Below are 55,829 nucleotides of genomic sequence, written 5' to 3' on the forward strand. Positions count from 1 at the left end.
TGTGCGTTCCACGTCCCGCTCTCCCCCCCCCCCCCCGACAATCCTGGAGCACCTGAACGCCGGACTGGTCGACGAGTTCTCGATCACACTGTCACCCGTGCTTTTCGGCGTCGGCACCCGCCTGTTCGACGGCGTGGACGCGTCCAGGATCGCACTGGAGCCGGTCCGTTCGGAGCCGTCGTCACGGGTGACGCACCTGACCTACGCCGTACACCCACGGTAGCCGCGCCACCTGCCGCTGGTTGAGGCCGGCCGCTTCGCGCTGTCGTCGCAGCTCGCTGCCGTAGTAGTCGAGGGGCGAAGCGCTCGGGTCCAGTTCGTGTGAGGGCGGTCAGCCCGCCCGGACGAGGAAGCGTTGGTCGGCCGCGCCGGTGCAAGGCTCTTCGGTGGCCTCGGCGCCCTTGGCGATGTCGTTGTCGACGATGCCGATGCACCGGCTGCTGTTGGCGGGACGGAGCTGGAACCCCCCGGTGCTGTCGGCGGCGGGTTGCAGACGGAACAGGGTGGCCGGGGCACAGTCGTTCCGGGGTTCGAGCATGCCCTTGACCGGGCCGGTGCTCATGACCGTAAGACATCCCCTCCCCTCCTGGGGGTGATGCCACTGGATGCGGTACAGGCCTTCGCCGACCGGTTCCAGGTAGGTACGCGGCACAGTGGCCTGGGTGCAGGGGAGTTGGACGGCGACGGCGCTGGCGTAGGTGCCGTCGCGGTCGCGTCCGTCGGTCAGGCAGAGGCTGGGGGTACGGGCGGGGCGGATGGTGACCCAGCCGTCGGCGGGAGCCTGGGAAGCGGCGGCCGGAGCAGCCGATGGGCCCGGCACAGCCGATGAGCCCGAGGCGGCCGGTGTGGCCGGATTGCCGGAGCCGTCGGGGAACAACGCCCAGGCGGCCAGGGCGAGCGGCAGGACGATGACCGAGATCGCGAGCGCGACGGCGCGGGCCTTGGTGCGGGGTGGCCGCGAGGCGGTGGGGTCAACGGTCCACGGCCCTGCCCCGGCGGGGCCTGAGGCTGAGGCCGGAGCCGGAGCTGAGCCCGGAGCCGGAGCCGAGGCCGAGCCCGGAGCCGGGGTTGAGCCCGGGCCTGTGTCTGAGGCTGGGCCCGGGGCCGAGGTTGAGCCAGAGGCTGGGGCTGAGCCCGAGGTTGAGTTCGGGCCTGAGGGTGCGCCCGGGCCCGAGGGCGCGCCCAGGCCCGAGAGTGCGCCCGGGGCTGCGGCTGAGGCGTCCGGCTCAGGGGTCGGCACCTCGGCAGGCAGGGGCAGGGCGATACCCGCGGCGATCCGGTTCCTGGCGTCCAGCCAGGCGCCGACCCGCTGCCCGTCCCCGCAGGCGCGGACGAACGCGGTCAGCACATCGGGTCGCGGCAGGCTCGTCCGTCGCAGGATGTCGGCCAGCGTGCTGCGCGCCAGCACATCACCGTTCCGGGCGGCCCGCTCCTCCAGCTCGCGATACGTCAGCCCCGAACGCTCCTTGAGCCGCCGCATCGACTCGACGAAGCCTGCGGCGTCCCGGGCTTCGTACGGCGACAATTCCCCCAGGTTCCCCATGAACGTCATCTTGCTGCGGCCTTGATGCAAGGACAACGGCGGATTCCGCCATGCCCCGATGTCCGGTACGCGCTGTCCGGGCCGCGATCCGGACAAGGCCCTGACCGGCCCGGACAGCCCGCGTCTGTCCGGGACAGCGGGATTCCCTTGCTCCGGCCCGCCGGCGGTCAGCAGTCTCTGTGCCACTCCACTCCGGGACGCCGGTCCGCAGTTCGCAGTCCGCGGTCCGCCGTCCCGGAACGGCAAGCGTCGTGCTCGACCGACACGAACGGAGACATCACCGTGCGCATACGCACTCTCCTCGCCGGCGTCACCATGGGCGCCGCCCTTCTCGCCGGCGGGATCACCGCCCCGGCGCAGGCGGTGTCCGAAGCCGCCACAACGGCGGCCGCGGCCCCCAGCGCCGTACCGGACCGGACCTCCGCCCCGGCGGCCGCCGGCTGGACCGAAGCCCTCAGCGCGGGCTCTCCGGTCAGGTCATGCCCCGCCGCGTCCTGCTCCGTGCTCTGGCGGACGTCCGGCGCCGGGCAGGATCTGTACTGGTACAACTGGGAGATCAACTCCGCGGGCAACCGCTGGTACGAACTCGACTCTCCCAGCTGGGGCTGGATCTACTGCGGGAACGTCACCGCACCCTGCTGACAGTTCAGCTCACCGGGTCCGTCCGGTGATTGAGGACATGGCGAACGTCCGCGGCCGCAGCACCGGCAGGGGAGGCCGCGGATAACGGGGGACAGCGGGGGATACGGGGGGAGACGCTCATGGCTCCTGGGACGAGTAGTCCGGGAGCCGTGAGCGTGCTCCGGCGCGGCCTGTCCGGTTCAGGTCCTGTCCGGGATGCGGGTGCCCGTACCGCTCACCCGGACGCGCGGGTCGCCCGCCCGTAGCTCCACCGTCAGGACACCGGGGCGGCCCATGTCGTCGCCCTGGTGGAGGGTGAGGACCGACTCCTCGGGTACGAGGCCGAGTTCGCGGGCGTACGCGCCGAACGCGGCCGCCGCGGCGCCCGTCGCCGGGTCCTCGACGACACCGCCCACCGGGAACGGGTCACGGACATGGAAGACCGTCGGGGACTCGCGCCAGACGAGCTGAAGGGTCGTCAGATCCAGTCCGCGCATGAGCGTTTCGAGGTGCTGGAAGTCGTACGAGAGGTCCGCCAGCCGTTCCCGGGTCGCGGCGGCGAGGACCAGGTGGCGGGCTCCCGCGAAGGCGATACGGGGCGGCAGGGCCGGGTCCAGATCGCCGGCCGGCCAGCCCAGCGCGGCGAGGGCCTCCCGTACATCCTGCTCGTCCGCGTCGGCGACGTACGGTACGACGCTGGTGAGCGTGGCCCGCGGCGCGCCGTCCGCGCCGGCGGCCGTGACCGTCACCGGTACGGTCCCGGCGCGGGTCGCGAAGACCAGGTCACCGGGGCCGTCGCGGTCCGCCAGCGCGACGGCGGTGGCGACGGTGGCGTGCCCGCAGAACGGGACCTCCGCCTTGGGGCTGAAGTAGCGGATGGTGAAGGCGCGGCCGCCGCCCGGTTCGCCGAGCCCCTCGGGCGGCGCGGTCAGAAACGCGGTCTCGCTGTACCCCAGCTCCGCGGCGATCGCGAGCATCTCGTCGTCCCCGAGGCCGGACGCGTCCAGGACGACACCGGCGGGATTGCCGCCGTCGGGGTCGGCCGAGAAGGCGGTGTAGCGGAGGACCTCGGCGTGGGTCGGGTGCTGGCTCATGCCTTGCGTAACGGCGTGGACGCCGACGCGCATTCCCGCGCCCGCATGGGCGTGCCGGGGCCGTCCGGTTGCCGGTTTGTCCGGCCGCCGGTCCGTCCGGTTGCCGGTTCGTCCGGCTGCCGGTTCGTCCTCAAGCGCCGGACGGGCCAGCTGTGCTTTGTCCTTAATCGCTGGACGGGCTGATGTCTCCCCCGGGGGGTCACCCCCGCCCCACGTACGGCATCGTCGTCGCCAGTACCGTCGCGAACTGGACATTCGCCTCCAGGGGGAGTTCGGCCATGTGCAACACCGTCGTGGCCACATCCGTCACATCCATCACCGGTTCCACCGCCAGTTCGCCGTTGGCCTGCTTGACGCCCCGCCGCATGCGTTCCGTCATGTCCGTCGCCGCGTTGCCGATGTCGATCTGGCCGCAGGCGATGCGGTAGGGACGGCCGTCGAGGGAGAGGGACTTGGTGAGGCCGGTCAGGGCGTGCTTGGTGGCGGTGTACGCGACCGAGTCGGGCCTCGGGGTGTGGGCCGAGATGGAACCGTTGTTGATGATCCGGCCGCCCTGCGGGTTCTGAGCCTTCATCAGACGGAACGCGGCCTGTGCGCACAGGAACGCGCCCGTCAGATTCGTGTCCACGACCTTCTGCCACGCCGACAGCGGCAGGTCCTCCAGCGGCGTGCCGCCGGGGCCGAAGGTGCCCGCGTTGTTGAAGAGCAGGTCGAGCCGGCCGTACCGCTCGCGTACGGTCGCGAACAGGGCTGCCACGTCAGCCGGTTGGGACACATCCGTACGTACGGGCAGCGCCTGCGCCTCGCCGCCCATCGCCGCCGCCGTCACAGCCAGGGTCTCCTTACGGCGGCCTGCCAGGACGACCGACCAGCCCGCGTCGGCGAGCGCGAGGGAGACCGCCCGGCCGATACCGGAACCGGCGCCGGTCACGACGGCTGTCCGTACCGTACGGGCCGGGAAGCCCGCCGTACCCGCCTCGGTACCCGCTGCCGTACCCGCCTCCGTACCGTCCTCCGCCCTCGCAGTTCCCGCCGTTCCCGTCGTTCCCCGGATGGTGTTGAAGTTCCGCATGGCGTCCATGCGGCGGAGCGTACGTGAGGTATGAACATGGCGAGTACGGCGAACACAGTGAGCACACGGTTCTCATCACTCCGCCATACGCGTGTTGTGTACGCGACAGCAGGGCGCCGCCGCCCCCGACTGCAATTGCCAGTGAGTCAGTGACAGCCGCCGTCAGGGGAGGGGCACATGACACCCGTTCACCACCGGGACGACCATTCCGCCGAACTGAGAGCCGCCGCCGCACATCTGGGCCGGCGCCGGTTCCTCACCGGTACCGCTGCCGCCGCCGCGCTCGCCTTCTCCGTCAACCTGCCGACCGCGGGCGTCGCGGGCGCCGCGGAGCTGGACGGGCGGAAGATCGACGAGGACCCGTTCACCCTCGGCGTCGCCTCGGGCGACCCGCGCCCCGACAGCGTGCTGCTCTGGACCCGGCTGGCGCCACGCCCGTACGAGCCGGGCAGCGGCCTGCCGGCGAACAGGGTGTCCGTTCGCTGGGAGTTGGCGCACGACGCCCGCTTCACCAAGATCGTCAAGCACGGAAACGCGGACGCGCACCCGGAGTTCGACCACAGTGTGCATGTGGACGTCCCGGGGCTGGCCGCGGGCCGGGTGTACTACTTCCGCTTCCGCGCGGGTAGTTGGATCAGCCCGGTGGGCCGTACCCGTACCGCTCCCGCCCGTACCGCCAAGCCCGGCTCGCTGAAGTTCGCGGCTGTCTCCTGCCAGGCGTACCACGACGGGTACTTCACCGCGTACGGGCACCTCGCCAAGGAGGACCTGGATGTGGTCTTCCACCTCGGCGACTATCTGTACGAGTACGCCGTGAGCGCGGTCGGCGGCTCCCGCAACTACACCGACATCCAGCTTCCCGCGCACTTCAACCGGGAGACGACGACGCTGGAGGACTACCGGCTGCGGTACGGCCTCTACAAGTCGGACCCCGATCTGCGGGCCGCGCACGCCGCGCACCCGTTCGTGGTGACGTGGGACGACCACGAGACCGAGAACAACTATGCGGGGGACATCCCGGAGAACGACGTACCGCCGGAGGAGTTCCTGCTGCGCAGGGCCTCGGCGTACCGCGCGTACTGGGAGAACCAGCCGCTGCGCGCCCCGCAGCGGCCCCAGGGCGCGGACATGCGGCTGTATCGGCGGCTGGAGTTCGGGCGGCTGGCGCAGTTCGACATCCTCGACACCCGGCAGTACCGCTCGGACCAGGCGTACGGCGACGGCTGGCAGACGCCGGGACCGGAGTCGGAGGACCCGTCGCGCACGCTGACGGGCGGGGCGCAGGAAAGGTGGCTGCTGGACGGCTGGAAGAAGTCGGCGGCGACGTGGAACGTCGTACCGCAGCAGGTGACTTTCTCGCAGCGGCGCAATCTCACGACCCCTGACTTCAAGCTGTCGATGGACTCGTGGGACGGATATCCGGCGTCGCGGCAGCGGCTGTTGAAGGGCGTCGAGGCGGCGGGCATCAAGAACTTCATGGTGCTGACGGGCGACGTGCACACGGCGTACGCGTACGACATCAAGAAGGACTGGAACAACGCGGCGTCGCGGACGCTGGGCACGGAGATCGTGGCCACGTCGATCTCCAGCGGCAAGGACGGCGCTGAACGTCCGTCCAACTGGGAGACCTTCATGACGGCGAACCCGCACATGAAGTTCTACAACGGGCGCCGCGGGTACGTGACGGTGTCGCTGAGTGCCGCGCGTGCGCGGGCGGACTTCAAGACGGTGAACGCGGTGACGACACCGGGAGCACCGATCACGACGGCGGCGTCTTTTGTGACGGAGTCGGGCCACCCGGGCCTGAACCCGGCCTGATCTGGCCAGCGGCCGGCGGTCAGCGGCCAGCGAGGGGGCCCCGCCCGGCTTCGGCTGGGGGCGGGGCCCTTTTGCGTGGGCGTGCCGGGGCGGTTTGTGCCCACTTCGTCTTGCCCCGCTGGGTCTCGTCGATGCCCGGGACCTTCACCTCGGGCAGCGGCTGCGCGGTGACCTCACGGGCCTGGACGCGGAAGGCGTCCATCACGGTCGGCCAGGACAGGCGCAGGTCGCGGGCGGCCGGGAGGACGGTGGATCCCGTGTCGCGTACCTGGCGCCCGACCGCGGTGCGCAGCGGGGCGGTGAGCCGCGCGCGGGCCAGTATGTGGGGGATCTGCTCGGTGAACGACCGGCGCGGGCAGCAGGGCTCCCGGCACCACCAATCGGGGCCGGGCAGCAACGTCGTGTCGTTGAGCAGGCCTGTGGCTCCTGCCTGATCGTTCTGCGTAGAGAACAGAGATGATCAGGCAGGTCCACGGGCATCCTGGATCCGGGGGCCGTGCCCGTGTCATGGCAATCGGCCGGGTGTGGTTCGCTGCCGGCATGACCCAGGACTTGGAGACCGTCGCATTCGAATCCGCCGAGGCATTCGAGGCATGGCTCGGCGAGAACCACGCCGTCTCGCCCGGCGTCTGGCTCAAGCTTCGCAAGAAGGGCCCCGGAATCGTCGCGCTGGACTACGCCCAGGCACTCGACGTGGCACTCTGCTACGGCTGGATCGACGGCCAGAAGGGCAAGTTCGACGACCAGTGGTGGCTCCAGCGGTTCACCCCGCGCAAGCCGGGCAGCAAGTGGTCCAAGGTCAACCGGGGCAAGGTGGCCGCCCTGACCGAGCAGGGCCGGATGCGTCCGCCGGGGCAGGCCGAGGTCGACCGCGCCAAGGCGGACGGCCGCTGGGAGGCGGCCTACGACGGCGCGAAAACCGCCACGGTGCCGGACGATCTCATGGCGGCCCTGACCGCCGACCCGGCCGCGGCGGCGTTCTTCGAGACACTGGACCGGCAGAACCGCTTCTCGATCCTCTACCGGATCCAGGACGCCAAGAAGCCCGAAACCCGGGCGCGCCGGATCGAGAAGTACGTAGCGATGCTGGCCAAGGGCGAAAAGCTGCACCCGTAGTCGCAGAGAGGACCCGCTGCGTGATGCCCAGGACTCCCGGCACGCCCGGCGGCAGCCACCCCTCACTGGATCGAAGACCCATTTTGGCGCGGAGATCGCCGGCCCTGGAAAGGTCGATTCGCTTGAACCTCGTACGCATGGAAATTCAACGGCACGACTGGAACTCTATCGAATGCGGCTGCGGTCAATCGGCGCAGCATCTTCTTTCCATCCTTGACGTGGCCGTCAATGGGCAGTCCAGGAGTGCGGTGCGGGCGCTGGATAATCACGTATTTATCCAGTCCAATCTTATGCCGTCCGCCCCTGCTGTCTGTGCGGTGGCCATGGCCGTGCTTGCTGATGCTGAGAAGGAGATGCTGAACAAGAGGGAGATTCTTTGGCTGCTTTGCGGTTTTGTTGGGTGTGAGGAATATGGCGATTCAGTGGAGTCCAGTCTCTATTGGAGATGTGTCGGGCTTATCCGGGACGGTATTTGGGTCATCTATAGAGAGCTACTGTCCGGCGGCGATGTCGAATGTGCAAGTTACGCAAGTGACATCTTGGAGGTTGTGGAGCGAGATCCTGAAAGGTATCGCTACTATGCGGGCCTGCTGGATCGGAACTCGAATTGATCGAGACCAATTCTCGCGGCGAATCGAGACGGGGAGGGAGCGGGAGAGGGAGACGCGGGTCACAGTTGGGGGTGTCACGTTGGGGTGGGGGCGGGCCGTCGTGGGGGTGTAGGTGACCGCAACGGCAGAGGAGGCCGGCTATGGATGCCCGTCTGAACGTCTTCGGCAGTCCGACCGCAGGCAAGTTTCTGAAGCACATCGTCTCGGCGGGGCAGGTGGTCTCGGACTCGGGGCTGCCCGCCGCGACGCAGGAGCTGGTGAAGATCCGGGCCAGTCAGATCAACGGGTGCGGTGCCTGCACCGACATGCACACCAAGGAGGCCGTCGCCGCCGGTGAGTCGGCGGTACGGCTCAGCCTCGTCGCGGTGTGGCGGGAGGCCACGGTTTTCACCGAGGCCGAGCGCGCCGCGCTGGAGCTGACGGAGGAGGGGACCCGTATCGCGGACGCGGCGGGCGGGGTCCCGGACGGGGTCTGGGCGAATGCCGCCAAGCATTACGACGAGGAGCAGCTCGCCTCGCTGGTGTCCCTGATCGCCCTCATCAACGCCTTCAACCGGTTGAACGTGATCACCCGGCAGCCCGCGGGCGACTACCGGCCCGGCCAGTTGGGCTAGGGCCCCTCGGGGGTCCGGGCGTCCGGGAGTCCGGGCGTCCGGGGTCCCGGGTCCCGGGTCCCGGGTCCCGGGTCCCGGGTCCGGGACGGGGATCCTGGGGCCCGGATCCTGGGTCCGGCTCGGGGATCGAGGACTGGCCCCGGCCCTGGCCCCGGATCCGGCCCCGGGATGCCCTGGCTCGTTATTGACTACAAGATGTGGTGGAACGATTTCACAATGTGATGTCCCGGGTGCGGCGACCGCCATGCCTCTGCAGCGGAACAGGAGCACGCGCAATGACCCAGGAACCAGCGGCCGTACCAGTACCGGGCGTCAAGGTCGACGGCTCGGAGGAGGCGGCCCGGCCCTTCGACGCTCTGGGGCTGACGTACGAGAAAACGTACTCGCGCCTGCCCGAGCAGCTCGCGGCGATCGACTGGCTGCTGGCCCAACTGCCCCAGGGTGCACGGGTGCTGGACATCGGCTCGGGCACCGGGCGGCCGACCGCGGAGCGGCTCTCGGCGGCCGGCCACCACGTCTCGGGATACGACGTCTCACAGACCATGGTGGACCTGGCCCGCACCCAGGTCCCCGCCGCCCGCTTCGAACTGGCGGATGTGCGCGCCCTGCCCGAGATGCCGGGGGCCTGGGACGCGATCACCGCGTTCTTCTCGCTGCACCAGATGCCGCGCGCCGATCTGGTCACCACGTACGCGCGGATCGCGAACTGGCTCGCTCCCGGGGGCCTGTTCGTCCTCGCGGCCGTTCCCCTGGACCTGGACAGCACCGAGATCGAGTGGATGGGACTGACCATCCGGGCCACCAGTTACCCCGCGGAGGTCTACCCCGAGCTGCTGCGCACGGCCGGACTGGAGGTCGTACACAACCAGCTCAGCGTTTTCCACCCCGACTTCCCCGGCATGGGCGCGGAAGAACACCAATTCCTGTACGCCCGCAAGCCCTGACCGGTCCCCGATCCCCGCCCGCTACGCGTCGGCGGGGAAGCGGACGCCTATGCGGTCGCGTACGGCGTCCAGGGTTCGCATGACCGCAAGGGTGCCGTCCAGGGGGACCAAGGGGGATTCTGTTTCTCCTGTGCGGAGGCAGCGCATTACCTCGGTTGCTTCGTGCTGGAGGCCGTAGAGGGGGGTGTCCGTGGTGAATTCCTCCGGGGCCGCGTTCTCGCGGTGGAGGGTGAAGCGGTCCGCGGCGAAGAAGCCGGAGGGGAGTTCGATGCGGCCCGTTGTGCCGGAGATCGTCGCGGTGACCGGGGTGGGGGCGGTCAGGGAGCAGGTCAGGAGGGCGGTGGCGCCGGAGTTCCAGCCCAGCAGGATGCCGGTGTTGAGATCGATGCCCTCGGGTGAGAGCAGTGCCTCCGCCTGTACGCGGTCGGGTTCGCCCAGCAGAAGCTGGGCGAAGGAGACCGGGTAGACGCCGAGGTCGAGCAGGGCGCCGCCGCCGAGGGCCGGGTCGCGGAGGCGGTGGGTGGGGTCGGTGGGGCCGGGGAAGCCGAAGTCGGCCTGGACGGTCTGGATGTCGCCGATCGCGCCGTCGCGTACCAGCTCGGTCAGGCGCCGGATCACCGGGTTGCAGTACGTCCACATGGCCTCCATCAGGAAGAGGCCGTGCTCCCGGGCGAGGTTGACCAGTTCGCCGGCCTCCCGGGCGTTGAGGGTGAACGGCTTCTCGCACAGCACCGGCTTTCCGGCAGCCAGTGCGAGCCCGGCCGCGGTCCGGTGCGCGGAATGCGGCGTCGCCACGTAGACCACGTCCACCTCCGGGTCGTTGACGAGCCCGGCCCACTCGCCGTACGCGCGCGGGATGCCGAACCGGCCGGCGAACTCCTTCGCCGACGCCTCGGAGCGTGAGGCCACCGCGACGACCTCGGCGTCCGGCAGTTCCCGTACCTCGGCCGTGAAGCGGGCGGCGATCCCGCCGGTCGCCAGTACGCCCCAGCGCACAGCGCGCCCCTGCGCTTCTTGTGCTCTCTGTCCCGCTGTCATCGCTGCCCCATTTAATAGGTCTCGGCCGTTCCGGTTGAGCTGAGAGCATAGATAAGGATTCAACGATATGGAGACAGGGATGCCGGACGGCGGTCGGACGACAGAAGGACATATAGCGAGCGGAGGGGATGTATCGACAGGTTTGCCCCGCTCGTCTGGGTTGCGTCCCTCGGCGCCGGTTCCTGGGCAGCGGTCCGCGTCGCCCCAGGAGCACATTCCCGTACACGCCTCCCCGCCCGCCCCCGTCGCCGCCGCACGCCGGGCCGGGCTGCTCGTCACCCTCGTACTCGGCGGGCTCACCGCCCTGCCACCGCTCTCCATGGACATGTACCTGCCGGCCCTGCCGGAGGTCACCCGCTCGCTCAGCTCCCCTGCGGCGACCGTCCAGATCACCCTCACCGCCTGCCTCGCGGGCATGGCCCTCGGCCAGATCGTCGTCGGACCCATGAGCGACAAATGGGGCCGGCGCCGGCCGCTGCTGCTCGGAATGGCCGTGTACGTCCTCGCCACCGCGATCTGCGCGCTGGCCCCCACCGCCGAACTCCTCATCGCCTTCCGGCTGTTGCAGGGCCTCGCGGGCGCGGCGGGCATCGTGATCGCCCGCGCGGTGGTACGCGATCTGTACGACGGCGACGAGATGGCCCGCTTCTTCTCCACCCTGATGCTGATCTCCGGGGTCGCACCGGTCATCGCGCCGGTGATCGGCGGACAGGTGCTGCGGCTCACGGACTGGCGCGGCATCTTCGTCGTTCTGACCATGGTCGGTGTCGTCCTCACCCTCGTCGTATGGAAGTGGCTGCACGAGACGCTGCCGCCGGAGCGGCGGCACAGCGGCGGGGTCGGCGCGGCACTCCGTACGATGCGGGGGCTGCTCGCCGACCGGATCTTCACCGGCTACACCCTGGCCGGCGGACTCGCCTTCGCGGCGCTGTTCGCGTACGTCTCGGCCTCGCCGTTTGTGGTGCAGGAGATCTACGGCGCCTCGCCGCAGACCTTCAGCCTGCTCTTCGGCATCAACTCCATCGGTCTGATCGCCACCGGCCAGATCAACGGCAAGGTGCTGGTCGGGCGGGTCAGCATGGACCGGGTACTGGGCTTCGGCCTCGCGGTCATCGCCGTCGCCGCGGTGGCGCTGCTGCTGATGACGGCCGGGGTGTTCGGGGAGGTGGGGCTGGTGCCGGTCGCGGCGGGGCTGTTCGTGCTGATGTCCGCGATGGGGCTGGCGCTGCCCAACACCAACGCGCTGGGGCTGATGCGTACGCCGCACGCGGCGGGGTCGGCTTCGGCCTTGATCGGTACGTCGTCGTTCCTGATCGGGGCGGTCGCCTCACCGCTGGTGGGGATCGCGGGGGAGGAGACGGCGGTGCCGATGGCGCTGGTGCAGGTGGTGTGCTCGGTGGGGGCGATTGGGTGTTTTGTGGGGATGGTGCGGCCTTGGCGGCATCAGCCGCCGATGAAGTACGACGCGGGTGGTGTGTGAGCCCGGGTGCGTTGGGTCGCCGGGTCCGGCCGGCTGCCGGTTCGTCCTCAATCGCCGGACGGGCTTGGTTTTGTGCGCCCGGCACCGGGGCGGGTCGTTCCGTCCTCAATCGCCGGACGGGCTTGAGGGGACCGCGCAGGACGGGCTGTCGTGCTGTGTCCTCAATCGCCGGACGGGCTTGGGAAAACCGCCGGGCGGGTTTGCGGAGCCGGGTGGACGGGCTTAGTTTGTTTCGCGGTACGGGTAGCCCATCAGGTGCTGGATGTCCTTCGCGTCCGTCCAGCGGAAGAGGCCGGCCGAGGACGTCTCGCCGGTGGGCAGGCCGACATTGGGCTCCAGCGGTTCCGGAGTCGCGGTGGTCAGGTCGACGATGACCGGGCTGCCGCGCCCCGCCAGCGCGTCCGTCGTATTGCGGGCGTTCATCGCGCCGTACGCCGTACCGTCGTTGCCCACGCTCGTCAGGGTCAGCGGCTGCGTGCCGTCCGGCTCCTCGAAGCAGTACGCCTTCTTCGCGTCCAGATCGAAGGCGAGCCGTCCCGCGACCAGGAAACGGCCGTCAGGTGAGGCGATGAGCTTCGGGTCGTCGGCCGGTACGATCGCCGGCCTCCGGCACCGTACCTGCGCCACCGCCTTGCCCGTCGCCGCCTCGTGCAGCGCCCAGACGTCGTGCGTGGCCGCGTCCTTGGCGCCCTTCTTCTTGTGCCACTTGGCGAGGATGTAGTCACGCGCCATCGAGGCGGGCACCCCGGAGGCCGGGTCGGTGTCCTTCGGCGCGACCTTCCGGCTGTACCAGCCGCCGCGCACCCAGAACTCCTTGGCGCCGCTCACCAGCAGCCCCTTGCCCGTCACCGCGCGCACCTCGGTCAGCTTGCGGCAGTTCGTACAGTCCTTGGGGTAGCCGAGCTGGCCCGGCGGGACCTTCACCACATCGCCGTTCGCCGGGTCGACGACCGCGCTGACCGCCTTGCCGTCGCTGATCAGGATGCCGGGCCCGGCCGCGCTGACGGTCGGCGCGTCCACCCAGGGGACCTCGACACGGGTACGAGTGCCGTCGGCCGCCGTGTACACATCGAGGGAGACGATGGAGTCGGCCGGGCGCAGCGCCTCCGGGTCGAGCTTTCCGTACGACCAGGTGACGAAGTACTCCACCCCGTCCTTGGTGACCGAGAGCAGTCGCGGGAAGCGGTCGGGCGTGAACAGCGGCCGCCAGGGCTCGCCGTCCCAGCCGCGCTCGCCGGTCGCGGGGTTGAGCGTACGGACCCGGAACCGGGTCTCGCCGACCCGCTCCAGATACGCGAGACGGCTGGTGGCTTCGGCGACCGCGTAGTCGGGGGAGCCGCCGAGGATTTCCCAGCCGCGCGCGGTGTCGTACGCGGGCGGTACGACGGGGCGGTGCGTCGAGACGGAACTGCTCTGCGGAGGCTTGCCGGTGCCGGGCTTCTCGTCGCCCTTGGCCTTCTGCTGCTTGCCGCCGCAGGTCGCGAGGAGGAGCAGCAGTGCCAGCACGACGATCCCGGACAGCAGGATCATGCGTACGACGCGCTGTCTCACGGTCCTCACGGGCCCCTGGCGAAAACGCGTGGTGCCCCAGTGAGACCAGTGAGGTCGCATGGTCCCCCCGTGGAGAGCGGTTGCCGGACAACGGGCGTCAGCGTAGCAACACCGTCTGAACGGTTCGCAGTTCGCTTCCGCATTGTGGGCCGCGCCCGGTGCGAACTGGTCGCAGGCCTAGAATTCGGCCGGTGAGTGCAACCCTTCCCACCACCGCCGAGGCCCTGCGGGCCGCGCTTGCCGGGCTGCTCGACGGGCTGCCGCCGCGGCAGGCCGCCCAGGCCGTCGAGCGGCTGATCGCCAGCTACCGGGGCGCGACCCCGACGGACGCGCCGGTGCTGCGCGACCGGTCGGACGTGGCCGCGTACGCCGCGTACCGCATGCCCGCGACCTTCGAAGCGGTACGGGCGGCGCTGGCGGGGCTGGCGGACGCGGCGCCTTCGTGGGTGCCGGGGAGCCATGTGGACGTGGGCGGGGGGACGGGAGCGGGGGTTTGGGCGGCGGATGCGGTGTGGGGGGCGGACGCGGTGCGGGCGGCCGGGGCGGTCGGGGCCGGGGCCGGGGCGGTGGGGGCTGGGGCTCGTACCACCACCGTCCTGGACTGGGCCGAACCCGCCCTTGCCCTCGGCCGTGAACTGGCCGCTTCGGGTACGGCCGGACTGCGCGCCGCCGAGTGGCGCCGGGCCAGGATCGGCGCGGCGCTGCGGCTGCCGGACAGTGACCTGGTGACCGTCTCGTACGTCCTGAACGAACTCACCGAGCCGGACCGCGCCGCCCTGGTCGCCGAGGCGGCGCGGGCCGCGCAGGCCGTGGTGATCGTGGAGCCGGGGACGCCGGACGGGTATCTGCGGATCATGGCGGCGCGTGACGGGCTGACCGGGGCGGGGCTGCGGATCGCCGCGCCCTGTCCGCACAGCGGCGCGTGCCCGATCGAGCGGGGCACGGACTGGTGCCACTTCGCGGCGCGGGTGAGCCGGTCGTCGCTGCACCGGCAGGTGAAGGGCGGGTCGCTGCCTTACGAGGACGAGAAGTTCAGCTATGTGGTGGGGGTGCGGGTGGGCGTTCTGGAGGCGCCGGGGGTGCCGGGGCGGGCGCGGGTGGTGCGCAAGCCGCAGATCCGGAAGGGGCAGGTGCTGCTGGATCTGTGCGAGGGGGATGGGGATGGGGATGGGGATGGCGGGGCGCGCAGGGAGACGGTGACGAAGCGGCAGGGCGCGCTGTACCGGGCGGCGCGGGATGCGGCTTGGGGGGACGAGTGGCCGCCGCGGGGGTGAGCGGTTCTGTGTCCTCAATCGCCGGACGGGCTTGATTTTGCGCACCCGGCACCGGGGTGCGGGTGCGCCTGCGGCGCGGGTTCGGTGGGTGGTGCCGGGGCCCGGGGCCTCCGGAGGCGGATGTCCGGACGGCATGATTTACGGCGCCCTTGGGCGTACGGAGTGTCACGCGGCCTGGCGCCACAAATCACGCTTTGGTGTCCGGCCACGCACCTCCTCCGACCCCGTTCCCCTCCCGCCCGGAGGGTCACTTTCGGCGCGGGCCACGAACTCCAGCCCGTCCGGCGATTGAGGACGAATCGCCCGCCCCGGCGTCGGGCACGCCGCAGGGGGCGCGGTGGGGGCGCGTGGAGGCATGTGGGGCGGGTGGGCTCGGACGCGGGGGTTCCGGGGCACCGTACTGGCCCTGCATACCAGTACATACGTGGCAATGAGCCGCCCCGCTCTCATACCCCGGTGGGGAACTCCGTCCACCCGGGGAGCAGGATGGTGGGACCATGGAAATGTCCGCAGGGGCCGAGCGTGAAGTGTGGAGGGGATAGATGGGCGAGGATTTCGGCCGCTACCGCGGCACGGAGAGCAGGTTTCCCCAGTGGCTGCGCAGGCGTCCGAAGAAGACCGCCGCGAACTCCGCGCCCGACGGCGACACGGCCGGCCGGGAGGCGCTGCTCCTCGCCGTCGCCGACGCCGGTATGCCCCTCTCGCCCGCCGCGCATCCGGTCGGTTACCGATGTTCCTGCGAGCGGATCGGCTGTCCCACCCCGGCCAGACACCCCCTGTCCTTCGCCTGGCAGACCCAGTCCACGACCGACCGGGCGCAGATCGAGCGCTGGGCGCGCAGCCAGCCCGAGGCCAACTTCATCACCGCGACCGGCATGGTCCACGACGTGCTGGACGTACCGCTGGAGGCGGGCAGCCGGGCGTTGGAGCGGCTGCTTGAGCAGTCCGTCGAGGTGGGTCCCGTGGCGGACTCCGGCGACGACCGGATGCTCTTCTTCACCGCCACCCGGGGCACCCCGGAGGACGAGGACGAGTGGTGGCCCTGTGAGCTGGACTGCCACCCCGAGACCATGGACGAGCACCCGGGGCTGCGGTGGCACTGCCGGGGCAGCTATGTGCTCGTACCGCCGGCGCGGCTGCCGGGGGAGCTGTCCGTACGGTGGCTGCGCGGCCCGGAACACCCGCTTCCGGATCCGCTGACCCTGCTGGAGACCCTCACGGACGCGTGTGCGTGGTACGCGGTCGAGAACGAGGAACTCGACCACCACGCGGTCGCCTGGCCCCTGGGCCGCTGAGCCGCCCCGGCCGAAGCCGCAAGCCGCTGAGCCCCGGCGAGGCCGAGAGCCCGGTGCCGGCCGAAGCCGCTGAGCCCCGGCCCCGGCCGACGTCGGCCGAAGCACCGAGCCCTGGCAGCCTGGCCCCCGGCCGCCTGGCCCCTCGGCCCTGAGGTCCGGCCGGGGCGCGCCCGGAGACCGCCCCGCGCCGCCCTGCCCGGGATCCGCGCCCTACGACCCCTTCGCCGCCGTCACTCCCTGGAGGCGGCCCTCCACCACCACTTCCGGGGCCGCCGCATCGCTCCCCGGCACCAGGACCGTCTGGCTGGAGAGCCACTCCTTGGTGATCGTGTCCGTCACCTGGCCCTCCAGCAGCGCCCGTACGTCGTCGTTCAGCTGGAGCCGCACCTCCTTCGCCGCCGTCTGCCGCTCGAAGAAGCGCGTCGCGAAGAAGACCAGCGCGTCGCCCTCCTTCGTCCGCAGGCCCAGCGGCGCGAAGTCGCCCTCGGTGACCGGCTGGTCGATGTACTGGGTGGTGAGGCCCGGCAGCCGGGCCTTGTCCGCGCGCTCCTTGCGCCAGGCGTCGGTGTGCGGGCCCGCCGCGAAGTGCTCCGGTTTGCCGGTCGAGAGGTACGAGGCGTACTCCTTGCTCAGATCGCGGGGCGCCACCGACACCTTCGTACTGTCCGGCTCCACCGCCTCGCCCCAGCCGTCCTTGTCCGTCTTGAACTCAGGCACCTGGTCGGGGGCGAGGATCGTCAGATAGGCCGCTTCCCAGCGCTTTTCGGGGGCGGAGCGCAGAAAGACCACCAGCCACCGGAAGGCCGGGCCGTCCGCCGTGTCGCGGTTGCTCCTGGTGTCCGCGACGAACCAGCGCGGCCAGCCCGCCTTCTTGGGGATCGTGAACTTCGCGTCGGTCAGCTCCAGCGGCTGGTGCGCGGAGTTGCCGTCCGGGTTGGTGATGCTCCGCGCCTTGAGGCTGGCCTGGTTGATCAGGCCGAGCGCGCCCGTGACATGGTCCGCGTCGAGGGCCGGATCGTACGCCTTGTCCGCCTTGTTGTACGCGTCGGTGAAGTCCTTCAGCGCCTGCGCGGCCTCACTTCGCTTCGCCGACGGTACGACCGCCAGCTCCCCGTGCACCGTCACGCACCCGCTCGCCGTCAGCGACAGCACCATCACCGTCGCGAGCCCCGCCGCTGCCCGGATCGGCCTGCTCAGCCTGCTCATCGGTCGCCTTCTGCTTCTGAGACCGGTCGGTCTTGACCCCCACTGACCGTCCGAACCCTACCGGGGCCAGGAACAGCGCGAGCGTCGGGACCAGATACAGGCCCCAGACAATGACCTGAAGCACCGTCGGGTCCGGCTGGAAGTTGAACACGCCCTTCAGCAGCGTCCCGTACCAGCTGTCCGGCGGAATCGTCGCGCTGATGTCGAACGCCTTGTCCGCGAGACCGCCGAGGAAGCGCGCCTCCTGGAGGTCGTGCACACCGTACGCCAGCACACCCGCCGCGACGATCACCAGCATCCCGCCGGTCCAGGTGAAGAACTTGGCCAGATTGATCCGCAGCGCGCCCCGGTAGAAGAGCCAGCCCAGCACCACCGCGCTGGCGATCCCCAACAGGACGCCGATCAGCGGGGCGTGGGTGCCGTCCGAGGAGGCGCGGACCGACGCCCAGACGAACAGCGCCGTCTCCAGACCCTCCCGGCCCACCGCCAGGAAGGCCGTCGCCACCAGCGCGCCCGTACCCATCTGGAGCGCCGCGTCCAGCCTGCCGTGCAGCTCCGACCTCAAGTGCCGTGCCGTACGCCGCATCCAGAAGACCATCCAGGTCACCAGCACCACAGCGAGGATCGACAGCGAACCGCCGAGCGCCTCCTTCGCCTCGAACGTCAGCTCCTGCGAGCCGAATTCGAGCCCGAAGCCGAAGGCGAGCGCGAGAGCGACCGCCACGCCGATACCGGCCCAGATCGGGCGCAGCGCGTCGCGGCGCTCCGTCTTCACCAGATACGCGACCAGGATGCAGACGACGAGACTGGCCTCAAGACCCTCGCGCAGACCGATCAGATAGTTTCCGAACACGTCGGAACTCCCTTCGCAGGATTAGGAGATCAGGGCCCGGCCCCACCAGTCGTCCTTGTCCCGGACGCCCGGCGGGATCGCGAAGACCGCTGAACCCACGTGCTGGATGTACTCGTTGAGCGCGTCGGAGCGCGCGAGAGACCGCTGTACGGGGATGAAGGCGTCGCGGATGTCCCGCTGGTACGCCAGGAAGAACAGCCCCGCGTCGAGCCGGCCCAGACCGTCCGTACCGTCCGTGAAGGAGTAGCCGCGCCGCAGCATCCGCGCCCCGTGGTGGGAGTCCGGGTGCGCCAGCCGTACATGCGAGGTCGGCAGCATCGCGCGCAGATCGGGCTTGTCGTGCTCGCGCGCCCTGCCGACCGCCGCGCCCTCGCCCTTGTCCCGGCCGAAGACGTCCTCCTGCTCCTGGAGGGACGTACGGTCCCAGGTCTCGATCCGCATCGAGATCCGGCGGGCAACCAGATACGAACCGCCCGCCATCCAGCCGGGACCGTCCTTCTCCGCCACCCACACATGCTTGTCGAGCGCGGCGGTGTCGGTGCCGGCGATGTTGTTGGTGCCGTCCTTGAAACCGAAGAGGTTACGGGGGGTCTGCGCGTCCGGCGTGGTCGACGAGGTCTTGCCGAAACCGAGCTGCGACCAGCGGACCGCGACCTTGCCGAAGCCGATCCTGGCCAGATTGCGGATCGCGTGCACGGCGACCTGGGGGTCGTCCGCGCAGGCCTGGACACAGAGATCGCCGCCACCGCGCGCCGGGTCGAGATTGTCGCCGGGGAACTTGGGGAGGTCGACGAGGGCGGCGGGGCGGCGGGCGGCGAGACCGAAGCGGTCCTCGGCGAAGAGGCCGGGGCCGACGCCCAGGGTCAGGGTGAGCCGGGACGGCTTCAGACCGAGGGCCTCGCCGGTGTCGTCGGGCGGGGCCTCGGGCAGCCCGCCGTACGCCCCCTCGCCCACCGCGTGCCCGGCGGTCATCCGCTCGGCGGCCCGCGTCCAGTCCTTCAGCAACTGGGCCAGTTCCGCACGGTCCTTGGTGGTCACGTCGAACGCGGCGAAGTGGAGCCGGTCCTGGACGGCGGTGGCGATCCCGGACTGGTGCGGACCGTGGAAGGGGACGGCCGCGCCGGTGTCGGCGGCGGGCGTCGCGGAGTCGCCGTCCCGGACGGCCGCGACCGCGCCCCCGGCGGCGACCGCGCCGAGGGCGAGGCCGGCACCGCCCCAGCCGAGGAGGGAGCGGCGGGACGGGCTCTTGTCCCTCTTGTCCTGACCGGTCCTGTCGACGGCCTGAGCGTCGCCCTTGTTCTGGGTGCTGTGCTGGTTCTGCGTGTCGTCCGTCATGGCGCGAGCCCTACTTGACGACGGCGGCGGCGAGCTTGGAGAGCGGTTCGGCCAGCGCGTTCACACCGTCCGACAGCTCCTTGCGCTGCGCCTTGCCGACCTTCTCGTACGAGGTGAAGTCGTACGAGTCCGGGGCGCCGCGGTACTTGTCGAGCAGCGTGTTCAGCGCGGCGAACTGCTTGTCCAGCTCGGTCACCAGCGCCGGGTCGTTCTTCGACGCGACCGGCTTGAGCAGCTCGTACGACTTCTGCGCGCCCTCCACATTGGCCTTGAAGTCGACCAGGTCGGTGTGGCTGTAGCGCTCCTCCTCGCCGGTGACCTTGCCCGCGGCGACCTCGTCGAGCAGTTCCTTGGCGCCGTTGGCCATGGAGGTCGGGGTGATCTCCGCCTTGCCGACGCGCTTCTGCCAGTCGGCGAGGTCCTTGTCGAGCGTGTCCGCGAGGGCCGTCGTGTCCGGGCCCAGCTTCTTGTCCTGCCAGAGCGCCTTCTCCAGACGGTGCCAGCCGGTCCACTCCTGGCCGGGCTCCAGACCGTCGGCGCGGACGTCGACCTTCGGGTCGATGTCGCCGAAGGACTCGGCGACCGGCTCGGTGCGCTCCCAGCCGATGCGCGAGGGGGCGTACGCCTTCTTCGCCGCCTCCAGATCACCGGCGCGCACGGCGTCGGTGAAGGCCTTGACCTTCGGCAGCGTCTCGTCGGCCTGCGTCTGGACGTACGTACGGTACGCGGCGACCGCGGCGTCCATCTCCGGGCTGCGCTTGACGGGCGTACCGCCGGTGGCCGTGACCTTCTGGCGGATGCCGTCGCCCTTCATCCCGGGCTTGCACACGATCTCGTACGAACCGGCCTTCACCTCGGCGGTGACCTTCGCCTTGGTGCCGGGGCCGATGTTCTCGCGCTCGGTGACGATGCGGTCGTCCGGGAAGAGGACATAGACCTCGGTGACCTTGGAGCCCTTGTTCTCGACGGCCAGTTCGACATGGCCGGCGGGGAACTCGTTCGTGGACAGCTCGCAGGCGTCGTCCTTCGCGGTCACCTCGACGGTGCCGGCGCCCGAGCCGGCCTTGGCGTCGCTCTTCTCGGCGCAGCCCGTGACGGCGGTCAGGGCGGCCACCGCGGTGACGGCGGTGACGACGGAGAGACGGGCAGGTCGCATGCGGGGCTCCACGGTGGCTGGAATGTGAGGTGACGATGGCCGGAGTGCGGAAGTCAGGCGGGCCTAACTTAACTGAGGCTTACCTGGGTGGTGCTCGTTAGTCCAGTGATTCAGCTCTCACTCTTCGTATGGGGTCCGGCGCGGATACGGAGAGGTCACGGGGGGCTTTTCGGTAGACCCGGGTTGAGTAAAGGGCGAGTCAAGTGGTCGGTTTCGGGGGCGGTGTGTTCCGGGGGGTGTTCCGGGATGGGGCACCGTTGTCACCGTTCTGGAATGACGAGAGGGACGCCCGTGCGGGGGTGCGGAAGCACTTCGACGGGCTGCCGGTAGACACGGCTCAGCAGTCCGGCGCCGAACACCTCGGCCGGCGGGCCCTCGGCCGCGACGCCCCCTTCGTGGAGTACGGCGGCCCGGTCCGCGTGCGCGGCGGCGAGCCCCAGATCGTGCAGGACGACCACGACGGCGTCGCCCGCAGCGGCCCGCTCCCGGCAGATCCGCAGCACCAGTTCCTGATGGCGCAGATCGAGCGCGGCGGTCGGTTCGTCGAGCAGCAGCAGCGGGGCGCGCTGGGCGAGGACCCGGGCGAGCGCGACACGGGCCCGTTCGCCGCCGGACAGCGCGGAGAAGGGGCGCGCGGCGAACCCGGCGACCTCGGTCGCCGCCATCGCCGCCGCTACGGCCGCCTCGTCCTCGTCCTCCAGAGGTGTTCCGGCCCAGGGCGCGCGGCCCATCCGTACGACCTCGGCGACCGGGAAGGGGAAGGAGAGCGTGGCGGCCTGGGGCAGTACGGCGCGGCGCAGGGCGAGTTCGGGTGCGGACCACTCGTGCGCGGGGCGGCCGTCGATCCGTACCTCGCCGCGGTCGGGCCGCAGATCCGCGGCCAGCGCGGCGAGCAGGGTCGACTTCCCGGCCCCGTTCGGCCCGACGAGCGCGAGCACCTCACCGGCACGCGCGACCAGCCCGACCCCGGCGAGCACCTCGCGCTGCCCGAGCCGGAGATGGAGGTCCCGGATTTCGGCGAGGGGGGCGCCGGCGGGGACGGGGGCGGGCAGGGAGCGACGACGCGCGGCGAAGAAAGTCTTGATGCTCATGCCCAACCGCCTTGCGTGCGGCGCGTTCTGCGCAGCAGCCAACTGTGCTTGCCCGGGGGACAACCCCCGGACCCCCAGCCGAGGGTCCGGCGCGTGTTCATGCCCAGCCTCCCTGTCGGCGGCGGGTTCTGCGCAGCAGCCAACTGTGCTTGCCCGGGGGACAACCCCCGGACCCCCGGCCGGGGGTGCGGCGCGTGCTCATGCCCAGCCTCCCTGTCGGCGGCGCGTTCTGCGCAGCAACCAGAAGAAGAACGGGCTGCCGAAGAGCGCGGTCAGGACGCCCAGGGGGAGTTCCGCCGGGGCCGCGACCGTACGGGCCGCCAGGTCGCCCGCGAGCAGCACCAGCGCGCCGCCGAGCGCGCTGCCCGGGACCAGGAAGCGATGTCCCGGACCGTTCGCCATGCGCAGCAGATGCGGTACGAGCAGCCCCATGAACGTGATGACCCCGGCCACCGCGACCGCCGCCGCCGTCAGCAGCGCCACCACCAGCACCAGCACAACACGCAGCCGCTCCACATCCACCCCGAGATGCCGGGCCGGCCGTTCACCGAGTGCGAGCAGGTCCAGCTTCCGTGCGTAGAAGGGCGCCACCGCCAGGCCCGCCACCGCGCACGGCAGCACCGCCAGCACCTTCGGCCAGGTCGCCTGCGCCAGCGAACCGAGCTGCCAGAAGGTGATCTGGGTGATCTGCGCGTTGTCGGCGAAGAAGATGAACAGCCCGATCAGCGCCCCGGCGAACGCGTTCACCGCGATGCCGGTGAGGATGAGCGTGATCACTTCCGTACGGCCGCCCGAGCGGGACAGCGCGTACACCAGCAGGACCGTCGCGAGCCCCGCGACGAACGCGCAGACCGTCACCGTCCAGTTGCCGAAGAAGCTCAGCCCCAGCGCGATCGAGGCCACCGCGCCGACCGCCGCGCCCGACGAGATCCCGATGACGCCCGGCTCGGCGAGGGGATTGCCGAACACGCCCTGCGTCAGCGCGCCCGCGCAGCCCAGCGAGGAGCCGACGAGCAGTGCGAGGACGACCCGGGGCAGCCGGACGTTCCACAGGACGCTCTCGCCGACGCGGTCGAGCGCGGTGCCGCCGAGCCCGGTGCGGTGCAGTACGGAGGAGAGGACATCGCCGAGCGGGATCCCGTACGCGCCGATCCCGGCGGAGAGCAGACAGAGCAGGACGAGGGCGGCGAGCAGCCCGCCGGTCAACAGGGCGGCGCGCGCGGGGGGTTGCTTTCTGCCTGCGCGCGGTGGCGCCGGAGCCGGGGTTTCCGGTGGTTGCGCGTGTACGGTCGGTGTCGCCGTCACCTCAACTCCCGCTCGGGTAGAGCTGCTCGACGATCGACCGCAGCACCTCGTCCGTACGCGGCCCGTAGTTCAGCAGCACCCCGTCGTCGACCGAGATCACCCTGCGGTCCATCCCCGCCGGTGTCTCCGCGACCCCCGGGATCTTGACCAGCCCGTCCAGCCCGCCCACGGACTCAAGTCCCTTGGTCATCACCAGGATCGCGTCCGGCGCGGCCTTGGCGAGTGCCTCACTGGTGATCGCGGTGAAGTCCTTCCGCAGCCCCGACTCCTTGCCCGCGTCCACCGCACCGGCCGCCTCCAGCAGGGAACTCGCCCCCGAGTCGGCGCCCCCGAGCAGATAGACCGAGGCCGAGCCGCGCAGATAGAGGAACGCGACACGTGGTTTCCGCTCGTCCTCGCGATGGCCTGCCTGCCGGCCCTCGCGCGCCGGAATGTCCTTCTGTACGGCGGCGATCCGCGCGGCCGTACGCTCCTTCAGCTCCGCGCCGGCCGCCTGTACCCCCAGCGCTCCGGCCACCGCGTCGATGCGGCGGGCGATGTCGGCGAGGCTCTTCGCCGGTTCGACGACCACGAGCGGAATGCCCGCGTCGCGAATCTGGCCGATGGCCTCGGCGGGGCCGGTGGTGGTGTCGGCGAGGACGAGGGTCGGTTCGAGCGACAGCACGCCCTCCGCCGAGACATCGTGCGCCCGGGTCACCACGGGCAGTTCCGCGGCCTGTTCGAAGGTGGCGGTGATGTCGCGGGCCACGACCCGGTCGCCGAGGCCGAGGGTGAAGACGATCTCGCTCAGTGAACCGGTCAGCGGGACGATCCGGTCGGCCGAAGTGACGGTGACGTCGCGGCCGTCCGCCGACTCGACGGTGACCGGGAGGGCGGGCCGGGGCGTACCGGCGAGGGGCTCGACCCGGTCGGCGGCCGCCGCCGCGGCCGTTGTACCGCCGTTGCCGTTGGCGCTGTTGTCGCTGCCACAGCCGGTCAGAGCCAAGGCGAAAACGAGGACGAGCGCAGAGGGGAGCGCACTCGTCAGGCGTGATCTGCGCACGGAGTGCACCGTCCTGTTCGTTCTGACTGTTGTTTCTCCCGGCGAATGTAGCTTAGGTTAGCCTTACCTTGCTTGCCCAGCCCCGGGTCGGCCGTATTCCGGTCTGGCCAGCCGTATTCCGGTCCGTTCGTGCAGTCCGTTCCTCTGCGGGAGTCACCCCATGCCGCCCTTCAGACCCGTGCGCCTCTGTCTCGCCCTGCTCCTGCTGGCGCTTCCGGTGGCCCTGCTGCCGGCCGCCGGCGCGCAGGCCGCGGACCGTACGGTGCGGGGCGGGCGGCTCGACTGGGGGATCAAGTCGTCGTTCCTGAGCTACATCACCGGGCCGATCGCGCAGGGAAGCTGGGCGCTCACCGGGGGCGCGGCGACGGTGGGCAGCGTGTTCCGGTTCCACTCGGCGAACGGTTCGTACGACCCGGAGACCGGCGCGTTCCGGGCCGGTTTCTCCGGCGGGGTGCGCTTCACCGGCCATCAGAAGGCGGACGGTACGTACGAGCTGGACCTCACGATCAGCCGTCCCGCCGTCCGTATATCCGGCGGCCGTGGCACGCTCCTCGCCGATATGACGAGCAGGGCGAAGGGCTCGGGCAAGCTCACCCGGTCCTCGCAGGTGCCGCTCGCCTCGCTCGATCTCTCGGGGATCGACATGCGGGGCGGCGGCAGTCCCGTAACCCTCAACAGCGTTCCGGCGACGCTCACTTCGCAGGGCGCCACCGCCTTCGCCGGGTACTACACGGCCGGTACGCCGCTCGATCCGGTGAGCCTGTCCGTGGATGTGGCGGCGGCGGAGAAGCCCGCGAGCCCGGCCACGAGCGAGCCGCCCGGGAGCCAGCAGCCGGGGAGCAAGCCGGCCGAGAGCACGTCACCCGGGAAGCAGGGCGAGGCCGCCGGGCGTTTCCGGTCCGCCGCCGTCGACTGGGGCGTGCGCCGGACCTACCGCGAGTACGTCACCGGCCCCATCGCGAAGGGACAGTGGACCCTGAGCGGCGGCGCCCAGGACGGCGGCGCGTTCTTCCGCTTCCCGCGCGGCACCGGCTCGTACGACGCCCGGAAGGGCACGCTCGACGCGGGCTTCGCGGGTACGGTCCGCTTCACCGGCACCGGCCTCGATCTGACGCTGACCCGGGTCGCCGTCCGGGTCGGAGGCGGCAAGGGCACGCTGTACGCCGATGTCACGGACGCGGCCGAGGGCAGTCCGCCGCGCAAGGGCGTGCCGCTCATCACCTTCGCGGCCAAGGACTTCACGCCGGAGAAGGGCCTCGCCGTACTCACCGAGGTGCCCGCGACCCTGACGCCCCAGGGCGCCACGGCCTTCGGCGACCTCTACGCGGCGGGTACGGCGATGGACCCGGTCTCACTCGCGGTCGCCGTCGACGGCAAGGCCCAACTGCCCGCCCTGCCCGATCTGGGCAGCGACGCCTCGGCCGGAGCGGAGCCGATGCCCACGGCCTCGGCCGCCGCCACGGACAGCCCCACCGCCCCCGTCGCGGAAGCCGCGGCCTCGCGGTCCTCGTCGTCCATCGGCGCGGGGGCGTACGCGGCGATCTGCGCGGGTGTCCTCGTCGTCGCGGGAGCCGCGGTCCTCGTGGTCCGTACGGCCCGGGCCCGCGGGCGCCACGACACGTCCGCGCCGGCGTCCGCTGCCGACACCGCGTCCGCCCCCACGTCCGCCTCCGACGAGAGCTGACCCCCCCCGCGCATCGCACGGGCGTCCCCGTGCACCCCCCGTACCACCACTCCACGTACCACACCATCGAGGAGAACACCGCCCATGGCAGCCATACGCCGCCCCATCACCCTCGCCGCCGCCATCGCGACGGCCGCCGCCCTCGGCGCATCCGCCTTCGCGCTTCCGGCCCTCGCCGCAGGCGCCCCCGCCACCGCCCCCGAAGGCAGACCCGTGGCTGCACCGGCCGCACTCGCCGCCGCGCCGGTGCTCGAACTCAAGGACGGCACCCTGGAATGGGGGCTGAAGGAGTCCTTCCGCAGGTACGTCACGGGCATCGCCGGGGGCACCGTCACCGCCGCCGACGGTGCCACCCAGGCCGCGGGCAACGGCCCCTTCACCTTCACCAACGGCACCGGCACCTATGACCCGGCGACGCACAATGTGACCACGGACTTCGACGGCAGCGTCCGGTTCGTCTCCACGGCCCACGGCTTCGACATCAGCATCGCCGATGTGAAGTTCGTGACGGAGGGTACGGGCGGGGCGATCGAGGCGGATGTCAGCCTCAACGGCGCGACGCAGAACGACATCGCGCTCGCCTCGATCGATCTGGCGGGCATCCGGCCGGAGACCGGGAACGGCTCGATGGTCTTCAAGGACATCCCGGCCAAGCTGACGGCGGACGGTGCGAAGGCGTTCAACGGGATGTACGCGGAGGGCACGGAACTGGACAAGGCGACACTCGGCGTCTCGTACTCCACCTCCACACCGCCGCCGAGCCCCACGCCCACGCCTACGCCCACCCCGACCCCGACGCCTTCGGTGACGCCGCCCACCGAGCCGCCGACCGGTGAGCCCACCCCCTCGCCGACCGCCACCGCCCCCGAGGACCCGGCGGCCGAGGACGGCGCGATCGTCGACGGCAATCTGGACTGGGGAGTCAAGGAGTCCTTCCGCTCGTACGTCACGGGCCCGATCGCGCACGGCAAGGTCGAACTCGGCGACGGCGCGGCGCAGTCGGGGCCGGCGTACCGCTTCCCCGAGGGCACCGGCTCCTTCGACGCGGACGCGGGGACCCTGTCCGCGGCCTTCGGCGGTACGGTCCGCTTCCTCGGGCACGAGGAGGACGGCGCGTACGTACTCGACCTCAAGATCGGCGGGCTGCGGGTGGAGGTGGCAGACGGCAAGGGCACGCTCGTCGCGGACGTCAGCACCAAGGACCGCGAGACGCACGAGGTCGCCACGTACCAGGACTTGAGCCTCGCGGCGCTGGACCTCCCGGCGGGCGCGCTGACGGCCGAGGACGGTGTCGTGACCCTGGACGCGGTCCCGGCGACGCTCACGGCGGACGGTACGAAGGCCTTCGGCGGCATGTACCCGGCGGGCACGGCGCTCGACCCGCTGACGGTCGCCGTGTCGCTGGACGAGGACGCGAACCTGCCGGGCGGTACGGGCGGTTCGGACGGCGGTACGGATGGCACGGGCGGCTCCGACGGTGGTACGGGCGGCACGGCCGGGTCCGGCACCGCGGGCGGTTCGGGAACGGCCGGCGGCGGTACGGTCGGCGGCCCCGGCTCCCTCGCCTCCACCGGCTCCGACCTCCCGACGGGCGCCCTGCTCACCGCCGCCGCCGCGATCGCCGCGGCCGGAGCTGCGGCGGTCTTCGCGGCGAGGCTCCGCCGTACGGAGCTGGAGGAGCCGGCGTAACGCGTGAGAACGGACCGAGCGGGGCCGTACGACCGCGAGGAGCGGCCGGTACGGCCCCACTCGCGTGCCCTGCCCGCCCGATTCGGCGCGCCCGGGCCGTGGTGCTTGAATGCGCGGGTGACTGACATCGACGTACTCAGCGTCTTCTGCGCGGCCGACGGGCGGTACGGCAATACGCTCGGCGTCGTCCGCGACGGGCGCCGGCACCCCGACCAGGCGGGGCGGCAGGCGCTCGCGGCCCGGCTCGGATACAGCGAGACCGTGTTCGTCGACGACCCGGAGCGCGGGGTGGTCGACATCTACACCCCTGGGCTGCGCCTCCCGTTCGCCGGGCATCCGCTCGTCGGCGCGGCCTGGCTGCTCGATCTGGAGACCGTGAACCCGCCCGCGGGCGAGGTATGGGTGCGTCAGGACGGCGAATTCACCTGGATCACCGCCCGCCCCGAGTGGGCCCCGCCGCGTACGCTCCGGCGGTACGCGACCGTCGCCGAGGTCGACGCGCTGCCCGCCCCGCCGCCCGGCGAGGGCGGGCTCTACGCCTGGGCCTGGGAGGACGAGGCGGCGGGCCGGGTCAGGGCCCGCGCGTTCCCCCGGCGCGACGACGGCATCGCGGAGGACGAGGCGACCGGCGCGGCGGCCCTGCTGCTCACCGCGGAACTGGGCCGCGCCCTGAACATCATCCAGGGCCGGGGCTCTCAGCTGATCACCGCGCCCGGCCCGGACGGCACGATCGAAATGGGCGGCCGCGTAAGGCTGCTGACGGCGCCCTAGCCACTGCTGACGGCGCACCAGCGGCCCGTACCGGCCTGCGTGCCCCCGTTTCGCTCAGGCCGTCAGCGGGAAGTGCGCGCCCAGTTCACGGAACACCGCCCCGTTGAAGTCGAACGCCCGCTTGCACTCGTCGATGATCCGCTGCTTCTCCAAGTCGTCCACCGCCACCCCGTCCAGCAGCTCCCGGTAACCCCGCTTGAACGCCGCCGGGTTGGGGATCCCCTCGAAGACATAGAACCGGACGCCGTCGCCCTTGCGCGAGAAGCCCCACGTCTTCTCCGCCTTGTCGCGGATGATCTGGCCGCCGGAGAGATCGCCGAGATAGCGCGTGTAGTGGTGCGCCACATACCCGCCCGGCCAGGTGCGCGCGCACTCCTCGACCCGCGCGGCGTACGCGGCCGTCGCGGGCAGCGGCTCCAGCCCCTCCCGCCACCGCTCCCCCCGCAGATGCGCCAGGTCCCGCTCCAGCTCCGGCGTACGCGCCAGCTCCGGCTGGATGAAGGGCCCGGCCACCGGGTCCGTTCTGAGCGTGTCCATGGCGCCTTCCAGCGCTCTGTAGACGAACCAGAGCTGCTCCGTATAGCGCGTGAAGGCATCCACACCGAGCCGCCCGCCCAGCAGATCGCTCATGAAGGCGGAGGTCTCCGCCGCGGTGTGCTGTTCGTGCGAGGCGACCCGGATGAGCGTCGAGAACGGCGTGGGGGGAGGCGTGGGGAAGGGCGTGGCGGTGGCGGCGGTTGCGTCCAAGGCGGGCCTCCGGAGGCGAGAGGGGACGGAACGGAAGGGAAACAGGCGGATTCCGACGGCGGCGGCAGCCCACGGGCAGCCGTCACGGCGTTACCGCGATACTCTTACTTAGGCTTACCTAAGTCAACTGGTTCCCGACGTCCTGTCGGTAAAAACGCTACCCCGCGTCAGCCGCGCGGCAACCTCACGGAAGAGTGAGAATCTCCGCCCCCGTATCCGTCACCACCAGCGTGTGTTCGAATTGCGCGGTCCGTTTCCTGTCCTTTGTGACCACGGTCCAGCCGTCGTCCCACATGTCGTGCTCGTACGTGCCCAGCGTCAGCATCGGCTCGATGGTGAAGGTCATGCCCCGCTCGATGACGGTGGTGGCGTGCGGGCTGTCGTAGTGCGGGACGATCAGCCCGGAGTGGAAGGACGAGTTGATCCCGTGCCCGGTGAAGTCCCTGACGACTCCGTACCCGAACCGCTGGGCGTACGACTCGATGACCCGCCCGATCACATTGAGCCGCCGCCCGGGCCGTACCGCCTTGATCGCACGGTTCAGCGCCTCACGGGTCCGCTCCACCAGGAGCCTCGACTCCTCGTCCACATCGCCGCAGAAATAGGTCGCGTTGTTGTCGCCGTGGACGCCGTTGATGTACGCGGTGACGTCCAGGTTCACGATGTCCCCGTCACGGAGCACCGTGGAGTCGGGGATCCCGTGGCAGATCACTTCATTGACGGAGGTGCAGAGCGACTTGGGGAATCCGCGGTAGCCGAGCGTGGACGGATAGGCGCCGTGGTCGCACATGAACTCGTGCGCGACCCGGTCCAGTTCGTCCGTGGTCACGCCGGGCGCGATGTGCTTGGCGGCCTCCTCCATCGCCTGCGCGGCGATACGGCCCGCGATCCGCATCAGCTCGATCGTTTCGTCGGTCTGCACCTCGGGCCCGTTGTACGGGGCGGGCGCGGGCTTCCCGACGTACTCGGGGCGCCGGATTCTTCCGGGTACGGAACGGAGGGGGGAGATCTCCCCCGGTACGAGCAGTGACTGGCCAGACATGCCAGCGAGTCTAACCAGCGGGTGTGGGGCAGCATGGCGGGAGAGGAAGGAGCCGACGATGGCCCTGTTCAAGAAGCGCACGGCCGGCAAACCCGGCGAGTGGTACTACTGCCTCCGCCACCGGACGGTGGAAGAGGGCCCCCAGTGCCGCGCGGCGGACCGGTTCGGTCCGTATCCGACGCCGGAGGAGGCATCGCAGGCGATGTCCATCGCGCAGGAGCGCAATCTGGAGTGGGAGACGGACCCGAAGTGGCACGACAAGCAGGGAGACGCCGCTTCCGACGACTGACCGGCGCGCGGTGCGGTCCGGTGGTGCCGGTGCACGGATCACCCGGGTCCGTCCGGTGCCGGTTCGTCCTCAAGCGCCGGACGGGCTTGGTTCTGCTCGGCGACGCCGGGTGCGGGCAGCTCCAGCCCGTCCGGCGTTTGAGGACGGAACCGCCGGCCCCGGTGCCGGGTGCTCGGGCGGGCCCGGGACATCAGGCCGCGGCCGCCGCTTCCTTCGCGGCGCGGCGCCGCACCGCGTCCTCGTCCGTCGTCGCGTCGTACGTCAGGAGCTTCGGCAGGACCGCCGCCAGCAGCCCCACCGAGGCCACGCACGCCAGGCCGCCGCTCCAGATCGCGGGGCGCGTCCCCGTCCAGCCCGCCATCGTGCCCGCGCGTACCTGCCCGAGCTGCGGTCCCACGCTGTACGAGAGCACCTCGATCCCCGCGAGCCGGCCGCGCAGCTCCTCCGGGATCGTCTGGTTCCAGATCGTCGCGCGGCCCAGACCGCTGAGCATGTCGCCCGCGCCCGCGAACGCCAGGCACACCAGCACCACCCAGATGTTTGAGAACCACCCCGCGGCCGTGATCGCCAGCCCCCACGCCGCCGCGCCGAACACCACGAACAGCCCGTGCCGCCGCACCCGCGAGGTCCAGCCGCTGGTCAGCCCGAGCACCGCCGACCCGGCCGACCCGGCCGCGTACATCAGCCCCAGCGCCCACTCGGCGTTCAGATCGTCCGCGAGGAACGGGAAGACCGAGTTCGGGAACGCGAAGAACATCGCGGCCAGATCGATCGCGTACGTCCCCAGCAGCACGGGCCTGCTCCAGGCATACCGCGCACCCTCGGCGATGCCCCGCAGGGACGGTTTCTCCGCGTCATGCGCGGCGGGTGCCGCCGACAGCCGCGTGCAGAGCAGTACGGAGGCGAGGAAGCCCATGACGGTGGCGCCGTACGCGGCGGCGTGACCGGCGTACGCGACGACGACCCCCGCCAGCGAAGGCCCCACGATCGAGCCGGCCTGCCAGCGCAGGCCGTTGAGCGCGGCCGCGGCGGTGAGCTGGTCGTGCGGCACGATCCGGGCCAGCATCGAGTCCAGCGCCGGGCGCTGGAGGCCCACCAGCGCGGACACACCGCCCGCGACGAGATAGAGGGGCCACAGCATCGGCCGTGGCAGCAGCGCGTTCAGCAGCAGGACGACGGCCAGCAGCCCGAGCCCGGCCTCGGTGAGCAGGATGACCTTGCGCCGGTCGACGGCATCGGCGAGGGCGCCGCCGTACAGCCCGAAGACGACCAGGGGCACGAGTTCCACCGCGCCCATCACGCCGACGGCGAACGGTGAACCGGTCAGGTCCTTGATCTGGAGCGGCAGCGCGATCAGCGCCATGAAACTGCCGATGGTGGTCACCAGCCCCTGCACCCAGAGCAACCGGAAGTCCCGGGACGAACGCAGGGGTGAGAGATCCGGCAGGATCGCGCTGAGCTTCATGGCCACGAGGGGCCATGTTCGGCGCCGGCAGCCGGACCGGGCAACCGGATTTACGGGGCGACGGTGCGCGAAATCCGTGGTGTGGGCGCATATCGAGCCCGTCGGGTGTTTGAGGACACAGTGCACTGAGCCGGTCCGGCGTTTGAGGACACAGCACAGCAAGCCCGTCCGGCGGGACGTCACCAGCGGGACGGCGGTGGGGCCGTCAGGTGGTCGGTCAGGCGGGAGAGGCGGTCGCGGAAACGGCGGCGGCCCCGGGTCGGCGGAAGCGCGTTCTCGCCGGCCGCCGCGCTCACCAGGTGCTGCACCGTGTCGAGGTCCACACCGTCCCCGTCGGCCGCCAGCGCCTCATGCGCGAGCCCGCTCAGCTCCGTGTCCCCGTCGCCCAGCGACAGCACCATCGCCCCGGCGCGCCTCGCACCGTACACCCGTTCGAGAAGCCTGGAGCCCGGCTGCTTCGGCGCCACGACCAGCAGCGTCTCGCCCCGCCCCGCCGCTTCGAGCCGGCCAAGACCGACGGCGAGGTGCGCCGGGTCGCCGGGCCGCACCTGGTGCCGTACGAGCGTGGGGTTCAGCTCCGGCTGTCCCGACCACGCCGCCTCGTCCACGAGATGCGCCGCCAGGTGCCACGGCTCGTACTCCTCCGTACCGACCAGCAGCAGCCCGCCCCCCTGCGGTACGACGGACGAGCGCAGGGCCCCGGCGAACCGGCGGGTCGCGGCCGGCCACTCCGTACCCGCGAGGACTTCACGCAGCAGTGCGACGCGTACGGCATCCATGGGCCCGCATCCTGCCGCAGCGCGGGGCGCCGGGAGAGGCGATGGCCGACGGCTCACCCGAACGGGATCCCGTACCGCCCAGTAGGGTCGGTTCCATGACTTCAACCGACAGTGGCTCCACCCCCAAGCCCCCCGCCCGGGACCCCTGGGACCTCCCCGATGTCTCCGGGCTCGTCGTCGGCGTCCTCGGCGGCACCGGCGACCAGGGGCGCGGCCTCGCCTACCGGCTGGCCAGGGCCGGACAGAAAGTGATCATCGGATCCCGGGTGGCCGAACGCGCCGAGACGGCCGCCGCCGGGCTCGCCGACATGGGGGTCGAAGGGGTCGAGGGGCTGGACAACGCGGCGTGCGCCCGGGCCAGCGATGTGGTGATCGTCGCGGTGCCGTGGGAGGGGCATGCCAAGACCCTGGAGTCCCTCAAGGACGCGCTGGCGGGGAAACTGGTCATCGACTGCGTCAACCCGATCGGTTTCGACAAGAAGGGCGCGTACGCGATCACTCCCGAGGAAGGCAGCGCGGCCGAGCAGGCCGTCGCGCTGCTCCCGGAGTCCCGGGTGACCGCCGCGTTCCACCATCTGTCCGCCGTACTGCTCCAGGATCCGTCCGTGGAGCGGATCGACACCGATGTGATGGTGCTGGGCGAGGTACGGGCGGACACGGACCTCGTACAGGCGCTGGCGGCCCGTATCCCGGGCATGCGCGGCATTTTCGCGGGCCGGCTGCGCAACGCGCACCAGGTGGAGTCGCTGGTGGCCAACCTGATCTCGGTCAACCGCCGTTACAAGGCACACGCCGGACTGCGCGTGACGGACATCTGACCCGCCGCCCCCTGGCGTCCCCGGCCCGCCGCCCCACCGGCGGCCGGGCGCGCGCCGGGCATGGGGGACACTGGACGGCGCACCCGGAAAGTCCCAGGCCCGCCCAGGAATCCCGACAGGAGCCGCCTCCATGCCCCGCCTCGCCCTCTACGCCATCACCGTCTGCGCCCTGGCCGCCATCGCGGCGGTGGTCTCCTTCGTCCAGGGCAACTGGCTCGGCGTCGTCTGGATCCTGCTCGCCGGACTCTCCTCCAACATGGCCTGGTACTACCTGCGCCGGGCCAGGCTGGAACGCGCCCAGCAGTCCCCGAGGCAGTCCCCGAGCACCACGAGCTGATCGCCGCCCGGGAGTTGGCCTCTGCCCAGGAGTCGGCCTCCTGCTAGGAGTTGGCCGGGCCGCAGATGAACTCGTCGCGGGACTCCCAGAACGTGAAGAAGTTCCGCCCGCAGTAGGTGTCCAGGTCGGTCACGCCGAGGGCCCGCAGCACCGCGTCTATCGCGTCGAAGAAGACCGTGTTCACGCCGGGGATCAGGATGATCACAAAGACGGCGAGCAGTCCGAACGGCGCGTACGGCTCGACCTGGCGGCGGATCCGGTACGACAGCCACGGCTCGATCACCCCGTACCCGTCCAGGCCCGGCACCGGCAGGAAGTTCAGGATCGCCGCCGTGACCTGGAGAAGGGCGAGGAAACCGAGCGCGTAGCGGAAGCCCGTCGGGACGCCCGAGAGCGCGCCGAGCCAGAAGGGGGCGGTGCAGACGATCGCGAACAGTACGTTCGTGAGCGGGCCCGCCGCCGAGATCAGGCTGTGCTTCCAGCGGCCCTGGATACGGTTCCGCTCGATGAAGACCGCGCCGCCCGGCAGACCGATACCGCCCATGATCACAAAGATCACCGGCAGCACGATGCTGAGCATGCCATGGGTGTATTTGAGCGGATTGAGGGTGAGATAGCCCTTCGCGCCGATCGAGATGTCCCCGCCGTGCAGCGCGGTGCGGGCGTGCGCGTACTCGTGCAGACAGAGCGAGACGACCCAGGCGCCGGTGACGAACAGGAAGACGGCGATCCGGATGTCCGCGGCGAAGTCCGTCCAGGTGGCCCAGGCCGCGACGGCCGTGATGGCGGCGATGCCCAGGAAGACGGGGGAGATCCGCCGGTCGCCGGCGCGGGTGGTGGCGGTGGTCATGGGTAGCGCTCCCCGGGAGGGTGAGGTGGGCGATCGGGCCTGCCCGACCGTATAGCCGCCGTGCTTGCCGCGTCGAAAACGTTTAACGGGCCGGTCCGAGTTCCGGTCCGCGGCCCGTTCCGTTCCGGTCTGGCGGTCGGGGCTCACGGCGCCGGACGTGGGACGCGGGGCGGCCGGTCCCGCGGGCGTCGCGGACAATGGGCGGATGCGCTACCGCCTTCTCGGCACCACCCGGGCCCTGCACGACGACGGCACGCCCGTCGCGCTCGGCGGGGCGCGGCTGCGTGCGCTGCTGACGGTTCTCGCGCTGCGGCCCGGCCGTACGGTCCCGGTCGGGGAGCTGGTCGCCGGCGTCTGGGACGGCGATCCGCCCGCCGACGCGGTGGGTGCGCTCCAGGCCCTCGTCGGGCGGCTGCGGCGGGCGCTCGGGCCCGCCGCGGTGTCCTCGGCGGACGGCGGATACGGGCTGTGCGCGGACGAGGACGATGTGGACCTCCACCGGTTCGGCCGGCTGGCCGCGGAGGGGGCGCGGGCCCTGGGCGAGGGCGACGCGGCCAAGGCGGCGGGCCTCCTCGACGACGCGCTCGCGCTCTGGCGCGGTCCGGCGCTGGCCGATCTGCCCGGCCGTACGGGGGCGCCCGAGGCGGCCCGCTGGGAGATCCGCCGGCTGGAGGCCCGCAGGACCCGGCTCGCGGCGGCGCTCGCGCTGGGGCGCGCGGAGGAGGCGCTGCCCGAACTGGTCGCGCTCTGCGGTGAGTTCCCCCTCGACGAACCCCTCCAGGCCCTCCGTATCCGCGCGTTGCGCGACGCGGGCCGGGCGGCGGAGGCACTGGCGGCGTACGAGGACGTACGCCGCGCCCTCGTGGACCGTCTCGGTACGGGCCCGGGGCCGGAACTCCGCGCGCTGTACGGGGAGTTGCTGCACGCGGACGGTTCCGGCGGTACGGGGTACGAGGAGGCGCCCCGCGGTGCCGTGCCCCGCAGCGTCGTGTCTCGCGATGCCGCGCCCCGCGGCGCTGTGCCGGGCAGGGCGCCTCGCGGTGCCGTGCCGGGCGGTGCCGTGCCGGGCAACCTGCGGGCGCGGCTGACCAGTTTCGTCGGGCGCGAGGCGGACATCGAGGCCATCCGTGACGACCTCGGGCGGGCCCGGCTGGTGACGCTCCTGGGGCCCGGCGGGGCGGGCAAGACCCGGCTCTCGCAGGAGGCCGCCGAGCGGATGGCCGAGGACTGGCCCGACGGCGTATGGCTCGCCGAACTCGCGCCCGTGACCGACCCGGAGACCGTGCCCGAGGCCGTACTGACCGCGCTCGGGGCGCGCGAGACCGTACTGCGCGGGGCGGGTGGCGAGGAGCTGCGGGCCGGCGACCGGCAGGCCGGCGATCCCCTCGTACGCCTCGCCGAACACTGTGCGCGCCGCCGCATGCTGCTCCTGCTCGACAACTGCGAGCATGTCGTCGGGGCCGCCGCCGCCCTCGCGGAGGAACTCCTCGCCCGTTGCCCGGACCTGACCGTGCTGGCGACGAGCCGGGAGCCGTTGGGGGTGTGGGGTGAGGTCGTGCGTCCGGTGGAGCCGCTGCCGCCGGATCCGGCGTTCCGGCTGTTCGCCGAACGGGGCCGCGCGGTGCGTCCGGGGTTTGTGGCGGATGAGGACGCGGGTGCGGTGGGGGAGATCTGCCGGCGGCTGGACGGTCTGCCGCTGGCGATCGAGCTGGCGGCGGCACGGCTGCGGATGCTGTCGCCCCGGCAGATCGCGGACCGCTTGGACGACCGTTTCCGGCTGCTGACCAGCGGGAGCAGGACCGTACTGCCCCGTCAGCAGACCCTCCGGGCGGTCGTCGACTGGTCCTGGGACCTGCTGGACGAGCGGGAGCGCGCGGTGCTCCGCCGCCTGTCGGTCTTCGCGGGCGGCTGCGCGCTGCCGGCGGCGGAGTTCGTCTGCGCGACGGATGACGAGCCGGGGCCGGGCGGCGCCGAGCACGCTGCCCACAGCCCTGTCGCCGCCCGGGACGTCGCCGGGATCCTCGGGGCGCTCATCGACAAGTCCCTGGTCGTCGCCGCGCCCTCGGCCGACGGCGGGATGCGGTACCGGCTGCTGGAGACCGTCGGCGAGTACGCCGCCGAGCGGCTCGACGAGGCCGGGGAGCGCGGCGCCGTCGAGCGGCGGCACCTGGTCCACTACCGGGAACTGGCCCGCACCACCGATCCGTTGCTCCGCGGGCCCCGGCAGCGGAGCGGGATGGCCCTGCTGCAACGGGAGTACGAGAATCTGCGCACCGCCCTGCGCCGCGCGCATGCCGCGGGCGACGAGCAGGAGATGCTCTGTCTTGTCCTCTCCCTCGGCTGGTTCTGGCAGATGCTCGATCTGCGCGCCGACACACGGCAGTGGGCCAGGGCCGCCGCGCGGCTCGGGCCCGATCCGTTCGAGCCGCCCGTCGCGCCCGCCCCGCCGATTCCGGCGCGGTGCACGGACGCGCCCCCGCCCATGGCCCCCGACATGCTCCAGGAGGCGCGGCGCGAGGTACGGCTGATCGAGATCGTCAGCATGGACCACGACGCCGAGGACTGGACCACCCCCGAACGGCTCGCCCTGCTGGAGCGGGCCGCCACCGTCTACCGGCCCGGTCTGCCGCAGGCCTGCCGGTTCCCCGGCACCCTGGCCTTCTTCCCCGTCATTCTCACCGGCGACACCGACCGGCTGCGCCGAGTGCTGAACGAGACCGTACGGGCCTGTGAGGCCTTCGGTTACGAATGGGAGCTGGCCGCCGCGCTCCACGTACGGGCCAGCATCCTGGCCAATCGCAGAGCCTGGGCGGGCGACGCGAGCCGTGACGCCGACCGCAGCCTGGCCATCTACGACCGGCTCGGCGACGCTTGGGGCGCGGCCGAGGCGCTGTCCGCCCGGGGCGAGGCGAGGGACAAGCGCGGTGAGTACGCACTCGCCGCCGAGGACTACACGGCGGCCATCCGCCATGCGGAAAGCCTCGGCGCCCAGAGCCAGGTCAGCCTGCTCCGGTCCCGTCTCGCGGCCACGCTGTTCGAGACGGGCCGCGGCGAGGAGGGCGAGCGCATCCTCCGCGAGGTGCTGGCCGAGGGCCTGGAAACGGCATACGAGGCGATGCCGGCCGCCCGGCTCTTCCTCGCGCTCTGGCTGGGCCGTACCGGACGTGTCGCCGAGGCGCGGGAGCAACTGACGCTGCTGCTCGAAGTGTTCCGCTCGCGCACCCTGCGCATCTTCGAAGGGTTCGTGAAGGGCGCCTTCGCCTACCTGGACTGTACGGAGGGCAACTGGGTGCGGGCGCTTGAGGCGTCCCGCGACGCCGTGGAGACCTCGCTGACACCGCTCTCGCGGATGGTCGCGCCGGAGATGGCCGCGGTCCATCTGCTCACGGCCGCCTGGGCACTGGGCGGCCTGGGCGGCGAGGACGTACGCCAGGGCCGGGGGACGGAGCGGGCCCGTGACGGCGCCCGGCTGCTCGGCGCGTACGAAGGGCTGCTGCCCCAGGGGCACTTCAGGAACTCCACCGAACGGGAGCTTCTGACGCACGCGTGGGCGAGCGTCGACGCTGTCCTCGGCGACACCGCCGCCGCGGAGGCCCGGGCCGAGGGCGTCGGCCTCACCGTGGAGGAGGCCGTCGCCCTCGTACGGACCGTGACGCCCGAGCGCACCGCCTGAGCCGGCGCGGACCGCCTGAGCCGGCGCGGACCGCCTGAGCCGGCGCGGGCCGGCCGGGACGACGGACCGGCCGACCTGGACGGCCCGGCTGACCGGGCGCGCCCCGGCAACTCCCGCCGAAGCTCTGTGCCTCAGGGCCTCAGGACTTCTTCCGGAACTTCGCCACCGCCAGCGGCGCCGTCACCACCGTGATCCCCGCCGCCCACGCCAGCGTCACCCATACCGAGTGCGCCACCGGGCCGCCGTTTATCAGGCTCCGCGCCGCGTCCGCCAGATTCGACAGCGGGTTGTAGTCCGTGAAGGTCTGGAGCCAGCCCGGCATCGTGGACGGAGGCGCGAAGATCGACGAGCCGAACTGCAGGGGCATCAGGACCAGCATGGCCACTCCCTGCACCGCCTGCGCGGTCTTCATCGTCAGCCCCAGCAGGATGAAGATCCACATCAGCGAGGCACCGAACGCCAGCGAGAGCCCGACCGCCGCGGCCAGTTCCAGCACCGAGGTCTTGATCTCCATGCCGAGCAGAAAGCCCATGCCCAGCAGGATCGCGGTGGCGACCAGCATCCGGCCGATCTCGACGACGATCTTCGCGATCAGTACGGAGGACCGCGCTATCGGCATCGTACGGAACCGGTCCATGACCCCCTTGCGGAAGTCGTCGTTCATCCCCGTGCCCACCGCCATCGCGATGTTCATGCCCATCATGGCCATCAGACCGGGGATCACATAGTTCACATAGGCGTCCCGGTTGCCGCCGAGGCTCGCGCCGACCGAGCCGCCGAAGACATACACGAACAGCAGCGTGAAGATGACCGGCATCAGCAGGACGTCGAACATCGACTCCGGATCCTGCTTGATCTGAAGGGCGTTGCGGCGCACCAGCGCGCCGATGTGCCGGAGATTGGCGCGCAGGCCGATCCGGCCCTCGTCGGCCCGCACCGGGGACGGTGTGGGCGTCCGCTCGGGGGCGGAGGTGGACAGTGTGGTCGCGCTCATGCCGCGATCTCCTCGGGTGCGATGTCGGACGCGGACGACTTCTGGCCGGTGATGGCCAGGAACACCTCGTCCAGGCTGGGCAGATGGGTGCCGATATGGGCGATGCCGAAGCCGCGCTCGCCCAGCAGGCCGACGACCGCGGTGAGCTGCTCGTCACTGAGGATCGGTACGTACAGGAGGCCCTCGTCGGGGACGGCCTGGGTGCCGGAGATTCCGTCGAGCCCGGTCTCGGTGATCGCCCGCGCCATCGCCGGGAGTTGCGCCGGATCCGCCGGTCTGATCTGGAGGGTGCGGCCGCCGACCTTGGCCTTCAGCTCGTTGACCCCGCCGCTGGCGATGACCCGGCCGCGGTCGAAGACCGTCAGCTCGCTGGCGAGCTGCTCGGCCTCCTCCATGTACTGCGTGGTGAGCAGGACGGTGGCGCCCTCGGCGACCATCCGCTGCACCTCGTCCCAGACCTCATTGCGCGTACGGGGATCGAGCCCGGTCGTCGGCTCGTCCAGATAGAGCACCGACGGGCGGCCGATCATCGACGCGGCCAGGTCGAGCCGGCGCCGCATACCGCCCGAATACTGCATCGCGGGCTTCTTCGCCGCGTCCGTGAGCGAGAAGCGCTCCAGCAGCTCGTCGGAGCGGCTGCGGGCGTCCTTGCGCGAGAGGTCGAGGAGGCGGCCGATCATATAGAGGTTCTCCCAGCCGGAGAGCTTCTCGTCGACCGAGGCGTACTGCCCGGTGAGGCCTATCGTGCGGCGCAGTTGGCGGGGCTGGCGCAGCACGTCGTACCCCGCGACCATCGCGGTGCCGGCGTCGGGCTGGACGAGTGTGGAGAGGATACGGACGAGCGTCGTCTTGCCGGCGCCGTTGGGCCCGAGCACACCGAGGACGGTGCCCTCGCGCACATCGAGGTCCACTCCGTCGAGTGCGCGGGTGCCCTGCGGTCCGCCGTAGTGCTTGACCAGCCCCCGTACCTCGACGGCATTGCCCGTGCGGACGCCGTTGGGGTTCTTGTCGATTCGAGTCATGGCACCAGTGGACCATCCGCCACCGACAATCCACCGACAAGCCGCCTACAGCGGGCCGTCGGCCTGTGGACAACCGCATGCGACAGCCCGCCGACGGGGGATGATCGGCGGGCTGCCGCTCGTGCGGGCAATGGCTTGAGGGCCGTGCTGCGCCAAGCGCTCCGTGCCTGCGCACCCGGCCGTGGTCCGACCAGGCCGGGGTGCGGCTAGTGGAAGGTGTGCTCCTCCTGAGGGAACGTTCCGCCGGTGACCTCGTCGGCGAACGCCTTCGCCGCGTCGCCCAGCGTCCGGCGCAGGTCCGCGTACTGCTTGGTGAACCGCGGCACCCGGCCGCCCGTCAGCCCGACCATGTCCGTGTAGACGAGCACCTGCGCGTCCGTCTCGGCGCCCGCGCCGATCCCGATGGTCGGGATGTGCAGGATGCGGGTGACCTCGGCGGCCAGCTCGGCCGGGACCAGTTCGAGCACCACCGCGAAGGCGCCCGCGTCCTGCACCGCCTTGGCGTCGCGGAGGAGCTGCTGCGCGGCCTCCTCGCCGCGCCCCTGCACCCGGTATCCCAGGGTGTTGACCGACTGCGGGGTGAGCCCGATGTGTCCCATCACCGGGATACCGGCCTGCACCAGCAACTCGATCTGGGTGTGCGAGCGCTCGCCGCCCTCCAGCTTGATCGCGCCGACGCCCGCGTCCTTCACCAGCCGGGTGGCGCTGCGCAGGGCCTGGGCCGGCCCCTCCTGGTACGAGCCGAAGGGCAGGTCGGCGACGACCAGGGCGCGCTTCGTACCCCGTACGACGGCGGCCGACAGCATCGCCATCTCGTCGAGAGTGACGGGCACCGTGGTGTCGTAGCCGAGATGGCAGTTGCCCATGGAGTCGCCCACGAGCATCACGGGGATACCGGCCTCGTCGAAGACGGAGGCGGTCATCGCGTCATAGGCGGTGAGCATGGGCCACTTCTCGCCACGCTCTTTGGCCGCGGCGATGTCGTGGACGGTGATACGACGGGAACTCTTGCCGCCGTACAGCGCCTTCGCACTGTCGACGGTGCTCCCCGCGGGCGGCTTCTGCGCAGCCTGAAGAGTCATGGCCGATGGCCCTTTCGTCATCTCGAGGCGCCCTGACGGCGTCCCCGGACCGTGTCCATGGTGGCATCCCGAGGCCGTCCTCGGGAAGTGGGCCCCCTCACACGCCCCACCCGCCCAACCGGACGCCGTCGAACGCCTGCTCGGTAAAAGTTCTCCAATACGAGACGGTCTCGTATCGAAATAGGTCTAGCCTGTGCGTCATGTCCACACCGTCCGGCGCCCCTGCCGCCGCACCTCGTACCCCACAACCGGAACCGCCCCGCATACCCGAGGCCGTCCACCGCCGCCGCTGGCTGATCCTGGGCGTGCTCATGTTCAGCCTGCTCATCATCGTGCTGGACAACTCGATCCTGAACGTGGCGGTCAAGACCATCGCCGCCCCCGCGCCCGCCGGCATCGGCGCCACCCAGAGCGAGCTGGAGTGGGCGATCAACTCGTACACGCTCGTCTTCGCCGGACTCCTCTTCACCTCGGGCCTGCTCGGCGACCGGATCGGCCGCAAGAAGGTCCTGCTCTTCGGCATCTTCGTGTTCGGTGCCGGCTCGGCGCTCGCCGCCCTGTCCGGATCGCCCGCCGAACTCATCGGCTACCGCGCCCTGATGGGCTTCGGCGCCGCCTTTGTGATGCCCGCCACCCTCGCCGTCCTGATGAATGTCTTCGAGCGCGAGGAACAGCCCAAGGCCATCGGCATCTGGGCGGGCGGCGTCGGTCTCGGTATCGCCATCGGCCCGATCACCGGCGGCCTGCTGCTCGAACACTTCTGGTGGGGCTCCATATTCCTGGTCAACGTGCCCGTCGCCGTCGTCGCGCTGGTCGCGATGGTGCTGCTCGTGCCCGACTCCAGGGACCCCCGCCCCGGCAAGGTCGACCCGCTCGGTGTGCTGCTCTCCATCGTCGGACTCGTCCTCCTGGTGTACGGGATCATCCGCGGCGGCGAACTGGCCGACTTCACCGACGCGTCCGTGCTTCTGCCGCTGCTCGCGGGCCTCGCCGTACTGGCCGGCTTCGTCTGGCACGAGAAGCGCAGCAGCCATCCGGCCATCGACATCTCGTACTTCAAGAAGCCGGCCTTCGCGGCCGCCGTCGCCGCCATCGCGCTGGTCTTCTTCGCGCTGATGGGCGTGACGTTCTTCTCGGCGTTCTACCTCCAGAGCGTGCGCGGCTACAGCGCCCTCGACTCCGGGCTGCTGATCGTGCCGCTGGCGGCGGCTCAGATGATCTTCGCGCCGAGGGCCCGGCTGGTCGTGGACCGGTTCGGCGCCCGCGCGGTCTGCACGGTGGGCATGCTGCTGGTCGCGGTGGGCCTCGCGGCCTTCGCGTTCTTCGACGCGGGCACCCCGGTCTGGGCGCTGTGCGTGGTGTTCTTCGTCCAGGGCACCGGAATGGCGCACATCATGCCGCCGGTGACCGTCGCGGTGATGCAGGCGCTGCCCCGCGAGAAGGCCGGCTCGGGCTCGGCGATCAACAACACCTTCCGCCAGGTCGGCGGCGCTCTGGGCATCGCCGTCCTCGGTTCGGTGCTCTCCACGACCTACCGGGGCTCGATCGAGGGGCACCTCGGCGCGGTCCCGGCCGCCGCGCGGGACGCGGCGGGGGAGTCGATCGAGGCGACCGTCGCCGTCGCGGAGAAGCTGGGCCCGGCGGGGAAGCCGCTGATCGGCTCGGCGTACGACGCGTTCCTGCACGCCATGCATGTCACGGCCCTCGGCTCGGCGGCGGTGGCGCTGATCGGCGCGGCGGTCGTCGCGTTCTTCCTGCCGGGACTGCCCCCGGCGCAGCGGCTCGACGGAAGCGGCGAGGCGGACAAGGCAGGCGAAACCCCCGAAACCGTCACCACTCGGGGCTGACACCCGCCGCCCCCGGCCGCCCGGACCGCCCGTACAGGCGGCCGGTGGCCGGGAACGGAGGGATCAACGCCCCCGCCATGTACGAGAATCAGCGCGGCGGCAGCGCGTCGGTACGGTGGCGGTGTCGCGGACGAAACGGCTGACGGGGGCCGACGGAGAGGCGGAACGACGTGCGGGAGCGGGTCCACGAGGTTCGCGAGGCCGACGAGGCGGGCGAGGTTGACAGAGCCGTCGACAAGGCCGTCGACGCGGCCCATGAAGCCCATACGGCCGATGAGTCCTGCCCGGTGCGCGAGAAGGAGCCCCGGCGCGGCAGGCCACGCAGCGAGGCAGCCGAGCGGGCGATCCTCGAAGCCGTCGTGCGTCTGCTGGAGGACGGCGTGCCGCTCGGCTCCCTCTCCATCGAACGCATCGCCCGCACAGCGGGCGTCGGCAAGGCCACCATCTACCGCCGCTGGCTCGGCAAGGAGGAACTCTTCGTCGACGTCCTGCGGGAGATCGAGCCCCCCGAGCCCGAACTGCCCGGCACCTCCGCCCTCGACGACCTCCGGACCATGCTGGAGTCGATGCGCCGGCGCGGACTGGCCCAGCGCTCCTCCGCCTTCCTCCACAACGTGGTCGTGGAGATGAAGAGCCGGCCCAGGCTGTGGCGGGAGTATCACCGGACGGTGGTCGACCCCCGGCGCGAGGCCATGCTCGCGGTGGTGCGCCGGGGAATCGCCTCCGGCGAGCTGCGCGACGATCTCAGCGCGGAGCTGATGCAGGACATGCTGTCCGGCCCCATGCTGCTGCGCACCCTGCACCAGCCCGGTTCGCCCCTGGACGACGATCTCGCCGACCAGATCATCCGCGCCGCACTGGGGGGCCTGGCCCCCCGCCCCTGAGCCCCCGCCCCTGAGCCCGTCCGTTTGAGGGGACGGCAGGGGTAATCCCCGGTACCGTACGGGGGTCGCGGAAGGTACGGGAGGCTGAATCGCCCGTACGACGGACGCGGCCGCGCCGTCCGCAAGGCCGCGGACCGGTACGGAACGGCCGACACCTGCCCGTACCGGCTCGTATCGCAGTGAAACGCCCGCCTGCCGGGCCGATCGCACCGGAATCCGGACGGGACCGGCCATGCGTGATCCGTCACAGCCGCCCGTGATTCGTCCTTGATCGGAACCCGCCGCGCCGCGGTCTTCGTCTCCGGGACAGTACGGCCGTCCCCGGACGGCGGAGTAGCGCCCGTAGATCGCCTAGGGTCAGGGGCGGGCGTGCACGGCAAGGCAGTGAGGGCAGCGGACATGACGCAGGAGTACACGGCGCACTCGGTGACGGCGGACGGGGCGGCGCCCCGCACCGGATCCCGCGTCAGAGCCCTGCTGGGCCGGTGGCGCCGGGATCCCGGCATCTGGCGGCGCGGCATCATCCTCGCCATCCTGGCCGTACTGGTCGCGCTGCTGATGAGCTTTCACGCGCAGATTCCCAACAGGATCGGCAATCTGGGCAGTCTCACCGAGACCTTTCTGCCCTGGTTCGGGCTGTTCGTTCCGCTGATCCTGATTCTGGCGCTGGTACGCCGCTCGGCCACCGCGCTGATCGCTCTGCTGCTGCCCGCCGTGGTCTGGCTCAATCTCTTCGGCGGCCTTCTCACCGACAAGTCCGGCGAGGGCGGCGATCTCACGGTCGCCACCCACAACGTCAACGCCGGGAACCCCGACCCCGAGGGCACCGCGCGCAGCCTCGCCGAGTCGGGTGTGGACGTCCTGGCGCTGGAGGAGCTGAAGGCCAGCGCCGTACCGACGTACGAGAAGGCGCTGTCCGGCACCTACGCGTACCACTCGGTGCAGGGCACCGTCGGGCTGTGGAGCAAGTACCCGATGAGCGCCACCGAGCCCGTCGACATCCGGCTCGGCTGGGTCCGCGCGATGCGCTCCACGGTCACCACACCGCACGGGAAGGCCGCCGTCTATGTGGCGCATCTCCCGTCCGTACGGGTCAAGCTGAACGCGGGCTTCACCGCCAACCAGCGCGACGACAGCGCGGACGCCCTGGGCGAGGCCATCGCCGACGAGCCGCTCGGCCAGGTGATCCTGCTCGGCGACCTGAACGGCACGATGAACGACCGTTCCCTGAACGCCGTCACCTCCCAGATGCGCTCGACCCAGGGCGCGGCGGGCCATGGTTACGGCTTCAGCTGGCCGGCGTCGTTCCCGCTGGCGCGGATCGACCAGATCATGGTGAAGGGCATCGAACCGACCTCGTCCTGGGCCCTTCCCCGGACCGAGAGCGACCACCTGCCGATCGCGGCCCGGGTCCAGATCCGGTGACCTGGGTCCGGATCCGCTGACCCGGGTCCGGATCCGCTGAGCGGTGCGCCGGGCGCAATCCGGAGTTCATCTCCCGGAACAAACGGCCTGAGAGACTTTGTTCAGCAGGGGTACTAACTCCTGCTCCCTCACTGCTGGATCCCTCGCCGGGTCCTCACCGCTGAAAGGTCTCTTTTCATGCCCCTGGCCCTGCTCGCCCTCGCTGTGAGCGCCTTCGGCATCGGTACGACCGAGTTTGTGATGATGGGCCTGCTGCCCAATGTCGCGGACGATCTGGGAACGTCCGTGCCCACCGCCGGCCATCTCGTCTCCGCGTACGCCCTCGGCGTCGTCATCGGCGCCCCGCTGCTCACCGCCATCGGCTCCCGTATCCCGCGCAAGCGGATGCTCCTGCTGCTGATGGCGCTCTTCGTCGTCGGCAATCTCGCCTCCGCGCTCGCGCCCGGCTTCGGCTGGCTGCTGGCGGGCCGGGTGCTCGCCGGGCTGCCGCACGGCGCGTTCTTCGGCGTCGGCGCGGTCGTCGCCGCCCGTATGGTGCGCGAGGGGCGGCAGGCGCGGGCCGTCGCGACCATGTTCCTCGGCCTGACCGTCGCCAACATCGTCGGCGTCCCGGCGGCCACCCTGCTCGGCCAGCACCTCGGCTGGCGCGCCACGTTCCTGGTGGTGACGGTGATCGGGCTGCTCTCGCTGGTGGCGCTGGCCCGGCTCGTACCGTACGTACCGCTCGACGCGCACCAGAGCCTCGGCCGGGAGGTGCGCGCCCTCGCCGACCGGCAGGTGCTGCTCGGTCTGGCCACCGCGGTGTTCGGCTTCGCCGGGGTCTTCGCGGTGTACTCGTACCTCGCCTCGATGACCACCGAGGTCATGGGCTTCGGCGAGTCCTCCGTGACGCTCGTCCTCGCGTTGTTCGGCATCGGTATGACACTGGGCGCGCTGGCGGCGGGACCGCTGACCGACCGGGCGCTACGGCCGACGCTCTACATCTCGCTGGCCGCCCTGACCGCTGTGCTGGTCGGCTTCCGCTTCACGGCGCAGGTGCAGTGGGCGGCGCTGGTGATGGTGGTGCTGCTGGGCGCGATCGGCTTCCTGACCACCACCCCTCTCCAGATGCTCGTCATGAACAAGGCCAAGGACGCCCCGACCCTCGCCTCCGCCTCCAACCACTCGGCCTTCAACCTCGCCAACGCGGGCGGCGCCTGGGCCGGCGGCACGGCGATCGCGGCCGGCTGGGGCTGGATGTCCCCGGCCCTGGTCGGCGCGGTCCTCGCGGTGGCCGGCCTGGCGATAGCCGCGACGGCGGGCCTCCTGGACCGCACCGACAGGACACCCGGCGAGTCCCGGATCGTCGCCTCGGGCAGCGTCCCGGCCGAGGCGACGGCGGTCCGGCTGCCGGACGCGGCCAAGATCGGCCCGTCCGGCGACTGAGGACACCTCAGCCGTGCGGCGACTCGCGCCAGCGGTTGGTGATCGGGAGGCGGCGGTCCTTGCCGAAGCCCTTGGCCGAGATCTTGGTGCCCGGCGGGTACTGGCGCCGCTTGTACTCCGCCGTGTCCACCATCCGCAGCGTCCGCGCGACCAGTTCCGCGTCGAAACCGGCCGCCACGATCGCGTCCTTGCCCTGGTCCCGGTCGACGTACAGCTCCAGGATCCGGTCCAGTACGTCGTAGTCCGGCAGCGAGTCCGTGTCGACCTGGCCGGGGCGCAGTTCGGCGCTCGGCGGCTTGGAGATCGAGTTCTCCGGGATCGGCGGGGTCTGGCCGCGCTCCTCGGCGGCGCGGTTGCGCCAGCGGGCGAGCCGGAAGACCGAGGTCTTGTAGAGGTCCTTGATCGGACCGTACGCCCCGACGGCGTCGCCGTACAGCGTCGAATACCCCACCGCCAGCTCGGACTTGTTGCCCGGCGCGAGCACGATCGGGCCCTCCTGGTTGGAGAGGGCCATCAGCGTCGTGCCGCGCAGCCGGGCCTGGAGGTTCTCCTCCGCGAGCCCGGTGAGCGCGAGCGAGCCCATGTACGCGTCGAACATCGGCTCGATGGGGACCGTACGGAAGTTGAGTCCGGTACGGCGGGCCAGCTCGGCCGCGTCGCCCTTGGAGTGGTCCGACGAGTACTTGGACGGCATGGCCACGCCGTACACGTTCTGCGCGCCGACCGCGTCACAGGCGATGGCGGCGACGAGCGCGGAGTCGATGCCGCCGGAGAGGCCGATCAGGACCGAGCGGAAGCCGTTCTTGGCGACGTACGCGCGCAGGCCCACGACCAGCGCCGAGTACACCTCCTCGTCGTCCTCCAGGCGGTCCGCGTAACCCCCGGACACCTCGGGCTCGTAGGCCGGGAGGGGGTCCTCGGACAGCACCACCCGGTCGATCCGCAGCCCGTCGTCCACGATGCCGCTCGCGGGCTCGGGGGAGGCGGCCGGCAGATCGAGGTCCAGGACCACACAGCCCTCGGCGAACTGGGGTGCCCGCGCGATGACTTCGCCGTCCTTGTCGACGACGATCGAGTCGCCGTCGAAGACCAGCTCGTCCTGGCCGCCGATCATCGCGAGATACGCGGTGGTGCACCCGGCCTCCTGGGCACGCTTGCGCACCAGTTCAAGGCGGGTGTCGTCCTTCTCGCGCTCGTACGGGGAGGCGTTGATGGAGACCAGCAGTCCGGCCCCGGCGGACCGCGCGGCCGGCACCCGGCCGCCGTCCTGCCAGAGGTCCTCGCAGATCGCGAGGGCGATGTCGATCCCATGGACCCGGACGACGGGCATGGTGTCGCCCGGCACGAAGTAGCGGAACTCGTCGAAGACGCCGTAGTTGGGCAGGTGGTGCTTGGCGAAGGTCAGCACGACCGCGCCGCGGTGCAGCACCGCGCCGGCGTTCTGCGGGGCGCCGGCGGGCTGGCCGTATCGCGGCTGGGCCTTCTCGGAGCGGTCGAGATAGCCGACGACGACGGGCAGCTCCCCGAACCCCTCCTCGTCGAGCCGGACCGCGAGCGCGCGCAGGGCGGCGCGGGAGGCCTCGACGAAGGACGGGCGCAGGGCGAGATCCTCGACGGGATAGCCGGTCAGCATCATCTCGGGGAAGGCGACGACATGCGCGCCCTGCTCGGCGGCGTGCCGGGTCCAGTGCACGATCGCCTCGGCGTTCGCGGCGAGATCGCCGACGGTCGAGTCGATCTGATTCAGGGCGAGACGTAGTTGAGGCACGGGCCCAGTGTAATCGTCTGACTGACGCGATGGCCCGGGGCGGAAATGTGGGGCGGCCCACTCGCACGCGGGGGGCGAGCGGGCTGCGGTTCTTTACCGGGGTCGGGTGCCGGTGCGGGTACGGCCGCCGGGGCCGCCGGGGTTGTCGGGCCGGATGCGGTACGGCGACGGTCAGCGGCTCGTGGACGCGTAGACCTGCTCGGCCCACGCCCCGACCTGCTCGTCGCTGAGATGGCGGGCCAGATCGGCCTCGCTGATCATCCCGACCAGGCGCTTGTCCTCGATCACCGGAAGCCGGCGGATCTGGTGGCCCTGCATCTCGTACAGCACATCCTCCACATCCGCGTCCGACTCGATCCAGCGAGGCGTGCCGTGCGCCATCTCGCCTGCCGTGGTCTGCGCCGGGTCATGGCCCATGGCCACACAGCCGACGACGATGTCGCGGTCGGTGAGTATGCCGGTCAGCCGCTCGTTCTCGTCGGCTATGGGGAGCGCGCCCACATTGAGCTGGCGCATGAGCTGCGCGGCGCGGTCGAGCGTCTCGTGGGCCGGGATCCACTGGGCTCCCGGGTGCATGATGTCTTTGGCTGTGGTCATCGGACTCGTGCCTCCTGAGTGGTGTCGCGTGCGTTCCGTCCACCCCGAGTCAGCTCCATCATCATCCAGCCGTTCGGGTGACGCGACCGCTGCGCGCTCCCCGGCGGTACGGGTACGCGGAGGGGCCGCGGGTTCGCCGTCTCACGAACCCGCGGCCCCTGTCTCGTACCGGTTGCCCGTACGAGGATCAGCTCGCGGTACGGGGCTTCGCGCCGCGTGCCTTGAGCAGGTCCGCCATCAGCCGCATCTCCGACTGCTGGGCCGTGACCATCCCCTCGGCCAGAGCCTTCTCCGTACCGTCCTCGCACCGCTCGACACAGCCCTGGGCCATGGACACCCCGCCCATGTGGTGGTCGGTCATGAGCTGGAGATACAGGATCTCGGCCTGCTTGCCGCGCGCCTTCCGGAGCTGCTCCAGCTCCGTCTTGGTGGCCATGCCCGGCATCAGCGAGCCGTCGCGGACCTCATGGCCGGCGCTGCCGTGATCCATGCCCTCCATGTCCGTCCCGCTGCCCGTCCCGCTGCCCGTCCCGCTGTGGTCACCGGAGCCCATGTCCATGCCGGCATCGGCACCGGTACCGGCTTCCGGGGCCATCCAGGCCATCGGCTCGCGGCCCGCCTCCACCTTCGGCAGCCCCCACATGTCCAGCCACCCCAGCAGCATCCCGCGCTGGTTCGCCTGCGTATTGGCGATGTCGTACGCCAGCCGGCGCACCTCTTCGTCGTCCGTGCTGTCCCGCACGATGAAGGACATCTCCACCGCCTGCTGATGGTGGACCGCCATGTCACGGGCGAAGCCCGCGTCCGCCGAGTCCGCCGACGGGGTACGGTCGTCCACCCCCGCCCCGCTGTCGCGCCCCGCGGACGCCACCGTCGCCGTACCGGCGAACAGCAGCGCCAGGACGACCGCGGTGATCGCCGCCCACTGGGTGCGTGTGACCGACCGCGCGGCGCTCATCGCGCTCACTGCGCGCCCATTCCGCCCGTGCAGGCGGCGCCCGGCTCAGGGGTCTGCGTGCCCTGGACGTACTTGGTCATGAACTGGTCCACGCGCGGGTCGTCCGCTTTCTCCACCGAGACCTGCTTGCCCCAGGCGCTCAGCATGATCGTGCCGGACTGCTCCTTGTACGGGCTCATGAAGGAGTACGGGGTCTTCCCGACCTTCTCGGCGAGCGCCTCCACATCGGCGTCGGCGGCCTTGTCGTTGTAGGTGATCCAGACCGCGCCGTGCTCCAGCGAGTGCACGGCGTTGACGTCCGGGACCGCCTCCTTGTAGACGTCGCCCTGGCAGTTCATCCACACCTGGTTGTGGTCACCGCCCACCGGCGGCTTCATCGGGTAGGTGACCGCCGTGGTGACGTGGTTGCGGCTGAGCTTCTTGGCGTCCCAGGACTTCTCGTCCTTGACGGGCGCCTTGGCCGCCGCCTGCTGCTCCTCCTTCTTGTCGGACTCCTTGTTGAGGATGAAGGCGCCGAAACCGACGAGGGCGACCACCACGACGGCGCTCACCGTGATCGTGATGATGCGGCTGCGCCGTTCACGGGCGTGCTCGGCCCGGCGCATCTCCTCTATTCGGGCCCTGCGCTCGGCGGACTGGGACTTGGAAGCCATGGTGTATGTCCTTCTGCGACTACTGCGGAACGGGACGCTGATAAATACAGAACGCGTATGAACACGGAACGCTGACAAACACGGAACGCGGATAACGCGGATGACTGCGGAATGGCGTGACGTGCTGGATGAGGACGGGATCCCGGCGCTCCCGGTGCTCCGGATGCTCCCGGTGTCACGGGAGCTCCCGGTGCGGGGTGCGGGCCCGGTTGCGTCCGCTACGTCCGCAGCACTTGAAGGACGTGCAGGTCCGGCGCGCGGGCGTGCGCTCCGGCGCGGGGCGCCCGGCCGACGGGGTACGGCAGCGCGCGCGGCGGAAGCTGTACACCGGCGGCGAGCGGCGGAGCCGGCGGCGGTACGGTCAGGACGGCCGGGCTGTGGTGCGCGAAGAGGCCGCAGTCACCGCCGTCGTACGGGCAGGTGAACCGGGCCTCGGCGTGGTGCCGTACGGAAGCGGCCCGGCCGGCGGAGCTGCCCGCCTCGGTGCTCGTAATGGTGCGCGCCGCAGTGCTCACGGTGGCGGGGGAACCGTTCCTGCCGTGGCCTCCGGCCGTACCGCGCCCCGAGTCCATGGCGGGCCCGGCCCCGGGTGCCAGGCAGATGAAGAGCGCCGCGTACAGCGTCGCCACGGCGCTCACCAGAGCCGTGGGACGCGTGCTGCGTATGTGGCCGCGCCGCGTACCCCCCATGGGCGCGATCGTAGTGCGTACACCCCCGGTCAGCAGCAGTGAGGAGAGGTTGGACGGCTCCTTGGGCTCCCGAGACGGTACGAACCGGACGGTAGCGCGGTACAAAGAGGCATGGCCGACCATCCGGAGCCGCGCGGAGGCCCACAGGACGCCGACGCGCCGGCGGGTCCGAACGACGCGAGCGCCGACGCGGGCGACACGAGCGCCGACGCCGTGACGCACGCCGTGCTCGCCGCGTCCCGGCTGCTGGTCGCCGTGTCCGCCCGCTCCCTCGCCGCGGTCGAGGAGCACGCCGGGGAACGGGTCACCCTCCCGCAGTACCGCCTCCTGGCCGTCCTCGCCGCCCATGGCGACGCCAAACTGGTGGAGGTCGCCGACCGGCTCGGGGTCAACCCCTCGACCGCCATGCGCATGCTCGACCGTCTGATCGCCGCGGGTCTGGCGAGCCGGCAGAGCAACCCAGACAACCGCCGTGTGACGATGCTGCGGCTGACCCCGGCGGGCCGGGAACTGGTCGAGGAGGTCACGGCCGCGCGCCACCGTGAGATCGCCGCGATCGTCGGCCGGCTGACCCCCGCGCAGCGTACGGCCCTGGTCCGCGCGCTGACCGCGTTCACCGAGGCGGGCGGGGAGCGGACCGTACGGGGCGAGGACACCGAGCCGTACCCCCTGGGCTGGTCGGACACCCACGCCGGCCACGGACCGCGAGCGAGGCATGGACCGTGAGTGAGCCGTGGGCCGCGGGCGAGGCACGTTCCGTGAGCGAGCCGTCGACTGCGAGCGAGCCATGGGCCGCGAGGCGTCTCTTCAGCACCATAGGTTGCGGTTGCCTGTTACATGGGCACCAGTCGTACGGGCACTATGGGCAGGTAACCCGTACATGCGCACGATGCGAAGCGTTGGACGGGGGTTCGCAACGTGCCCGAAATCGTGTGGTGGGATGCTCGTGTGCCCCAGGGTGCCCCGCGGCATGGGAGCAGGTGGCCTGACCAGCAAGGATGGGTAGGACGGCTAATATGGACAAGCAGCAGGAATTCGTGCTCCGTACGCTTGAGGAGCGCGACATCCGCTTCGTACGCCTGTGGTTCACCGATGTGCTCGGCTTCCTGAAGTCGGTCGCGGTCGCGCCCGCCGAGCTGGAGCAGGCCTTCGACGAGGGCATGGGCTTCGACGGCTCGGCGATCGAGGGCTTCGCTCGTGTCTACGAGTCCGACATGATCGCCAAGCCCGATCCGGGTACGTTCCAGATACTGCCCTGGCGCGCCGAGGCCCCCGGTACCGCGCGGATGTTCTGCGACATCCTGATGCCCGACGGCTCGCCGTCCTTCGCGGACCCGCGCTTTGTGCTCAAGCGGATGCTGGCCAGGACCTCGGATCTGGGATTCACCTTCTACACCCACCCCGAGATCGAGTTCTTCCTGCTGAAGCACAAGCCGGTGGACGGCACCCGTCCCACCCCGGCGGACAGCTCGGGCTATTTCGACCACACCCCGCAGAATGTCGGTATGGATTTCCGGCGCCAGGCCATCACGATGCTGGAATCGATGGGCATTTCGGTGGAGTTCAGCCACCACGAGGGCGCCCCGGGCCAGCAGGAAATCGATCTGCGGTACGCGGACGCGCTGTCGACGGCGGACAACATCATGACATTCCGCCTGGTGATGAAGCAGGTCGCGCTGGAGCAGGGCGTGCAGGCGACCTTCATGCCGAAGCCGTTCTCCGAATACCCGGGCTCGGGCATGCACACGCACCTCTCCCTTTTCGAGGGGGACCGGAACGCGTTCTACGAGTCGGGCGCGGAGTACCAGCTCTCCAAGGTCGGCCGTTCCTTCATCGCCGGTCTGCTCAAGCACGCTGCGGAGATCTCGGCCGTCACCAACCAGTGGGTCAACTCGTACAAGCGCATCTGGGGCGGCTCAACCCGCACCGCGGGCTCGGGCGGCGAGGCCCCCTCGTACATCTGCTGGGGCCACAACAACCGCTCGGCGCTGATCCGCGTCCCGATGTACAAGCCCGGCAAGACGGGCTCGGCCCGGGTGGAGGTCCGCTCGATCGACTCGGGCGCCAACCCCTACCTGACCTACGCGGTACTCCTCGCCGCCGGCCTCAAGGGCATCGAAGAGGGCTATGAACTCCCGGCTGGCGCCGACGACGACGTCTGGGCCCTCTCCGACTCCGAACGCCGGGCCATGGGCATCGAACCCCTCCCCCAGAACCTCGGCGAGGCGATCTCCCTCATGGAGCGCAGCGAACTGGTCGCGCAGACCCTGGGCGAGCACGTCTTTGACTTCTTCCTCCGCAACAAGAAGCAGGAATGGGAGGAATACCGCAGCGAGGTCACGGCATTCGAGCTGCGCAAGAACCTCCCGGTGCTCTGACGGATTCCTTCCGGACTTCCCCCCCACCCACTCCGGGCCGACGGTTCCCACCGTCGGCCCGTACGTTTCTGACGTGCCGCACGTCGTCGACATGCGGCACGCCCGGCGGGGAATCATCCTTCCGTGTGGTGCGACCAGCCGTTTTCCCCGTGGTGGTGAAGATCCGGATGATCACGCTTGGTTACGGCCGGAGAAAGCAGATTTTCCGGTGCGCCGCCCTCCGCGCCGACAAGGCCTAGGCTCGAATCCTGGGGTCGGCCGGACAGGCCGACAGGTGCACGGGGCGCGGACAGGAGACGGCGTATGACGGTGCCGGGACGCAGGAGCAGTACGTTCATCCGCCTGCTGCGGCACGGCTTCACCGATCCCTCCGCCGCCGAGCGGCTCCTCGACGCGCCCGAGATGGCGCCCGTACGGTCGGATCCCCTGCTCCTCGACGCGTTCGGCGCCACCGCCGACCCCGATCTCGCGCTGCGCGGGCTCGTCCGGCTCGTCGAGGCGCAGAAGCCCGACGAGCGCACGATGCTGCTGGACACCCTGGTGACGGCCAAGCCGCTGCGGGACCGGCTGCTCGGGGTGCTGGGCGCGTCCGAGGCGCTGGGCGACCATCTCGCCCGGCATCCCAAGGACTGGCATGCCCTGGTCACCTATGAGCTGCCCGATCTGCATCCGGGCGTCGAGGAGTTCGAGCGCGCACTGGCCGGCGCCGCCGACCCGGTCTCGCTGCGGATCGCGTACCGCCGCTGTCTGCTGGCCATAGCGGCCAGGGACGTCTGCGGTACGACGGATGTCGCCCAGACCGCCGCCGAACTGGCCGACCTGGCCACCGCGACCCTGCGCGCCGCCCTCGCGATCGCCAAGGCCGCCGCGCCCGAGGACGCCGCCGCGTGCCGGCTCGCGGTCATCGCGATGGGCAAGTGCGGCGGCCACGAGCTGAACTACGTATCCGATGTGGACGTCATCTTTGTGGCGGAGGTCGCGGAGGCTCCCGTCGACGCCACCGCTCCCGTCGACGCCACCGCTCCCATTGACGCCACCGCTCCCGTCGGAGTCACCGCTTCCGCCGACACCATCGCTCCCGGCGCCACCCCCACCACCCCCCGCCCCGACGAAGGCCGGGCCGTCCGCGCCGCCACCCGCCTCGCCTCCCATCTCATGCGCATCTGCTCGGAGTCCACCGTCGAGGGCACCATCTGGCCGGTCGACGCCAACCTCCGCCCCGAGGGCCGCAACGGCCCGCTCGTCCGCACCCTGAGCAGCCATCTCGCGTACTACCAGCGCTGGGCCAAGACCTGGGAGTTCCAGGCCCTGCTCAAAGCCCGTGTGGTGGCCGGGGATCCGCTCCTCGGCGCCGAGTACATCGACGCCGTGTCCCCGCTCGTCTGGCAGGCCGCCGAACGCGAGCACTTCGTCCCCGACGTACAGAAGATGCGCCGCAGAGTCGTCGACAACCTGCCCGCAGGACAGGCCGAACGCGAGCTGAAGCTCGGCCCCGGCGGACTGCGGGACGTCGAATTCGCTGTTCAGCTCCTCCAGTTGGTGCACGGCCGCAGCGACGCCTCGCTGCGCAGCAGCTCCACCCTCGAAGCCCTGGGCGCGCTGGCGGCGGGCGGCTATGTGGGCCGTACGGACGCCCGGCAGCTCGACGAGGCGTACCGCTTCCTGCGGGCCATGGAGCACCGGCTCCAGCTCTACCGGCTGCGGCGTACGCATCTCGTACCCGAGGACGAGGCGGATCTGCGCCGCCTCGGCCGCTCGCTCGGATTGCGCGGCGATCCGGTCGCCGAGCTGAACAAGGCCTGGAAACGCCATGCCTCGGCCGTACGGCGGCTGCACGAGAAGCTCTTCTACCGGCCGCTGCTCGACGCGGTCGCGCAGCTCACCCCCGGCGAGACCCGGCTCAG

The 55,829-nt window shown here is 71.2% G+C and carries 49 protein-coding genes, 1 pseudogene and 1 CRISPR repeat array (1 of these 51 only partly in view); of the genes and pseudogenes, 23 read left to right on the forward strand and 27 right to left on the reverse strand.

Going from position 1 to position 55,829, the window contains the following annotated elements; all coding sequences use genetic code 11:
- Window positions 1–229: 229 nt before the first annotated feature.
- Both ACFU9P_RS09900 and ACFU9P_RS09905 read right to left on the reverse strand, forming a co-directional pair.
- Window positions 230–316: pseudogene (locus ACFU9P_RS09900) on the reverse strand (XRE family transcriptional regulator); the annotation flags it as partial.
- A gap of 15 nt (window positions 317–331) precedes the next feature.
- Window positions 332–1,543, reverse strand: coding sequence for a helix-turn-helix domain-containing protein (locus tag ACFU9P_RS09905; RefSeq protein WP_384078499.1), 1,212 nt, complete (start codon window positions 1,541–1,543; stop codon window positions 332–334).
- 282 nt (window positions 1,544–1,825) lie between these two features.
- Here ACFU9P_RS09905 and ACFU9P_RS09910 point away from each other — a divergent pair, with 282 nt between their 5' ends.
- The gene (locus tag ACFU9P_RS09910) at window positions 1,826–2,185 is read left to right on the forward strand and encodes a hypothetical protein (RefSeq protein ID WP_376379123.1); all 360 of its coding nucleotides are present in this window, start codon (window positions 1,826–1,828) and stop codon (window positions 2,183–2,185) included.
- Between the two features lie 179 nt (window positions 2,186–2,364).
- Here the strand turns inward: ACFU9P_RS09910 and ACFU9P_RS09915 are convergent, their stop codons facing one another.
- Window positions 2,365–3,258, reverse strand: a complete 894-nt coding sequence (locus ACFU9P_RS09915) for a PhzF family phenazine biosynthesis protein (protein ID WP_384078500.1) — start codon at window positions 3,256–3,258, stop codon at window positions 2,365–2,367.
- Window positions 3,259–3,457: 199 nt separating this feature from the next.
- Entirely contained in the window at window positions 3,458–4,339 is an 882-nt protein-coding gene (locus ACFU9P_RS09920; RefSeq protein ID WP_384078501.1) for an SDR family oxidoreductase, read from the reverse strand.
- A 168-nt stretch (window positions 4,340–4,507) separates the two neighbouring features.
- Between ACFU9P_RS09920 and ACFU9P_RS09925 the strand changes: the two genes are divergently transcribed.
- Window positions 4,508–6,148, forward strand: a complete 1,641-nt coding sequence (locus ACFU9P_RS09925) for an alkaline phosphatase D family protein (protein ID WP_384078502.1) — start codon at window positions 4,508–4,510, stop codon at window positions 6,146–6,148.
- A gap of 19 nt (window positions 6,149–6,167) precedes the next feature.
- On the opposite strand, the gene ACFU9P_RS09930 is transcribed toward ACFU9P_RS09925, so the two are convergent.
- Complete coding sequence (locus ACFU9P_RS09930) at window positions 6,168–6,545, reverse strand: transposase family protein (RefSeq protein ID WP_384078503.1); 378 nt, start codon at window positions 6,543–6,545, stop codon at window positions 6,168–6,170.
- A 143-nt stretch (window positions 6,546–6,688) separates the two neighbouring features.
- Here ACFU9P_RS09930 and ACFU9P_RS09935 point away from each other — a divergent pair, with 143 nt between their 5' ends.
- From ACFU9P_RS09935 to ACFU9P_RS09950, 4 genes are all read left to right on the forward strand, one after another.
- Window positions 6,689–7,264: a YdeI family protein gene (locus ACFU9P_RS09935; RefSeq protein WP_384078504.1), complete on the forward strand. Its 576-nt coding sequence runs from the start codon at window positions 6,689–6,691 to the stop codon at window positions 7,262–7,264.
- 137 nt (window positions 7,265–7,401) lie between these two features.
- Complete coding sequence (locus ACFU9P_RS09940) at window positions 7,402–7,875, forward strand: hypothetical protein (protein WP_384078505.1); 474 nt, start codon at window positions 7,402–7,404, stop codon at window positions 7,873–7,875.
- 140 nt (window positions 7,876–8,015) lie between these two features.
- Window positions 8,016–8,489, forward strand: coding sequence for a carboxymuconolactone decarboxylase family protein (locus ACFU9P_RS09945; RefSeq protein ID WP_384078506.1), 474 nt, complete (start codon window positions 8,016–8,018; stop codon window positions 8,487–8,489).
- Window positions 8,490–8,764: 275 nt separating this feature from the next.
- Complete coding sequence (locus tag ACFU9P_RS09950; RefSeq protein WP_384078507.1) at window positions 8,765–9,433, forward strand: class I SAM-dependent methyltransferase; 669 nt, start codon at window positions 8,765–8,767, stop codon at window positions 9,431–9,433.
- A 21-nt stretch (window positions 9,434–9,454) separates the two neighbouring features.
- On the opposite strand, the gene ACFU9P_RS09955 is transcribed toward ACFU9P_RS09950, so the two are convergent.
- The gene (locus ACFU9P_RS09955; RefSeq protein WP_384078508.1) at window positions 9,455–10,471 is read right to left on the reverse strand and encodes a Gfo/Idh/MocA family protein; all 1,017 of its coding nucleotides are present in this window, start codon (window positions 10,469–10,471) and stop codon (window positions 9,455–9,457) included.
- Window positions 10,472–10,550: 79 nt separating this feature from the next.
- On the opposite strand from ACFU9P_RS09955, the gene ACFU9P_RS09960 reads away from it, so the two are divergent.
- Entirely contained in the window at window positions 10,551–11,951 is a 1,401-nt protein-coding gene (locus tag ACFU9P_RS09960; RefSeq protein ID WP_384078509.1) for a Bcr/CflA family multidrug efflux MFS transporter, read from the forward strand.
- 42 nt (window positions 11,952–11,993) lie between these two features.
- Window positions 11,994–12,133: a CRISPR direct-repeat array (repeat unit 24 nt; unit sequence GTCCTCAATCGCCGGACGGGCTTG).
- Between the two features lie 40 nt (window positions 12,134–12,173).
- Here the strand turns inward: ACFU9P_RS09960 and ACFU9P_RS09965 are convergent.
- Window positions 12,174–13,502, reverse strand: a complete 1,329-nt coding sequence (locus ACFU9P_RS09965; RefSeq protein WP_376379098.1) for a hypothetical protein — start codon at window positions 13,500–13,502, stop codon at window positions 12,174–12,176.
- 191 nt (window positions 13,503–13,693) lie between these two features.
- Between ACFU9P_RS09965 and ACFU9P_RS09970 the strand changes: the two genes are divergently transcribed.
- Window positions 13,694–14,776 (forward strand): small ribosomal subunit Rsm22 family protein, encoded by a 1,083-nt coding sequence (locus ACFU9P_RS09970; RefSeq protein ID WP_384078510.1) that lies wholly within the window; start codon window positions 13,694–13,696, stop codon window positions 14,774–14,776.
- Between the two features lie 542 nt (window positions 14,777–15,318).
- Window positions 15,319–16,071 carry a bifunctional DNA primase/polymerase gene (locus ACFU9P_RS09975; protein ID WP_384078511.1) on the forward strand — a complete coding sequence of 251 codons (753 nt, stop codon included), beginning with the start codon at window positions 15,319–15,321 and terminating at the stop codon, window positions 16,069–16,071.
- A gap of 210 nt (window positions 16,072–16,281) precedes the next feature.
- On the opposite strand, the gene ACFU9P_RS09980 is transcribed toward ACFU9P_RS09975, so the two are convergent.
- The 7 genes from ACFU9P_RS09980 to ACFU9P_RS10010 form a co-directional block, all read right to left on the reverse strand.
- Complete coding sequence (locus ACFU9P_RS09980; protein WP_384078915.1) at window positions 16,282–17,226, reverse strand: hypothetical protein; 945 nt, start codon at window positions 17,224–17,226, stop codon at window positions 16,282–16,284.
- Entirely contained in the window at window positions 17,147–18,130 is a 984-nt protein-coding gene (gene efeU / locus ACFU9P_RS09985; protein ID WP_384078512.1) for an iron uptake transporter permease EfeU, read from the reverse strand. Before efeU ends, ACFU9P_RS09980 begins: the two co-directional genes overlap by 80 nt.
- 21 nt (window positions 18,131–18,151) lie before the next feature.
- Window positions 18,152–19,465, reverse strand: coding sequence for an iron uptake transporter deferrochelatase/peroxidase subunit (efeB, locus tag ACFU9P_RS09990; RefSeq protein WP_376379088.1), 1,314 nt, complete (start codon window positions 19,463–19,465; stop codon window positions 18,152–18,154).
- A gap of 10 nt (window positions 19,466–19,475) precedes the next feature.
- Window positions 19,476–20,621, reverse strand: a complete 1,146-nt coding sequence (efeO, locus tag ACFU9P_RS09995; RefSeq protein WP_376379085.1) for an iron uptake system protein EfeO — start codon at window positions 20,619–20,621, stop codon at window positions 19,476–19,478.
- Between the two features lie 260 nt (window positions 20,622–20,881).
- Window positions 20,882–21,712: a heme ABC transporter ATP-binding protein gene (locus tag ACFU9P_RS10000; RefSeq protein ID WP_376379083.1), complete on the reverse strand. Its 831-nt coding sequence runs from the start codon at window positions 21,710–21,712 to the stop codon at window positions 20,882–20,884.
- A 198-nt stretch (window positions 21,713–21,910) separates the two neighbouring features.
- Complete coding sequence (locus tag ACFU9P_RS10005; RefSeq protein ID WP_384078513.1) at window positions 21,911–23,017, reverse strand: FecCD family ABC transporter permease; 1,107 nt, start codon at window positions 23,015–23,017, stop codon at window positions 21,911–21,913.
- Window position 23,018: 1 nt separating this feature from the next.
- Window positions 23,019–24,059 (reverse strand): hemin ABC transporter substrate-binding protein, encoded by a 1,041-nt coding sequence (locus ACFU9P_RS10010; protein WP_384078514.1) that lies wholly within the window; start codon window positions 24,057–24,059, stop codon window positions 23,019–23,021.
- A gap of 160 nt (window positions 24,060–24,219) precedes the next feature.
- On the opposite strand from ACFU9P_RS10010, the gene ACFU9P_RS10015 reads away from it, so the two are divergent.
- The 3 genes from ACFU9P_RS10015 (at window position 24,220) to ACFU9P_RS10025 (ending at window position 28,203) form a co-directional block, all read left to right on the forward strand.
- Window positions 24,220–25,743: an HtaA domain-containing protein gene (locus tag ACFU9P_RS10015; protein WP_384078515.1), complete on the forward strand. Its 1,524-nt coding sequence runs from the start codon at window positions 24,220–24,222 to the stop codon at window positions 25,741–25,743.
- Window positions 25,744–25,827: 84 nt separating this feature from the next.
- The gene (locus tag ACFU9P_RS10020; RefSeq protein WP_384078516.1) at window positions 25,828–27,432 is read left to right on the forward strand and encodes an HtaA domain-containing protein; all 1,605 of its coding nucleotides are present in this window, start codon (window positions 25,828–25,830) and stop codon (window positions 27,430–27,432) included.
- A gap of 117 nt (window positions 27,433–27,549) precedes the next feature.
- A complete protein-coding gene (locus tag ACFU9P_RS10025) occupies window positions 27,550–28,203 on the forward strand; it encodes a PhzF family phenazine biosynthesis protein (RefSeq protein ID WP_384078517.1) in 654 nt (217 codons plus the stop codon).
- Window positions 28,204–28,257: 54 nt separating this feature from the next.
- Here ACFU9P_RS10025 and ACFU9P_RS10030 read toward each other — a convergent pair whose 3' ends face one another.
- Window positions 28,258–28,950, reverse strand: coding sequence for a heme oxygenase (biliverdin-producing) (locus ACFU9P_RS10030; RefSeq protein ID WP_384078518.1), 693 nt, complete (start codon window positions 28,948–28,950; stop codon window positions 28,258–28,260).
- A 184-nt stretch (window positions 28,951–29,134) separates the two neighbouring features.
- Window positions 29,135–29,992, reverse strand: coding sequence for a type I methionyl aminopeptidase (gene map, locus ACFU9P_RS10035; RefSeq protein ID WP_376379060.1), 858 nt, complete (start codon window positions 29,990–29,992; stop codon window positions 29,135–29,137).
- 58 nt (window positions 29,993–30,050) lie between these two features.
- Here map and ACFU9P_RS10040 point away from each other — a divergent pair, with 58 nt between their 5' ends.
- Window positions 30,051–30,281 (forward strand): hypothetical protein, encoded by a 231-nt coding sequence (locus ACFU9P_RS10040; protein WP_376379057.1) that lies wholly within the window; start codon window positions 30,051–30,053, stop codon window positions 30,279–30,281.
- Between the two features lie 190 nt (window positions 30,282–30,471).
- On the opposite strand, the gene ACFU9P_RS10045 is transcribed toward ACFU9P_RS10040, so the two are convergent.
- Window positions 30,472–31,746 carry an MFS transporter gene (locus ACFU9P_RS10045; protein WP_384078918.1) on the reverse strand — a complete coding sequence of 425 codons (1,275 nt, stop codon included), beginning with the start codon at window positions 31,744–31,746 and terminating at the stop codon, window positions 30,472–30,474.
- A 179-nt stretch (window positions 31,747–31,925) separates the two neighbouring features.
- Window positions 31,926–32,525, reverse strand: a complete 600-nt coding sequence (locus tag ACFU9P_RS10050) for a hypothetical protein (RefSeq protein ID WP_376379054.1) — start codon at window positions 32,523–32,525, stop codon at window positions 31,926–31,928.
- Window positions 32,526–32,620: 95 nt separating this feature from the next.
- Here ACFU9P_RS10050 and npdG point away from each other — a divergent pair, with 95 nt between their 5' ends.
- Window positions 32,621–33,343, forward strand: a complete 723-nt coding sequence (gene npdG / locus ACFU9P_RS10055; protein ID WP_384078519.1) for an NADPH-dependent F420 reductase — start codon at window positions 32,621–32,623, stop codon at window positions 33,341–33,343.
- 130 nt (window positions 33,344–33,473) lie between these two features.
- Window positions 33,474–33,680 carry a hypothetical protein gene (locus ACFU9P_RS10060; protein ID WP_384078520.1) on the forward strand — a complete coding sequence of 69 codons (207 nt, stop codon included), beginning with the start codon at window positions 33,474–33,476 and terminating at the stop codon, window positions 33,678–33,680.
- A 43-nt stretch (window positions 33,681–33,723) separates the two neighbouring features.
- Here ACFU9P_RS10060 and ACFU9P_RS10065 read toward each other — a convergent pair whose 3' ends face one another.
- Window positions 33,724–34,530 (reverse strand): site-2 protease family protein, encoded by an 807-nt coding sequence (locus ACFU9P_RS10065; RefSeq protein WP_376379045.1) that lies wholly within the window; start codon window positions 34,528–34,530, stop codon window positions 33,724–33,726.
- 205 nt (window positions 34,531–34,735) lie between these two features.
- Between ACFU9P_RS10065 and ACFU9P_RS10070 the strand changes: the two genes are divergently transcribed.
- The gene (locus ACFU9P_RS10070; RefSeq protein ID WP_384078521.1) at window positions 34,736–38,203 is read left to right on the forward strand and encodes a BTAD domain-containing putative transcriptional regulator; all 3,468 of its coding nucleotides are present in this window, start codon (window positions 34,736–34,738) and stop codon (window positions 38,201–38,203) included.
- Window positions 38,204–38,342: 139 nt separating this feature from the next.
- On the opposite strand, the gene ACFU9P_RS10075 is transcribed toward ACFU9P_RS10070, so the two are convergent.
- From ACFU9P_RS10075 to panB, 3 genes are all read right to left on the reverse strand, one after another.
- Window positions 38,343–39,197 carry an ABC transporter permease gene (locus tag ACFU9P_RS10075; protein WP_376379039.1) on the reverse strand — a complete coding sequence of 285 codons (855 nt, stop codon included), beginning with the start codon at window positions 39,195–39,197 and terminating at the stop codon, window positions 38,343–38,345.
- Entirely contained in the window at window positions 39,194–40,219 is a 1,026-nt protein-coding gene (locus tag ACFU9P_RS10080; RefSeq protein ID WP_384078522.1) for an ATP-binding cassette domain-containing protein, read from the reverse strand. The genes ACFU9P_RS10075 and ACFU9P_RS10080 overlap by 4 nt, the downstream gene beginning before the upstream one ends.
- Before the next feature lie 206 nt (window positions 40,220–40,425).
- The gene (gene panB / locus ACFU9P_RS10085) at window positions 40,426–41,301 is read right to left on the reverse strand and encodes a 3-methyl-2-oxobutanoate hydroxymethyltransferase (RefSeq protein ID WP_384078523.1); all 876 of its coding nucleotides are present in this window, start codon (window positions 41,299–41,301) and stop codon (window positions 40,426–40,428) included.
- Between the two features lie 200 nt (window positions 41,302–41,501).
- Here panB and ACFU9P_RS10090 point away from each other — a divergent pair, with 200 nt between their 5' ends.
- The 4 genes from ACFU9P_RS10090 to ACFU9P_RS10105 all read left to right on the forward strand — a co-directional run bounded on the left by ACFU9P_RS10090 (window position 41,502) and on the right by ACFU9P_RS10105 (window position 46,882).
- Window positions 41,502–43,148: an MFS transporter gene (locus ACFU9P_RS10090; RefSeq protein WP_384078524.1), complete on the forward strand. Its 1,647-nt coding sequence runs from the start codon at window positions 41,502–41,504 to the stop codon at window positions 43,146–43,148.
- Window positions 43,149–43,435: 287 nt separating this feature from the next.
- Window positions 43,436–44,032 carry a TetR/AcrR family transcriptional regulator gene (locus ACFU9P_RS10095; RefSeq protein ID WP_384078921.1) on the forward strand — a complete coding sequence of 199 codons (597 nt, stop codon included), beginning with the start codon at window positions 43,436–43,438 and terminating at the stop codon, window positions 44,030–44,032.
- Between the two features lie 399 nt (window positions 44,033–44,431).
- Window positions 44,432–45,457: an endonuclease/exonuclease/phosphatase family protein gene (locus ACFU9P_RS10100; RefSeq protein ID WP_376379024.1), complete on the forward strand. Its 1,026-nt coding sequence runs from the start codon at window positions 44,432–44,434 to the stop codon at window positions 45,455–45,457.
- A gap of 177 nt (window positions 45,458–45,634) precedes the next feature.
- A complete protein-coding gene (locus ACFU9P_RS10105) occupies window positions 45,635–46,882 on the forward strand; it encodes an MFS transporter (RefSeq protein ID WP_384078525.1) in 1,248 nt (415 codons plus the stop codon).
- Between the two features lie 7 nt (window positions 46,883–46,889).
- Here ACFU9P_RS10105 and ACFU9P_RS10110 read toward each other — a convergent pair whose 3' ends face one another.
- From ACFU9P_RS10110 to ACFU9P_RS10130, 5 genes are all read right to left on the reverse strand, one after another.
- Window positions 46,890–48,650: an NAD+ synthase gene (locus ACFU9P_RS10110; protein ID WP_376379018.1), complete on the reverse strand. Its 1,761-nt coding sequence runs from the start codon at window positions 48,648–48,650 to the stop codon at window positions 46,890–46,892.
- Window positions 48,651–48,821: 171 nt separating this feature from the next.
- Window positions 48,822–49,247, reverse strand: a complete 426-nt coding sequence (locus ACFU9P_RS10115; RefSeq protein ID WP_376379015.1) for a CBS domain-containing protein — start codon at window positions 49,245–49,247, stop codon at window positions 48,822–48,824.
- Window positions 49,248–49,434: 187 nt separating this feature from the next.
- The gene (locus ACFU9P_RS10120; RefSeq protein WP_384078924.1) at window positions 49,435–50,205 is read right to left on the reverse strand and encodes a DUF305 domain-containing protein; all 771 of its coding nucleotides are present in this window, start codon (window positions 50,203–50,205) and stop codon (window positions 49,435–49,437) included.
- Window positions 50,206–50,210: 5 nt separating this feature from the next.
- Window positions 50,211–50,858, reverse strand: a complete 648-nt coding sequence (locus ACFU9P_RS10125) for a DUF3105 domain-containing protein (protein WP_376379009.1) — start codon at window positions 50,856–50,858, stop codon at window positions 50,211–50,213.
- A 218-nt stretch (window positions 50,859–51,076) separates the two neighbouring features.
- Window positions 51,077–51,547: a hypothetical protein gene (locus ACFU9P_RS10130; RefSeq protein WP_384078526.1), complete on the reverse strand. Its 471-nt coding sequence runs from the start codon at window positions 51,545–51,547 to the stop codon at window positions 51,077–51,079.
- Window positions 51,548–51,658: 111 nt separating this feature from the next.
- Here ACFU9P_RS10130 and ACFU9P_RS10135 point away from each other — a divergent pair, with 111 nt between their 5' ends.
- From ACFU9P_RS10135 to ACFU9P_RS10145, 3 genes are all read left to right on the forward strand, one after another.
- Window positions 51,659–52,273, forward strand: coding sequence for a MarR family winged helix-turn-helix transcriptional regulator (locus tag ACFU9P_RS10135; protein ID WP_384078527.1), 615 nt, complete (start codon window positions 51,659–51,661; stop codon window positions 52,271–52,273).
- A gap of 290 nt (window positions 52,274–52,563) precedes the next feature.
- Complete coding sequence (gene glnA / locus ACFU9P_RS10140; protein ID WP_376379000.1) at window positions 52,564–53,925, forward strand: type I glutamate--ammonia ligase; 1,362 nt, start codon at window positions 52,564–52,566, stop codon at window positions 53,923–53,925.
- Between the two features lie 303 nt (window positions 53,926–54,228).
- Window positions 54,229–55,829 carry the 5' portion of a bifunctional [glutamine synthetase] adenylyltransferase/[glutamine synthetase]-adenylyl-L-tyrosine phosphorylase gene (locus tag ACFU9P_RS10145; RefSeq protein WP_384078528.1) on the forward strand. 1,507 nt of this gene lie beyond the right edge of the window, so only the first 1,601 of its 3,108 coding nucleotides appear in the window; its start codon is at window positions 54,229–54,231; its stop codon lies beyond the right edge, outside the window.

This window comes from Streptomyces sp. NPDC057617 (genome assembly GCF_042800555.1).
GTDB lineage: Bacteria > Actinomycetota > Actinomycetes > Streptomycetales > Streptomycetaceae > Streptomyces.

Excerpts from the sequence above, each read along its gene's own strand:
- ACFU9P_RS09905 (WP_384078499.1), bottom strand. The coding sequence starts at position 1,543 with ATGGGGAACCTGGGGGAATTGTCGCCGTACGAAGCCCGGGACGCCGCA.
- ACFU9P_RS09915 (WP_384078500.1), bottom strand. The coding sequence starts at position 3,258 with ATGAGCCAGCACCCGACCCACGCCGAGGTCCTCCGCTACACCGCCTTC.
- ACFU9P_RS09920 (WP_384078501.1), bottom strand. The coding sequence starts at position 4,339 with ATGGACGCCATGCGGAACTTCAACACCATCCGGGGAACGACGGGAACG.
- ACFU9P_RS09925 (WP_384078502.1), top strand. The coding sequence starts at position 4,508 with ATGACACCCGTTCACCACCGGGACGACCATTCCGCCGAACTGAGAGCC.
- ACFU9P_RS09935 (WP_384078504.1), top strand. The coding sequence starts at position 6,689 with ATGACCCAGGACTTGGAGACCGTCGCATTCGAATCCGCCGAGGCATTC.
- ACFU9P_RS09940 (WP_384078505.1), top strand. The coding sequence starts at position 7,402 with ATGGAAATTCAACGGCACGACTGGAACTCTATCGAATGCGGCTGCGGT.
- ACFU9P_RS09945 (WP_384078506.1), top strand. The coding sequence starts at position 8,016 with ATGGATGCCCGTCTGAACGTCTTCGGCAGTCCGACCGCAGGCAAGTTT.
- ACFU9P_RS09950 (WP_384078507.1), top strand. The coding sequence starts at position 8,765 with ATGACCCAGGAACCAGCGGCCGTACCAGTACCGGGCGTCAAGGTCGAC.
- ACFU9P_RS09955 (WP_384078508.1), bottom strand. The coding sequence starts at position 10,471 with ATGACAGCGGGACAGAGAGCACAAGAAGCGCAGGGGCGCGCTGTGCGC.
- ACFU9P_RS09960 (WP_384078509.1), top strand. The coding sequence starts at position 10,551 with ATGCCGGACGGCGGTCGGACGACAGAAGGACATATAGCGAGCGGAGGG.
- ACFU9P_RS09975 (WP_384078511.1), top strand. The coding sequence starts at position 15,319 with ATGGGCGAGGATTTCGGCCGCTACCGCGGCACGGAGAGCAGGTTTCCC.
- ACFU9P_RS09980 (WP_384078915.1), bottom strand. The coding sequence starts at position 17,226 with ATGGTGCTGTCGCTGACGGCGAGCGGGTGCGTGACGGTGCACGGGGAG.
- efeB (WP_376379088.1), bottom strand. The coding sequence starts at position 19,465 with ATGACGGACGACACGCAGAACCAGCACAGCACCCAGAACAAGGGCGAC.
- efeO (WP_376379085.1), bottom strand. The coding sequence starts at position 20,621 with ATGCGACCTGCCCGTCTCTCCGTCGTCACCGCCGTCACCGCGGTGGCC.
- ACFU9P_RS10000 (WP_376379083.1), bottom strand. The coding sequence starts at position 21,712 with ATGAGCATCAAGACTTTCTTCGCCGCGCGTCGTCGCTCCCTGCCCGCC.
- ACFU9P_RS10015 (WP_384078515.1), top strand. The coding sequence starts at position 24,220 with ATGCCGCCCTTCAGACCCGTGCGCCTCTGTCTCGCCCTGCTCCTGCTG.
- ACFU9P_RS10020 (WP_384078516.1), top strand. The coding sequence starts at position 25,828 with ATGGCAGCCATACGCCGCCCCATCACCCTCGCCGCCGCCATCGCGACG.
- map (WP_376379060.1), bottom strand. The coding sequence starts at position 29,992 with ATGTCTGGCCAGTCACTGCTCGTACCGGGGGAGATCTCCCCCCTCCGT.
- ACFU9P_RS10040 (WP_376379057.1), top strand. The coding sequence starts at position 30,051 with ATGGCCCTGTTCAAGAAGCGCACGGCCGGCAAACCCGGCGAGTGGTAC.
- ACFU9P_RS10045 (WP_384078918.1), bottom strand. The coding sequence starts at position 31,746 with ATGAAGCTCAGCGCGATCCTGCCGGATCTCTCACCCCTGCGTTCGTCC.
- ACFU9P_RS10050 (WP_376379054.1), bottom strand. The coding sequence starts at position 32,525 with ATGGATGCCGTACGCGTCGCACTGCTGCGTGAAGTCCTCGCGGGTACG.
- npdG (WP_384078519.1), top strand. The coding sequence starts at position 32,621 with ATGACTTCAACCGACAGTGGCTCCACCCCCAAGCCCCCCGCCCGGGAC.
- ACFU9P_RS10060 (WP_384078520.1), top strand. The coding sequence starts at position 33,474 with ATGCCCCGCCTCGCCCTCTACGCCATCACCGTCTGCGCCCTGGCCGCC.
- ACFU9P_RS10065 (WP_376379045.1), bottom strand. The coding sequence starts at position 34,530 with ATGACCACCGCCACCACCCGCGCCGGCGACCGGCGGATCTCCCCCGTC.
- ACFU9P_RS10070 (WP_384078521.1), top strand. The coding sequence starts at position 34,736 with ATGCGCTACCGCCTTCTCGGCACCACCCGGGCCCTGCACGACGACGGC.
- ACFU9P_RS10075 (WP_376379039.1), bottom strand. The coding sequence starts at position 39,197 with ATGAGCGCGACCACACTGTCCACCTCCGCCCCCGAGCGGACGCCCACA.
- ACFU9P_RS10080 (WP_384078522.1), bottom strand. The coding sequence starts at position 40,219 with ATGACTCGAATCGACAAGAACCCCAACGGCGTCCGCACGGGCAATGCC.
- panB (WP_384078523.1), bottom strand. The coding sequence starts at position 41,301 with ATGACTCTTCAGGCTGCGCAGAAGCCGCCCGCGGGGAGCACCGTCGAC.
- ACFU9P_RS10090 (WP_384078524.1), top strand. The coding sequence starts at position 41,502 with ATGTCCACACCGTCCGGCGCCCCTGCCGCCGCACCTCGTACCCCACAA.
- ACFU9P_RS10100 (WP_376379024.1), top strand. The coding sequence starts at position 44,432 with ATGACGCAGGAGTACACGGCGCACTCGGTGACGGCGGACGGGGCGGCG.
- ACFU9P_RS10105 (WP_384078525.1), top strand. The coding sequence starts at position 45,635 with ATGCCCCTGGCCCTGCTCGCCCTCGCTGTGAGCGCCTTCGGCATCGGT.
- ACFU9P_RS10115 (WP_376379015.1), bottom strand. The coding sequence starts at position 49,247 with ATGACCACAGCCAAAGACATCATGCACCCGGGAGCCCAGTGGATCCCG.
- ACFU9P_RS10120 (WP_384078924.1), bottom strand. The coding sequence starts at position 50,205 with ATGAGCGCCGCGCGGTCGGTCACACGCACCCAGTGGGCGGCGATCACC.
- ACFU9P_RS10125 (WP_376379009.1), bottom strand. The coding sequence starts at position 50,858 with ATGGCTTCCAAGTCCCAGTCCGCCGAGCGCAGGGCCCGAATAGAGGAG.
- ACFU9P_RS10130 (WP_384078526.1), bottom strand. The coding sequence starts at position 51,547 with ATGGGGGGTACGCGGCGCGGCCACATACGCAGCACGCGTCCCACGGCT.
- ACFU9P_RS10135 (WP_384078527.1), top strand. The coding sequence starts at position 51,659 with ATGGCCGACCATCCGGAGCCGCGCGGAGGCCCACAGGACGCCGACGCG.
- glnA (WP_376379000.1), top strand. The coding sequence starts at position 52,564 with ATGGACAAGCAGCAGGAATTCGTGCTCCGTACGCTTGAGGAGCGCGAC.